50 protein-coding genes and 1 tRNA gene (1 of these 51 running past the window's edge) are annotated in these 56,222 nt (G+C 65.1%); 19 read left to right on the forward strand and 32 right to left on the reverse strand.

Features of this window, described 5'->3' with window-relative positions; all coding sequences use genetic code 11:
- Window positions 1-374 precede the first annotated feature (374 nt).
- Complete coding sequence (locus tag ACIQXM_RS16225) at window positions 375-1,019, forward strand: TMEM175 family protein (protein WP_400933322.1); 645 nt, start codon at window positions 375-377, stop codon at window positions 1,017-1,019.
- Between the two features lie 65 nt (window positions 1,020-1,084).
- Window positions 1,085-1,172: transfer RNA gene (locus ACIQXM_RS16230), tRNA-Ser, on the forward strand.
- Between the two features lie 162 nt (window positions 1,173-1,334).
- Here the strand turns inward: ACIQXM_RS16230 and ACIQXM_RS16235 are convergent.
- Window positions 1,335-2,027, reverse strand: a complete 693-nt coding sequence (locus tag ACIQXM_RS16235) for a DsbA family protein (protein WP_400933324.1) — start codon at window positions 2,025-2,027, stop codon at window positions 1,335-1,337.
- A 142-nt stretch (window positions 2,028-2,169) separates the two neighbouring features.
- The gene (locus ACIQXM_RS16240) at window positions 2,170-3,204 is read right to left on the reverse strand and encodes a YeiH family protein (RefSeq protein ID WP_400933326.1); all 1,035 of its coding nucleotides are present in this window, start codon (window positions 3,202-3,204) and stop codon (window positions 2,170-2,172) included.
- 70 nt (window positions 3,205-3,274) lie between these two features.
- Here ACIQXM_RS16240 and ACIQXM_RS16245 point away from each other — a divergent pair, with 70 nt between their 5' ends.
- Entirely contained in the window at window positions 3,275-4,168 is an 894-nt protein-coding gene (locus tag ACIQXM_RS16245) for a LysR family transcriptional regulator (protein ID WP_400933328.1), read from the forward strand.
- Here ACIQXM_RS16245 and ACIQXM_RS16250 read toward each other — a convergent pair.
- The 8 genes from ACIQXM_RS16250 to ACIQXM_RS16285 form a co-directional block, all read right to left on the reverse strand.
- Window positions 4,165-5,064: an oxygenase MpaB family protein gene (locus ACIQXM_RS16250; RefSeq protein WP_400933330.1), complete on the reverse strand. Its 900-nt coding sequence runs from the start codon at window positions 5,062-5,064 to the stop codon at window positions 4,165-4,167. The two genes, ACIQXM_RS16245 and ACIQXM_RS16250, sit on opposite strands and share 4 nt — an antisense overlap.
- Before the next feature lie 37 nt (window positions 5,065-5,101).
- Complete coding sequence (locus tag ACIQXM_RS16255) at window positions 5,102-8,413, reverse strand: ATP-binding protein (RefSeq protein ID WP_400933331.1); 3,312 nt, start codon at window positions 8,411-8,413, stop codon at window positions 5,102-5,104.
- Complete coding sequence (locus ACIQXM_RS16260) at window positions 8,410-9,216, reverse strand: DUF4194 domain-containing protein (protein ID WP_400933333.1); 807 nt, start codon at window positions 9,214-9,216, stop codon at window positions 8,410-8,412. The genes ACIQXM_RS16255 and ACIQXM_RS16260 overlap by 4 nt, the downstream gene beginning before the upstream one ends.
- Window positions 9,213-10,658: a DUF3375 domain-containing protein gene (locus tag ACIQXM_RS16265; RefSeq protein WP_400933335.1), complete on the reverse strand. Its 1,446-nt coding sequence runs from the start codon at window positions 10,656-10,658 to the stop codon at window positions 9,213-9,215. Before ACIQXM_RS16265 ends, ACIQXM_RS16260 begins: the two co-directional genes overlap by 4 nt.
- 515 nt (window positions 10,659-11,173) lie before the next feature.
- Window positions 11,174-12,970, reverse strand: a complete 1,797-nt coding sequence (locus ACIQXM_RS16270) for an SAVED domain-containing protein (RefSeq protein WP_400933337.1) — start codon at window positions 12,968-12,970, stop codon at window positions 11,174-11,176.
- Window positions 12,967-14,442 (reverse strand): ThiF family adenylyltransferase, encoded by a 1,476-nt coding sequence (locus ACIQXM_RS16275; RefSeq protein WP_400933339.1) that lies wholly within the window; start codon window positions 14,440-14,442, stop codon window positions 12,967-12,969. The genes ACIQXM_RS16270 and ACIQXM_RS16275 overlap by 4 nt, the downstream gene beginning before the upstream one ends.
- A complete protein-coding gene (locus ACIQXM_RS16280) occupies window positions 14,439-15,449 on the reverse strand; it encodes a nucleotidyltransferase (protein ID WP_400933341.1) in 1,011 nt (336 codons plus the stop codon). Before ACIQXM_RS16280 ends, ACIQXM_RS16275 begins: the two co-directional genes overlap by 4 nt.
- Window positions 15,450-15,656: 207 nt before the next feature.
- Complete coding sequence (locus ACIQXM_RS16285; protein WP_400933343.1) at window positions 15,657-16,715, reverse strand: KUP/HAK/KT family potassium transporter; 1,059 nt, start codon at window positions 16,713-16,715, stop codon at window positions 15,657-15,659.
- A gap of 842 nt (window positions 16,716-17,557) precedes the next feature.
- Here ACIQXM_RS16285 and poxB point away from each other — a divergent pair.
- Window positions 17,558-19,276, forward strand: a complete 1,719-nt coding sequence (gene poxB / locus ACIQXM_RS16290) for a ubiquinone-dependent pyruvate dehydrogenase (protein ID WP_400933345.1) — start codon at window positions 17,558-17,560, stop codon at window positions 19,274-19,276.
- A gap of 151 nt (window positions 19,277-19,427) precedes the next feature.
- Here poxB and ACIQXM_RS16295 read toward each other — a convergent pair whose 3' ends face one another.
- From ACIQXM_RS16295 to ACIQXM_RS16325, 7 genes are all read right to left on the reverse strand, one after another.
- Window positions 19,428-19,646, reverse strand: coding sequence for a hypothetical protein (locus ACIQXM_RS16295; RefSeq protein ID WP_400933347.1), 219 nt, complete (start codon window positions 19,644-19,646; stop codon window positions 19,428-19,430).
- A 55-nt stretch (window positions 19,647-19,701) separates the two neighbouring features.
- The gene (locus tag ACIQXM_RS16300; RefSeq protein WP_400933348.1) at window positions 19,702-20,472 is read right to left on the reverse strand and encodes a hypothetical protein; all 771 of its coding nucleotides are present in this window, start codon (window positions 20,470-20,472) and stop codon (window positions 19,702-19,704) included.
- Window positions 20,473-20,873: 401 nt separating this feature from the next.
- Window positions 20,874-21,803, reverse strand: a complete 930-nt coding sequence (locus ACIQXM_RS16305) for an acetamidase/formamidase family protein (protein ID WP_400933350.1) — start codon at window positions 21,801-21,803, stop codon at window positions 20,874-20,876.
- 187 nt (window positions 21,804-21,990) lie between these two features.
- Window positions 21,991-22,236, reverse strand: coding sequence for a hypothetical protein (locus ACIQXM_RS16310; RefSeq protein WP_400933352.1), 246 nt, complete (start codon window positions 22,234-22,236; stop codon window positions 21,991-21,993).
- Between the two features lie 231 nt (window positions 22,237-22,467).
- Window positions 22,468-23,139, reverse strand: a complete 672-nt coding sequence (locus tag ACIQXM_RS16315) for a GAP family protein (RefSeq protein WP_400933353.1) — start codon at window positions 23,137-23,139, stop codon at window positions 22,468-22,470.
- Between the two features lie 12 nt (window positions 23,140-23,151).
- Window positions 23,152-24,801, reverse strand: coding sequence for a SulP family inorganic anion transporter (locus ACIQXM_RS16320; RefSeq protein WP_400933355.1), 1,650 nt, complete (start codon window positions 24,799-24,801; stop codon window positions 23,152-23,154).
- Window positions 24,802-24,811: 10 nt separating this feature from the next.
- On the reverse strand, window positions 24,812-26,110 hold the full coding sequence (locus ACIQXM_RS16325; protein ID WP_400933357.1) for a DUF1254 domain-containing protein: 1,299 nt from the start codon (window positions 26,108-26,110) through the stop codon (window positions 24,812-24,814).
- Between the two features lie 162 nt (window positions 26,111-26,272).
- Here ACIQXM_RS16325 and ACIQXM_RS16330 point away from each other — a divergent pair, with 162 nt between their 5' ends.
- Window positions 26,273-26,797 carry a DinB family protein gene (locus tag ACIQXM_RS16330; protein WP_400933359.1) on the forward strand — a complete coding sequence of 175 codons (525 nt, stop codon included), beginning with the start codon at window positions 26,273-26,275 and terminating at the stop codon, window positions 26,795-26,797.
- A 149-nt stretch (window positions 26,798-26,946) separates the two neighbouring features.
- On the forward strand, window positions 26,947-28,377 hold the full coding sequence (locus ACIQXM_RS16335; RefSeq protein WP_400933597.1) for a DUF2252 domain-containing protein: 1,431 nt from the start codon (window positions 26,947-26,949) through the stop codon (window positions 28,375-28,377).
- A 42-nt stretch (window positions 28,378-28,419) separates the two neighbouring features.
- On the opposite strand, the gene ACIQXM_RS16340 is transcribed toward ACIQXM_RS16335, so the two are convergent.
- Window positions 28,420-29,532 carry a type I phosphomannose isomerase catalytic subunit gene (locus ACIQXM_RS16340; protein ID WP_400933361.1) on the reverse strand — a complete coding sequence of 371 codons (1,113 nt, stop codon included), beginning with the start codon at window positions 29,530-29,532 and terminating at the stop codon, window positions 28,420-28,422.
- 216 nt (window positions 29,533-29,748) lie between these two features.
- Window positions 29,749-30,243: a universal stress protein gene (locus tag ACIQXM_RS16345; protein ID WP_400933363.1), complete on the reverse strand. Its 495-nt coding sequence runs from the start codon at window positions 30,241-30,243 to the stop codon at window positions 29,749-29,751.
- Window positions 30,244-30,433: 190 nt separating this feature from the next.
- Here ACIQXM_RS16345 and ACIQXM_RS16350 point away from each other — a divergent pair, with 190 nt between their 5' ends.
- The 3 genes from ACIQXM_RS16350 to ACIQXM_RS16360 are packed head-to-tail and all read left to right on the forward strand — an operon-like array spanning window position 30,434 to window position 32,713.
- Complete coding sequence (locus tag ACIQXM_RS16350; RefSeq protein ID WP_400933365.1) at window positions 30,434-31,288, forward strand: alpha/beta fold hydrolase; 855 nt, start codon at window positions 30,434-30,436, stop codon at window positions 31,286-31,288.
- The gene (locus ACIQXM_RS16355) at window positions 31,281-31,850 is read left to right on the forward strand and encodes a TetR/AcrR family transcriptional regulator (protein ID WP_400933367.1); all 570 of its coding nucleotides are present in this window, start codon (window positions 31,281-31,283) and stop codon (window positions 31,848-31,850) included. Before ACIQXM_RS16350 ends, ACIQXM_RS16355 begins: the two co-directional genes overlap by 8 nt.
- 8 nt (window positions 31,851-31,858) lie before the next feature.
- Window positions 31,859-32,713, forward strand: coding sequence for a PhzF family phenazine biosynthesis protein (locus ACIQXM_RS16360; protein WP_400933599.1), 855 nt, complete (start codon window positions 31,859-31,861; stop codon window positions 32,711-32,713).
- Window positions 32,714-32,755: 42 nt separating this feature from the next.
- Here ACIQXM_RS16360 and ACIQXM_RS16365 read toward each other — a convergent pair whose 3' ends face one another.
- A complete protein-coding gene (locus tag ACIQXM_RS16365) occupies window positions 32,756-33,448 on the reverse strand; it encodes an SDR family NAD(P)-dependent oxidoreductase (RefSeq protein ID WP_400933369.1) in 693 nt (230 codons plus the stop codon).
- Between the two features lie 104 nt (window positions 33,449-33,552).
- Window positions 33,553-34,521: a helix-turn-helix transcriptional regulator gene (locus ACIQXM_RS16370; RefSeq protein ID WP_400933371.1), complete on the reverse strand. Its 969-nt coding sequence runs from the start codon at window positions 34,519-34,521 to the stop codon at window positions 33,553-33,555.
- A 103-nt stretch (window positions 34,522-34,624) separates the two neighbouring features.
- On the opposite strand from ACIQXM_RS16370, the gene ACIQXM_RS16375 reads away from it, so the two are divergent.
- A complete protein-coding gene (locus ACIQXM_RS16375) occupies window positions 34,625-35,083 on the forward strand; it encodes a VOC family protein (RefSeq protein ID WP_400933372.1) in 459 nt (152 codons plus the stop codon).
- Here ACIQXM_RS16375 and ACIQXM_RS16380 read toward each other — a convergent pair.
- The 4 genes from ACIQXM_RS16380 to ACIQXM_RS16395 all read right to left on the reverse strand — a co-directional run bounded on the left by ACIQXM_RS16380 (window position 35,080) and on the right by ACIQXM_RS16395 (window position 39,801).
- Window positions 35,080-36,558 carry an amino acid permease gene (locus ACIQXM_RS16380; RefSeq protein ID WP_400933374.1) on the reverse strand — a complete coding sequence of 493 codons (1,479 nt, stop codon included), beginning with the start codon at window positions 36,556-36,558 and terminating at the stop codon, window positions 35,080-35,082. The genes ACIQXM_RS16375 and ACIQXM_RS16380 overlap by 4 nt on opposite strands.
- A gap of 157 nt (window positions 36,559-36,715) precedes the next feature.
- Window positions 36,716-36,844 (reverse strand): hypothetical protein, encoded by a 129-nt coding sequence (locus tag ACIQXM_RS16385; protein ID WP_400933376.1) that lies wholly within the window; start codon window positions 36,842-36,844, stop codon window positions 36,716-36,718.
- 142 nt (window positions 36,845-36,986) lie between these two features.
- Entirely contained in the window at window positions 36,987-38,534 is a 1,548-nt protein-coding gene (locus ACIQXM_RS16390) for an LTA synthase family protein (protein ID WP_400933377.1), read from the reverse strand.
- A 175-nt stretch (window positions 38,535-38,709) separates the two neighbouring features.
- Complete coding sequence (locus ACIQXM_RS16395; protein WP_400933379.1) at window positions 38,710-39,801, reverse strand: DNA polymerase IV; 1,092 nt, start codon at window positions 39,799-39,801, stop codon at window positions 38,710-38,712.
- Window positions 39,802-40,071: 270 nt separating this feature from the next.
- Between ACIQXM_RS16395 and ACIQXM_RS16400 the strand changes: the two genes are divergently transcribed.
- Complete coding sequence (locus ACIQXM_RS16400) at window positions 40,072-40,827, forward strand: phosphotransferase (RefSeq protein ID WP_400933381.1); 756 nt, start codon at window positions 40,072-40,074, stop codon at window positions 40,825-40,827.
- Here the strand turns inward: ACIQXM_RS16400 and ACIQXM_RS16405 are convergent.
- Window positions 40,824-41,846, reverse strand: coding sequence for an NADPH:quinone reductase (locus tag ACIQXM_RS16405; RefSeq protein ID WP_400933383.1), 1,023 nt, complete (start codon window positions 41,844-41,846; stop codon window positions 40,824-40,826). The two genes, ACIQXM_RS16400 and ACIQXM_RS16405, sit on opposite strands and share 4 nt — an antisense overlap.
- A gap of 56 nt (window positions 41,847-41,902) precedes the next feature.
- A complete protein-coding gene (locus ACIQXM_RS16410; protein ID WP_400933385.1) occupies window positions 41,903-42,721 on the reverse strand; it encodes a histidine phosphatase family protein in 819 nt (272 codons plus the stop codon).
- Between the two features lie 68 nt (window positions 42,722-42,789).
- On the opposite strand from ACIQXM_RS16410, the gene ACIQXM_RS16415 reads away from it, so the two are divergent.
- Window positions 42,790-43,326 (forward strand): hypothetical protein, encoded by a 537-nt coding sequence (locus ACIQXM_RS16415; protein WP_400933387.1) that lies wholly within the window; start codon window positions 42,790-42,792, stop codon window positions 43,324-43,326.
- 7 nt (window positions 43,327-43,333) lie between these two features.
- Here the strand turns inward: ACIQXM_RS16415 and ACIQXM_RS16420 are convergent, their stop codons facing one another.
- Window positions 43,334-44,599, reverse strand: a complete 1,266-nt coding sequence (locus ACIQXM_RS16420; RefSeq protein ID WP_400933389.1) for a hypothetical protein — start codon at window positions 44,597-44,599, stop codon at window positions 43,334-43,336.
- Between the two features lie 93 nt (window positions 44,600-44,692).
- Here ACIQXM_RS16420 and ACIQXM_RS16425 point away from each other — a divergent pair, with 93 nt between their 5' ends.
- Both ACIQXM_RS16425 and ACIQXM_RS16430 read left to right on the forward strand, forming a co-directional pair.
- Complete coding sequence (locus tag ACIQXM_RS16425) at window positions 44,693-45,301, forward strand: class I SAM-dependent methyltransferase (protein WP_400933391.1); 609 nt, start codon at window positions 44,693-44,695, stop codon at window positions 45,299-45,301.
- Window positions 45,302-45,405: 104 nt separating this feature from the next.
- Entirely contained in the window at window positions 45,406-46,056 is a 651-nt protein-coding gene (locus tag ACIQXM_RS16430) for an MBL fold metallo-hydrolase (RefSeq protein ID WP_400933393.1), read from the forward strand.
- Between the two features lie 22 nt (window positions 46,057-46,078).
- Here ACIQXM_RS16430 and ACIQXM_RS16435 read toward each other — a convergent pair whose 3' ends face one another.
- On the reverse strand, window positions 46,079-47,713 hold the full coding sequence (locus tag ACIQXM_RS16435) for a glycoside hydrolase family 13 protein (protein ID WP_400933601.1): 1,635 nt from the start codon (window positions 47,711-47,713) through the stop codon (window positions 46,079-46,081).
- A 150-nt stretch (window positions 47,714-47,863) separates the two neighbouring features.
- Complete coding sequence (locus ACIQXM_RS16440) at window positions 47,864-48,895, reverse strand: isopenicillin N synthase family dioxygenase (RefSeq protein ID WP_400933395.1); 1,032 nt, start codon at window positions 48,893-48,895, stop codon at window positions 47,864-47,866.
- 380 nt (window positions 48,896-49,275) lie between these two features.
- On the opposite strand from ACIQXM_RS16440, the gene ACIQXM_RS16445 reads away from it, so the two are divergent.
- Genes ACIQXM_RS16445 through ACIQXM_RS16460 form a run of 4 tightly spaced genes read left to right on the forward strand, consistent with a single transcriptional unit; the run spans window position 49,276 to window position 53,822 of the window.
- A complete protein-coding gene (locus ACIQXM_RS16445) occupies window positions 49,276-50,409 on the forward strand; it encodes an ABC transporter substrate-binding protein (RefSeq protein ID WP_400933397.1) in 1,134 nt (377 codons plus the stop codon).
- A complete protein-coding gene (locus ACIQXM_RS16450) occupies window positions 50,390-51,541 on the forward strand; it encodes a FecCD family ABC transporter permease (protein ID WP_400933399.1) in 1,152 nt (383 codons plus the stop codon). The genes ACIQXM_RS16445 and ACIQXM_RS16450 overlap by 20 nt, the downstream gene beginning before the upstream one ends.
- On the forward strand, window positions 51,538-52,443 hold the full coding sequence (locus ACIQXM_RS16455; protein ID WP_400933400.1) for an ABC transporter ATP-binding protein: 906 nt from the start codon (window positions 51,538-51,540) through the stop codon (window positions 52,441-52,443). Before ACIQXM_RS16450 ends, ACIQXM_RS16455 begins: the two co-directional genes overlap by 4 nt.
- Window positions 52,440-53,822 carry a hypothetical protein gene (locus tag ACIQXM_RS16460; RefSeq protein ID WP_400933402.1) on the forward strand — a complete coding sequence of 461 codons (1,383 nt, stop codon included), beginning with the start codon at window positions 52,440-52,442 and terminating at the stop codon, window positions 53,820-53,822. The genes ACIQXM_RS16455 and ACIQXM_RS16460 overlap by 4 nt, the downstream gene beginning before the upstream one ends.
- A gap of 14 nt (window positions 53,823-53,836) precedes the next feature.
- Here ACIQXM_RS16460 and ACIQXM_RS16465 read toward each other — a convergent pair whose 3' ends face one another.
- Window positions 53,837-54,433, reverse strand: coding sequence for a LysE/ArgO family amino acid transporter (locus tag ACIQXM_RS16465; RefSeq protein WP_400933404.1), 597 nt, complete (start codon window positions 54,431-54,433; stop codon window positions 53,837-53,839).
- Between the two features lie 71 nt (window positions 54,434-54,504).
- Here ACIQXM_RS16465 and ACIQXM_RS16470 point away from each other — a divergent pair, with 71 nt between their 5' ends.
- On the forward strand, window positions 54,505-55,374 hold the full coding sequence (locus tag ACIQXM_RS16470; RefSeq protein ID WP_400933406.1) for a LysR family transcriptional regulator ArgP: 870 nt from the start codon (window positions 54,505-54,507) through the stop codon (window positions 55,372-55,374).
- Here the strand turns inward: ACIQXM_RS16470 and ACIQXM_RS16475 are convergent.
- Window positions 55,371-56,222, reverse strand: partial view of a hypothetical protein gene (locus ACIQXM_RS16475; protein ID WP_400933408.1) — the 3' portion only. The gene runs 42 nt beyond the window's last position; the window shows 852 of its 894 coding nt (coding positions 43-894); the start codon falls outside the window, past its right edge; the stop codon is at window positions 55,371-55,373. The genes ACIQXM_RS16470 and ACIQXM_RS16475 overlap by 4 nt on opposite strands.

Here is a 56,222-nt window from a genome sequence, read left to right on the forward strand (position 1 = left end):
CGGGAGGGTGTGGGAGAGTAGGTCACCGCCGGACATACTTTATGTTCAGAGGTTCAGGCCCGTACCAGTGATGGTACGGGCCTGAACTGTTTAACACGCCAATTCCAGACGTCAACGGGTCGCCGGCTGCCGGTGAGCCGCACTGAAATCAGCAGGTTCTGTGTCATTGAGCACTTCGTTGTACAGGTAAAGGGCTTCCGAAGCTGGAATGGCCCCCTGATCCGTACAACGGATGGGCGGCTGACCCGGGTCCCCGGAGGAGCGGCTCCTCCCGAGTCAGGCAGGAACCGTTTCTGCCGTCCGGCCGCAGTCAGGGCCCTCTTGGGGTGACGGCAGCCGGGGACGCCGCCCAAGATGGTCCTGTGCCCCGGAATATGAATCACGCCTATACCCGCCGGGTTTCTTCCGGCGAAGATGTTGAGCGCACCACGTTCTTCAGTGATGCCGTCTTCGCCATTGCCATGACCCTGGTGGCCGTAGACATCAAGATCCCCGAGGTTCCGGACGGAGATCTGGGCCGTGCCGTCGCCGAACAGTGGCCGGAGTTTGCTGCCTACCTGCTGTCCTTCACTGTCGCGGGGGCCTACTGGCTCAGTCATCACCGCCTCTTTCGGCTGCTCACGGGGTTCACCGCCGGCCTCCAGCGGATCAACCTGGTGCTGCTCTTCTTCATCGGGATGCTCAGCTATGCCACCGACATGCTGGCATTCCATAACGACGACGTCGTCGGCGTCGTTGTTTATGCCACTACCCTGGGGCTCATCGGTGCGGCCAACACGTGGCTTTGGCTTTATGCCGGACACCGGAACATGTTTAAGGAAGACGTTGATCCGCGCCTGGTGACCTTCGCCAGGGTTCGTGCTCCGTTGACGCCGGTGATCTTTTTCATTTCCATACCCATTGCCTTACTGAATCCGGTCGCAGGAATCCTCACCTGGCTGGCGATTCCGCTGGGAAATCTGGTACTTCGGCTATGGGGGCGAACACTGCCCGATCCGGCCGCGGAGACCCTGAAATGACTCGATTCGTTGGATTGGGCCTGCGTCGGGTAGTCTTATATCTGCTTCTTACGGAGCAAAAGCCTGGAGGATTCGCCTAGCGGCCTATGGCGCACGCCTGGAACGCGTGTTGGGTTAACGCCCTCGGGGGTTCAAATCCCCCATCCTCCGCCACTCAAGCTCCATCTGCCGGATTTATCCGGCAGATGGAGCTTGTTTCGTTTAACGGCATCGGATCGGTTCGGCGGGGAAGCCGGCGTCGCTGCTGTTTTCCTGCGCGATATGCGAGGGCATCATCCCGTCCAGGATCAACTGGTCCAGTCCGGGTCGGCCGGATCAGTTGTTCGCCAGAGCTTGGTCCAGAGGTTCCGAGATCTCGCTGTAGGCGCCCGTCTGAAGCTGGATCTCCCGGTCATTGAGGATCAGCGTAGGCGTGTGCCGGATCTGCAGCTCCTGTGCATCCTGCAGGTCCCGCGCCACGCGGTCCTTGACGGCCTCCGAATCATAGTCGGCCCGGAACCGGTCCATGTCCAGGTTCAGCTCCTCGGCGTAGGAGGCAAAGATGCCGTCCACCTCCGAAGCGCTCTTCCAGTCCTGCTGGTGTTCGAAGACCTTGGCCGCCATCTCTTCCAGGGCACCCTGTTCGGCCGCTGCTTCCACGGCGCGGGCCGCCGGCTCGGCGTTTCGATGGTTGGGCAGTGGATAGTTCCGCACCACAATGCGGACCGAGTCTCCGTAGTCCTCCTTGGCCTGCTGGATCAGCGTGTCCATCATGGCGCAGTAGGGGCACTGGTAGTCGGTGAAGAGGATCAGGGTGGCCTGCGGGTCTGCCGGGTTGCTGATGACCCGTGCTTCGGCGGGAGCCAGCTGGTTTAGCTGCTCGGCAGAGAAGGTCATTTGTGCCGGTGCGCTGGCCGGTGCTTCTGCCGGGGCGGTTGTCTCGGACCCCGGATCGGGTGCGCCGCAGGAGGCGACGCTGCCGAGGGCGAGTACTGAGGCGAGAATCAGGGAAGGGGCAGTCCTGCGCATAGTTCCTTTCCGTTGGGGGAACGGCTGTGCGGCATGCAGCCGGTTGCTGTCCTGAAGTTGCCTTATTTAATGATTCCAAAGGCGGCCGGAGGACCGGAAGATATATTTCCCAGCCAAGAGTGTGATTTCGATTTGCAGTCCATCAGGGCTGGACAAGCAGGATGCCTGCCAGCGCAATTCCAGCCACGAGGACGGTCGAAGCTGCGGCGAGGATGAACGGCCGGGCCCCGATCCGCATCAAGCTGCGGATTTTGACGCCGCAGCCCAGCCCAAACATTGCTGCGGACAGCAGCGCGGTTTGGACGAAGCTTCCCGCCTGGATCACGGCGCCGGGCAAATCGAGAACTGACCGGAGCACCACCATGGCCAGGAAACCAATAATGAACAGCGGAATGATGGGTGGCCGCTTCTGTCCCGCCTCAACCCGGCCGGACCGGCGCTGGCGGACGCTCAGGACGGCGGCAACGGGGGCGAGCATCAGGACGCGGGCCAGTTTGACGACCACGGCGGCAGTCAGCGCTCCGCCGCCGATGACTCCGCCGGCGGCAACCACCTGGGCAATTTCATGGATGGAGCCCCCGGCCCACATGCCGCTGATTTCAGGGCTCAGGCCCAGCATGCCGGCGACTAAGGGCAGGCCAAAAATCATGAGAGTACCGAAAATGACTACCAGTGCCACGGCGGTGACCACGTCCTCCTCCTCGGAGTCAGTGACCCCTTCGACGCCGGCTACCGCGGCGGCCCCGCAAATGGAAAAGCCGCACGCAATGAGCAGCACCTGGGCGGGGCTCATTTTCAGCAGGCGGCCCATCAGAAGAGTGCCGAAAATGCCGCCGACCACAATGCAGACAATGACAATCAGCATGGGCACACCCAATGCGGCAATATCAGAGAGCACCAGTTGCAGGCCCAGGAACACGATCCCCAGGCGCAGGAGCTTCTTAGCGGCGAGCGTGATTCCCGGCGCCGTGGACTGCGGCAGGCGCACCGTGTTGGTCAGTGCAATACCCAGGCCCATGGCGACGATTAACGGGCTCGCTGCGGGGAGTGCGGAGTTGACTGCCAGGGCAACGGCTACTGCCAGGGCGCAGAGCAGCAGGCCCGGGACGAAGCGGCCCACGGCAGAGGTACGGGTCGGCGGGGTGCTGGTGCGGCGGTGCTGGATCTCTGTGAACATATTTTGATCGTGTCACCGGCTCCAAAGCCCCGGTAGTCCGGGATTCGGCATGGGCCTATATGCTTCTGATATGGGTGAAAGGTGGCCGAACCTTCAGGTGCTGGAACTGTTCGTGGCTGTGGTGGACGAGGGCAGCGTCGGTGCAGGAGCCCGCAAAGTGGGCATGGCGCAGTCCAATGCCAGCCGGGCCATTGCCGAGTTGGAAGCGGGGCTGCACACCGCACTGCTCGAACGCAGTCCCCGCGGCTCAGCCCCGACGTCGCGCGGGCTCCTGCTGGCGGACCAGGCGCGGGAGCTGCTGGACACTGCCCGGCATTTCAACGAGCTGGTGCGCTCCGACCGGGGCGAACCCATGGAGCTGCGGGTCGGCGCCAGCAACACGATCGCGGACACGCTGCTGCCCGTGTGGCTGGCGGAACTGAACCGGCGGTTGCCGCAGGCGCGCGTGGAGGTGCAGGTGCAGAATTCGGCGCAGGTGATTGACGATGTGCTGAGCGGCGCCCTGCAGCTGGGGTTCGTGGAGACGCCCAACGTTCCGGTCCGGCTGAATGCCCTGGTGGTCCGGGAAGACGAACTGGTGGTGGTGGCCGCACCCACGCATGACTGGGCCGAGCGGACAGCACGGATCTCGCTGCAGGAGCTGGCCGCCACTGCGCTGGTGGTGCGGGAAACCGGATCGGGCACCCGGGAGGCGCTGCAGGAACTGCTGTCCGGGTACGACGTCGCGCCGCCGGCACAGGTACTGGGCAGCAACGCAGCGGTCCGCGTGGCCGTCATGGCCGGCGCCGGCCCGGCTGCGCTGAGCGAACTGGCTGTGCGGAACCAGCTGGCCGACGGGCAGCTGCTGCAGGTTCCGTTCGAAGGACAGGGGATCAGCCGTCCGCTGACCGCCGTTTGGGCCGGTCCCCGCCGGCTTACCGGGGTGGCCGCGGAACTGGTGGCTGTGGCAGCGGCCAAGCCCTAGCCGCCCAGCCGGGCAATGCGCTCGCGGGCGGACCGCTCGCTGGGCGCCATCGGCCCGAGCCCCAGCCGGATCACGCCGAGCACCGCCTTGACCGGCAGCCGCATCGGAATCCGGAACGGGCCCAGCCGGGGTTCCTTCACTCCCAGCATTTCCCGGTGCCGGGGCTCCAGGGACGCGACGGCGCCGGCGAACAGCACCCGGTAACCGATTAGCTGGGAGCGCGGCAGGGGCGGCCGGCGCAGGAACTTCATGGCCTCCCGGACGTAGGCACTGTTCCGCAGCTCGCCGTCGTACGCGGCCATTTGCGCCCGCAGCTCCGCCTCGGACCGCGGAGGGTTGTCGATGCGCATGAGCTCACCGGCCACTGCCCACTCGGACACGTAGGCGTCCGGACCGCCCGGAATCGGTGCGCCGTAGCGCTCGTGGGAGGACAGAAAGGCATCAGCGAAGGCCAGATGCACCCAGCGGGCAATCTCCGGATCATTCGCCGAATAAGGCCGCTCCACGCCGGCGGCGTCCTCATAAGTGCCGTGGACGCGTTCGTGCAGGCGCAGGACCCAGTCGGAACCGGACTTCGCAGCGTGCGTGTCCCCGTAGGTGACAGTGAAGATCCAGCGGATGGTCCCGGCCAGCCGGCCCAGCGGATCCTCCTTGTAATCGGAGAAGTCATGGACGCCGGCCATCGCCCCGGGATGCAGGGCCTGCAGCATCAGCGCCCGGATGCCGGCGATGATCGGCGTCATGGATCCGTGCACCGCCCAGACGGCGGAATCGGGACCAAAGTGCCCAACGTCGTCGCCCTTCGCCAGGTCCAGTTCCCACTGCGGAATCTCGGCGGCGTTGTTGCTGAAGGTGCCGATCAGCTGCCGGCGCCAGGTGGAGAGGAGATTGGCCATCGTCCCAGTATGGCCCCGGCAGCTGGGAGCCGCGGGCCTACCGCAGCAGGATGTCCACCGACCGGGAGTTGCCCAGCCCGCGCTCCAGCACGCCGGACCGGTTGGTGACATCGTCGCGCAGGATTTCGGTGACCGAGCCCAGGAACCGGGAAAGGTCCACCTTGTCCTCCGGAGCGGCGAGCAGCAGCTGGAAGCCGAACTCGTGCAGCGCATTTATGGACGCCTCGGCGAAGGACAGCGAGGACTTCACGAACGCCTCATCCATCATCACCGTGCCGTAGGTGCTGAAGCCCTGGGACACAATCCCCAACTGGTAGGCCAGCGCGGAGGCCATGATGAACGCGGTGAAGCGCTGGCCCTCACCGCCGGACATCAGCGACGCCTGCAGGTTGGTGTAGGTGTGCCCGTTGGCGAGGCGGTGGTTGCAGGTGATGGTCACGTGTGAGCGGACATCCAGCACCTCGGCCCGCCAGCGCTTCTCCTCCGGGTCCTTCAACCGGTCCACGAGCGTCTCCAGTGCGGCATACCGGGCGTCCATGTCCGCCTTGTCCTGCCGCCGTCCCATCATCGGCAGCGCGTTCTTCAGCTCGGTGCGGAACTTGTATGCGGCGTCGGGAATGGTGGTGGCCACCTCAATCTCCAGGTGGCTGCCAGCGTGGTACTCCACCCGGCGGAGCACCGAGTTCAGCGGCAGCAGGCGGGAGGAGATGCTGCGGCGTTCCTCGTCCAGCAGCTGCAGCAGGTCGCTGAAGCGTTCATAGGTGCGGTTGTTGAAGTACTCGCTGAACTCGGCCTCGCGCTGCGGCAGGCCCTCGGTGATGATTCCCTCAAACCGGTCCTCGTAGGCGCCGGCGGATTCCACGGAGGTGCCGAAGTCCGAGCCCCATTTGTCGGAGTACGTCTCGAAGGTCCGCTCCAGCTTGGCGCGGGTCTCCAGCAGGGTTTTCTCCAGCCGGGCCTGTTCGGTGATCAGCGACCGTTCCACCTCACCGGCAGCTTCCTTCAGCGCGGCGGCATCGGTGAGGTCCCCGAACGGGGCAAACAGATTCGCCAGCGCGGTGCGCAGCCCCTCGGAGAGGTTCTCCGGCGCCTTGGCGGAGAGCGCGGTGCGGCGCTCGACGGCGGCGGCCAGGTCCGCGTTCAGGCGGGCGGTGTTCTGCTTCAGGCCGCCCACCCGCTCGGTTGCGGCGGTCAGGTCAAGCTCGGCGGTGTCCAGCTCGAAGCGGATCTGCTCCAGGTCCGCGTTGGCGTCCCGGGCCGATTCCAGCCGGTTGGTGGCCTGCTCGACGGCGGTGCGGGCGGCTTCGGCGGACAGCTCCTCCCAGGTGCGCTCGTCGTCGAGCACGCGGCGGACCGCGGCCAGCCGGCGGACAATGTCGTCCTGTTCGGCAGCGTGCTGCCGGGACAGGTTGTCCGCTTGCTCAAAGACGGCGCGCAGGGCCAGCAACTCGTTGCCGAGGGCCGCGACGGTGTCCTTGTTGTCGAAGCCCAGCACGTTGTCCGAGGCCTTGGTGTGCCGGTCGTCCTTTTCGGTGGTGCTGCGGTTGCGCTTGACTGCCCCGCCGAGGCTGACGCCCTTGGCGACACCGGCCAGGCCCGCAGGGTCCTCAACGCAGACAAAGTCGTAGTGAGCGGTGATTTTCCGGCGCACCCAGTCACCCATGGCTGAATCATGGGTGACGAGCTTGGTGATCAGGTCATCCGGGCCGGGCTCGGCGGGCCCGTCCAGCGGCACGGAGACGTCGATGCAGCGCACGTAACCCTGCATGTCGTTTTCGCTCAGGAAGCGGGTGACCGCGGCCATGTGCTCGCCGGGGACCAGCAGGGCGGTGGCCAGGGAGCGCAGGGTGCGTTCGGCGGCCGGACGCCAGGAGGCGTGCTCTGCGGGCAGGTCAATCAGTTCCGCGGCGAAGGGCATGTCCGCTTCGTCAATGCCGGTGGCGGCGCAGATCCGGGTGCGCTGGTCCAGGGATTCCTGCCGGATGCTGGACTTGCGGCGGCGGAAGGAGCCGATCTCGTTTTCCAGCTTGGCGATCTGCCCCTTCAGGGACCACGCCTCACCGTGGGCGTTGCTGCTGCGTTCCTTGGCGGCGTCCAGCTCCGCACCGAGGGACTTTCTCAGGTCTGCGGCACGGCTGCGGGCGGTAACGAGCCCGGCGGGGGAGAAGTCGACGTCGATCCCGGCGGCGGCCAGTTCCTCACGGAACGCGTTTTCCACGGTTTCACGGGAGCGCAGCTGCGCGGCAGCCGCGGCGAGTTCGCGTTCCAGGGTGGCGATGGCTCCACCGCCCTCTTCGGCGTAGCGGGCACTGAGCGCATCGCGCTGGTCCTTGAGCGTGGCCCGGCGGGCTTCCGCAGCGGACAGTTCGGCGCGGGCCGCGGCGGCTTCCTGCTCCAGCTTCTCGGCGGTGCGCGAGGCGCCTTCCAGGGCCAGACGCTGCCGGTAGGCGGGCAGGCCCTCGGCGGTCAGCGCACGGTTGTGCGCCAGGGCGTCGGCAGCCTGCCGGTAACGGGTGTTCAGCTCCGGCACGGACTGAAGGTGGTCGCGCTGCTGGCGGGCGCGTTCAAGCTGGCGGCGGATGCTGCGCAGGTGGCTGAAGTCCTCCACCGCTTCTTCGGCGGCGGCCAGCGTGCGCGGGGTGTCCAGCACGTTGGTGCGGAAGAAGTCATTCACGGTCCCGCCCAGGCCCTTGCCGGTCTGCAGGATGCGCAGCAGGTTGAACGCCTTCTCATCCTCCACACCCAGGGCCTGCCGGTAGCGCTCGGCAAACGTCTTGTGCGAGTCGAACACGGCGGCGCCGGGCAGCAGGGCTTCCAGGCTGCCCTTGGTGAAGCGGCCGCGCATGCCGGTCTGCAGAGCGGTGAGGTCCAGCGGGCGGTTGTGCACCAGGTAGAAGCGCCCGAGGTTGTGTTCGGTGCCGGTGGCGGGCAGGTCCATGACCACGGAGAGGGACGTGATCTTTCCCAGCCCGTTGTCGAAGGTCAGGCAGACCGCGGACCAGGTGGCGCCGGGGCGCTGGTAGGCGGTGCCCGCGCCGTCGTCCGCTCCCTGCGTGCCAAGCCGGCCGCGCATGTAGGAGAAGGCGGTGCGCTTTTCCTCGGCGTTGGAACCGTTGTTGTTCTGCGCGGCCTCGTTCATCCGGGGCCGGGCGTCCATGACCAGCAGCATGGCGTCAAAGACGGTGGACTTGCCCACGCCGGAATCTCCGGTGAGCAGGGTGCCGGCGCGGTCCACATAAATGGTGTGCGCTCCGTCGAAGGTTCCCCAGTTCACGATCTGCACGGAGGAGAGCCGGTTCTGGCCGGGGTTGATCAGGTCTCCCATGGGGAGGGTGGTTTCGATGCTCATGCCGGCTCCTCGCCGTCGTTCGTGGCGGGTTCAGTGTCGGCGGGTTCAGTGTCGGTGCCGTCAAGATCCAGGGTGGCCCCGCCGTCGTCCGCTGCGTCATCCCCGGTGTCCCCCGAAAGGGTGTTCATAAAGGTGACGATGTCACCGATCTGGCTATACGGCAGGGCCAGCGGCAGGGCGGGGGAGATGACCCAGACGTTGTCCAGCTCGGTGGGGATCAGCAGGCGGCGGTCCTGGACGAGCTTGCGGATGGCGGCGTCAGCGGTGTCCTCCACGGACTTCGCGTCGCGCTGGCCCGGGTCCACGTAGGCCTCCAGCACCTCGAGGATGTCCTCCCGGGCGATGGTGGCCTCGTTCCCGGTGCCGGTGTGCCGGTCCAGGATCAGCCGCAGGCGCAGCAGCAGCAGGGTTTCCTCGCGGGTCATTTCGCGCTGGCGCTGCAGGGCGGAGGTGTGCGGCTCGGCCATTTCCACCGGGCGCAGCAGGGCCACCTTGCGGTCCTCGTCAATGACCAGGGACAGGAACAGCTCGCTCAGCCGCACGCGCAGCTGCTCCTGGTTGTCCACCACGGTCTCGTACACGTTGTCGCTCGACGTGGCATCCAGGTAGGGACCGCGCAGCAGCCGGATCAGGGCCTGGCGCAGCTTCAGCGGCAGGGTCCCGGTGTCGCCGGGGAACAGTTCCGGGCCGTCGACGAGGAGGTCGCGCGGGGCATCTGCGCCCTGTTCTTTTGCCTGCTCGTCTTTCAGCTCCGGGTTTTCCGGGGTGGTCTCGTCCGGGGCGGCGTGGATGGTCTCGCTCATTTTTCGGGGGCTTTCGCGACGGCGACGGCGGGCAGCAGCGCAGTGCGCTCGCTGCCGTCGATCTGGGTAAAGGTAACGGATTCAAGGGTTTCGCCGGCGGCGCCGCCGCCGGCGAGGAGGGCGCGGATGCTGTTCAAATGCCGGTGTTCGGGCGGCAGCAGCTTGAACACCTGGGCCACCGTGGCTCCGGGGCGTTTCGCTGTCGCCCGGGAGACGGCGTCGGCCAGTACCCGCCGGTCCGCGCGCGGGGTGCGGGCCGAGCGGTGGATGTCCGCCTCGGTGAACTGCGGCGGTTCGGGCAGGCTGCGCGGGGCGGCGTGGTCCTCCGGGTTGTAGACCCGGACCATGCTCAGCGATTCGAAGCCCGACCCGTACAGCTGCGGCGCCGGCACGACGGCGGCGCGGCGGCGTCCGCGCGGGGCCTTGTGGATGGCGGACTCGGCGGCGCGGATGAGCTGGCGCAGCTGGACCGATTCGCGGTACTCGTCGCTCTGCACATAGGTGTGCATGGATTCGGAGAGCCGGCCGTAGATGCGGTGGATTTCGGTGGCCTGGTCCCGCATGTCGGAAATCAGCCGGTACAGGCTCTGCCGGTCCTCGGGAGTGAGGTTGTCCGCAAAGTCCCGTTCCAGCACCTCCGCGATCGCGGCGCGGAAGCGGGCCTGCTGGTCGGCGTCGTTCAAGAATGCCGTGAAGCCCTCATAGGTGCGGCCTTCGGCGGTGCTGCGCAGCTTTTTGTCCGCTTCGAGGATTTCGCCCATGGTCAGGCCCTTGGCGGCGTTGGATTCCACCATTTCCTGGCGCAGGTTGTGCAGCATCTTTTCCAGGCCGTCGCGCATGCGTTTGAAGTCGGCCGGCAGGGCGGCGGCCAGGTCCAGGATGTCGCGGGCGGCTTCGACGGCGGTGTCCTCCGGCAGCGGCGGGGGAGCCTCTCCGGTTTCCAGGGCGTGGATCATTTCTTCGCGCCGGGCGACCTCTTCCTTAAGGACGGCGATACGGGCGGCCGGATCCGGGTTGGATTCCTGCGCGAGGTTCTCCACCCGGTCCAGCAGGGTGGCCAGGCGGGAGGAGTTCAGCGAGGTTTTGTCGCTGCTGAAGCCGTCCAGGTAGGAGAGGAAGCGGGCGGAGGATTCGGTGAGTTCGTAGACGAACTTCCCGTCCGCGCGGGGCCGGGCCAGGAACCGGCGGGCCACCCAGTCATCGGCGTAGTTGCGGCCTGTCCAGTCCTCACGCAGCTGCACGCCGTCCATGCGCAGACGGTTCAGGAAGGAGTCCGTCGTGGCGTGGAAGTCGTCGAGTGGAACCCGGGGCCGGGTGCGGGTGAAGGCCTCGCGGAAGAGCGCCGGGACCCAGGCGTTGGCGTTGGTCAGTTTCCAGCCGGGGGAGGCCTGGAGCCGCTGCAGTTCGGCCCAGCGGGCAACGGCGTTCTCGATGAAGGACATTCTGCGCTTTCCGCCCGTGCGGTGGGGGTAAAACGGGCCTCCTCGATTTTAGCCGGGTGGAGGAGTGGGGTGGGGCAGGGCGTGCGGGGCATGGGACGGGAGGGTAGGCGTCGGGAACGGGAGAAGCGGGTAAGTGTTGCAGAGGGGGCTATGAGAAGCCCCCTCTGCAAAGCTCCGTTCCAGCACCTCGCGATTGCACGTGGCAAGCTAGCCTGCTCACAGGATGGCAGCTCCGGTCCGGGCTCGAATCCCATCACGGTCCGCGATGACCTCAGGGCCTTCCCGAACCTGTCACGACCACGGCTCCACCCCGCTTGGTAGTCTCAGCTCTTTTTCACGTCCTCGAGGTACTCTCCATATGCATCCAAATCGAGTGCAGGTGCACTGCCAGCTGCGGACCCTGCCGGAGCCGGGGGAAGTAGTGATATGAAACTCCACAACCCTGGTTCACCGGCCATCAGACCGATGAAGATTGATTACACCTCACTTTCGTTCCTCCCCGGCCACACCGCGTTTTAGGTTATTGGCGCCTCATCGATTTCAAGCAGTATTTCGGCTATTGGACCGCCAGCGCTGCCCGTGTCAATGACAAGGGCTGGTGTGTATCGCGAGGCACCGCCCTCGTCTTCCCATTCGTAGGCTACGGTTCGGAGCGTGTTCAAATGGCGTCCTATCAACACGGCCATTGTGTACGGTCCGTGGAAAGCAAGATGGACCTCAGCGCGTCCATATTCGGCAGCGAGTCGTTTGATCTGCTGGGCGATTACTGAGCTGAGGCGGCCGGCCTCACGCGGATCAAGCTGGGCTGTGGACGTGGTAACCATTGCCGCTTTGACAAATTTGTGACGTGATGAGCTTATAAGTGTCTCGAAGGCCGTGCTATCTGCCGCCGGTGTGAGACCTACGAAGATCGCGATCTTACTCTGGGTACCGGTACCGGACACCTGTTGGGCTGGGAGGAGGAATTCATCCACACGGACGACGTTATCGAGCGGATCCTCTTCACACGCCGCCGACCCCCATGCTCCATTGCGCGTGTCTATAACTTCAACCAATCCGAATTTGGTCTCAGGGAGTGCTGATCCAAGTGCTAGTGCGATCGACAGGTGGGCTCCGCCAAGGATCTGTACACGCGGTGCCCGAGACGCGTAAATGGCGTCGCTGATGAGAGGGAGTGTTCGTTGAAGGAGATGGAGACCTTCGGCTGATGGGAGGCGTCCGTTTTCTGCGGCGTTGACCCTAATGTGTAGGTCCTCGTCGTCCGCGTCGATTGCGAATGCCGTCGGCCGGCTCTGCACGCGAAGAGTAAATGCTCGATTTGTTCTTCGGAGCGTGGGCTTGCGTTGTTCTATCCGGTGCATGAGCAGGTCGCGCGCAATCTCCAACTCGCCCATGGTATCGAGCATGTTGGTCTGTTTCTTATCTGCAAGCGTGCGCTTAGGCGAAAGGCGGAGGAGTCGATCGGGTGCATCATAGTCACATTTGGAGAAGCTACCGCGTCTAGGGATCGTATTCGCAATACTGAGGCTGAAGTCAGCGTTTTCGTCGAGTTGGAGCAGGCGGGGGAGTTCTCGCTCTCGGACGATTTCGCTGTAGACGATGTCGGGAGTAGCGACGAGCACCGCTGCCGAGAGGCCTTGGGTCAGGGCTTGCTCGAGTCGATCTGTCGTTGTACCAGCACGCAGATCGCGATAGTCACGCCAGACCACGAGGCCGGTGGCTCGCAGCAAGTGTTCTATCCGTGATGCCTGCTCGGTACCGTCTGTTTGACGGTACGAGACGAAAATGGGGCCGTCACCCCGTACAGCAGTTGACGGCAAGGGGCGAAGTGGCTGGAGCCTGGGAGCTGGGGATATGACTGGGACAGTTCTGCTGGTGGTGCGACCAAACCGTTGACGATGTGCGGTGACTCCATGAAACGGTGTTGTGAGCGACGCGGAGCAGACGACTAAGGCGATGGGGGCGTCGCTGGTCTTGGCAATTGTGCGAAGCACGTTGACATCTATTGGGCTTGGTCCTGCTGGGGCCGGGTGACTATGCCATTCGCCGACATATCCTGTGGGATCGTCGGTAGCTCGGTCCGCGAGGAAGTCCTCGAGTAGTTTGTTGGCTTTGGCGTCATTGCGGACGTACTGGGTTGTTGATTCGCGGTCGCTGTCGATGGTCAGTGCATTGGTCACAACGATGGCACTGGATTCGTGGTATCCGAGCAGGATGCCACCGGTTTCCCGCGGTAGGCTCTTCGCCGTTGCGGCAGCGATGACTTCATGTGCTTCATGCTGCAGCTCGATACGGACAGGTCGTCGGTTCATTGGTGATGCCTTTCAGGATCAGCAGTGAAGTCACGTGATTCTCCTACTGGATTGAGGATGCGCCCTGTGAGTAGCCCGATACCGTGCCGGACTGTGGCGGCTGCAGCTTCAATCACGGCGTGCGGCGGAGTGGGGGAGAGTGGGCTTCCACATCCAGCCTCGAACAACTCCGATACTTGAAGGCCCGGATTCAGGGCCTTCATCAAAGGCGGCGCAGGTGAGGAGTTACCGGCAGGGGGTAGGATGTCGACGCGATAGGCGGTTCCGTCATCATGTAGTGAAGCCGAGAGAATCCGCGTGCCTGAGGACTCCGCCACTACACGGAGAAGGGCCGTGGTAGAAAAGTCGGCGGTTGCGTTCACGACTAGGTCATGAGTACTGATGAGAAGGGCTGCCTCTGTGGCGGACCTGAGGGGTCTTGTTCTCACTTGGATGTTCTCATCCGTGAGTTCATTCCTGCTAACCAGGTGGCGTTTCACAGCTTCGCTCTTCGGTAATCCGATTGCGTCGCGTCCCACGAGATGCCGGACGATGTTCCCAGGCAGGATCACGTCTCCGTCGATCAATGTCATTCGGCCAATTCCAGCGCGCGTCAGCATATCTGCGATGAAGGAACCGAGTGCGCCCAGCCCGATGATAGCCACGCTCCTGTTCCTGATTTCTGCCTTCTGGGCACCGGCACGGGCCGTCCGGGCTGCCGTCGTATCAGCCGCCGAAGTCAGTGTCCTTACAGCAATTTCGCCGCGGACAGTTGGCCCAACATCCAAAGCGATGGCACCATCGTGATTCCCGCGACGATACCTAAGCAGCACAACAGAGACCTCGTGACGCCGGATTCTGGCATCGAGCTTGATATCGGGCCGAATCCTGGCGCTGATGTCCGCCCACGTCCGAGGTGGTACGTCGATGTCACCTGCGTCGACCACGTACGCTGGGCGGTCTCTCCCAGCTTTCACGAGTTTTCTGGGAATAACGCCCTTGCTTGCCCGCATGATGTTGTTCTTGCCTGGTCGGAACCGAATGAGGCCTTCACCCAACGTCCCAAGGTCGTCATAGAGGTAGATTCTGGTGTCCTCCGTTGACGGGCGAAAATACCGGTCTAGGTCAAGATCAGGGCGATCGTCTGGCCAGCCAGCTGCTGCTTGGGCCAACCATCCTGAGACGTGTTCAAGGAATGCCGGCGCTTCAACCCACCAGAGCCCCTCGTGGTCGTCCTCGGCAATCAGACAGAGGGTGCCGTCCAACTCGCGGTGCCAAGACCATGGCACAGCATCCTCCGCAACCGGGGCAACCTTCGGAGGCCTAAATGGAAAGCGTTCCGGCAGGGAAATCAAGACGGTGGTTGGGTTCCCAGGGGCCCCAGCCATACCTGTCCACCCCTCGTTCGTTTCAGTAAAGCCAGCTCGGATGAGGCCTTCCTCGAAGTGCTGGCGGGCATGGGCTATGGCGTCGGCATACGTCTCGAGGTTCACCCAAATGTCCTCGTTCCGGCGGGGACGAGTCGTGCCCCCGCCGAAATCGTGGTTGCCCGTTTGCTACCGTCTTCGTTGTATCCAGGGGGCATGTTGAACACGGTCTCATCGTCTCCGTTTTTGCCCAGCAGCTTTTGAAAAGCCAAAGCGGACTGACCCTCGTCCTCTTCCTCGAGAGCTGCTCGGGCTGAGACGGCAGCATCGGCAAACCGGAGCCTCGCGGTGTCGAGCTCGTCATCGGTTGCGCGAATACTGATGGTCTCTCCCCAGAGGGTTGGGTCGGTCACGCCGGTACCGTGAAGGACAAAGTCGTTGATAATTTTGGTGACCTCTTCAAGGGCCGACACGTAGTATTCCGCGTGGTCATTTCCTGAAACCAGGCCGGATTTGAAGGCCTGAAAGGCCGCCACCTCGACGAAAAAACCTCCGGGTTTCGCTCCACGGCGAAGCAGGGCACGGCGGGTTTGCCGCAGGAGTTTGACAGTGGGAACGTAGTGGCCGTCATGGGCAGCGTTCATCTCGCTGGAAAGGCTGGTCAAAGCTTCAGGGTTGGTTTGCACCCACTTGTCATCCTCCCCCTTTTGAGGGATTTCCCATGTTGCTCTGTCCCAGTGACGCCGCGCTGGCACAGCATCCACGTCAAGGTCATATTCCGGGAATGCGATTTTCAGGCTCCGGTCTTGCCGCACTACGCGACGGTGGCCACTGGAATCCGTACCGAATTCTGTGTGGAGGACTTTGAAGAACCGGTCGAGGATGTCCTTCGACGTCACGTCGTTCGGAAGGTCGGGCAGCCGGACGAACACATCGACGTCCTTGACACGTTTGATGGACACGCTGCGCTTGTATGAGCCAATGAGAACTGGGTCGACTCCATAATCGGCCAGTTTGGCATCCGCAGCCAAGGCCTCGCGCACGAGTAGGTGAGCCTCTGGAGCGTTTGCCTTATCTGCGCCGGGCTCAATGGAGCTCAGGGCATCTTTGAATTGCTGTTTGAGGTGAGCCACGAGGTGACCCTCCGATCTCGGTAGGAGCGATGGATGGTGCGGGCCTATCAGGTGGAAGAAGATTCAAGCTCGACACTACATGTAGTAGTCAACGTAGTCTACAACCACAACATGATGTATTGCAGGGGTGTAATTCATCCTTGATCAGTATTGCAAGTGTCGCTCAATAGCGACATTGATTTGCTTCAAGAATGGCGCAATGTTGGCTCAATGCCGGGGAGGGTGCAATGCCAGGGTCGTGACGGCGACTGCCAGGAGCAGGTTCACCCCGGGGAGGTAAATCTGGCCGCGCTCGGAAGCCGAGGTGTGGATGACCCTGAACCGCGGCAGCAGATCCAGCTGCGAAGCCTGCTGAACCATGCTGAAGGCTCCCGAGATCACGGCCTGGGGCGCGATGACCGTAGCCGCGGTGGCGAGGACCACCATGGGAATGGCAGCCCAGCCGGGGACGGTGGCGAAAAATGCGCCGCCTGCGTCGGCGGGATTCCGCAGAACCGATGCCGCCTGGCCGAGGTAGGTAATGATCAGGCTCGGGAATACGACGGCGAGCCAGGCCAGGGTAATGGGGCGGCGTCCGAAGTGGCCCATGTCCGCGAACAGTGCTTCGGCACCCGTGACTGCGAGCACCACCCCGCCGAGGGTGAGGAACGCGGCCTTCGGGTCGGCAATCACCAGCAGCACGATCCAGTGCGGTGACAGTGAGAGGATCACGCCGGGTGTCTGCGCGAGGGAGAGGAGCCCGAAGACGGCGGCAGCCACGAACCAGAGCAGCATCACCGGTCCAAAGATGCCGCCGATGCGGGCCGTGCCGAAGCGTTGCGCGAGGAAGAGGCTGAAAAGCACGGTGAGAGTTATCGGGACGACGAGCGCGGTGAGTCCCGGTGTCACCGTCTCGAGCCCCTCGACTGCCGACAAAACCGAGATGGCAGGCGTGATCAGGCTGTCACCGAGGAACATTGCCGCGCCGATGACCGCAAGGACCGTGGCGGCTGACCGCAGACGGATCGACGGCCGTGCCCGCCGCAGGAGCGCGAGCAACGCCAGCAATCCGCCTTCCCCCTCGTTATCGAAGCGCAGCAGGATGCCCACATAAAGCACGGTGACGACGAGCGTGATCGCCCAGATCACCATCGACGTCGTGCCGTAGACAACGACCTGGTCCACCTCATCGTGGGCGAGCCCAAATGACGTACTCAGCGCGTAGAGCGGGCTCGTGCCGATGTCGCCGAAAACGACGCCGAGCGCAGTGAACGCATGGGGTGCCAACGGCGGCCGGGAACGCGGAATGCGCGGCTACAGGCCGGCGGTGGATCTCGTCGATCACCGCTTTGGGGCTACGAATGGTCCACAGCTCACCGGCCACACAACACCCGCCGGCACCCAAGGGCAAGTGGCTTGAGATCCGGCGCCGGCAGGGTAGCTGAGAGCCAGAACAGTACTGCTCGGGGCTGATTGGAACGGCCGGTTTGCGCCGGATACGATGGATAAAGAGTTGGATCACGATGTCTCGAGGAACCATGAAGAGATGCCTTGTACCAATACTTCTCTCTATAAGGCGAAAGCACGCGCAAACAAGACTCGGTGGCGCGTGAACATTTAGCCCGTGCAGACTCCCGCCCGGTGCACTTGTTTCCTCCCTGCGGGCGGGCACCCCCAGCCGCGAGAGAAAAGGAGGCCCGCCCACGGCAGACACGCGAGACAGACTCACAAAGATTAGGAACCGCGCCGCGCTAGACCAGTACCGCGACAGCCCGCAGGCCGCCTCGGACATTGACTGGCTACTTGACCTGGTTCACATCCTTGAGCTTGAGGTTGAGGCCGTTGCCCTAGCCGCGCTTGACCCAGACAACTAAATCTCCCACCCCCGGACCCACCCAAGGCCCGGGGGTTATCTGCATGATCTGCGCGGGGCACAGCAGGGCAGCGCAGCCGCGTGCAGGCATCAGCCCGGATTCATTCGCGGATGAGGACGAAGCCTGATCCGGCGGGCCGGCAGGTTTCGCAGGCCCCTAAGCCGCGGCGTCGTGTGAAGCCTCACCTCTTTCACCGCCCGATCCCCGGTGCATAGACTGAAGGGGCCGTCTGAACGCACCAAACAGAGGATTAGCATGCCCACGATCGCCGAAACCGTCGTCCACAACCTCGCCGCCAACGGGATCCAGCGGATCTGGGGAGTTCCCGGCGACTCCCTGAACGCGGTGACCGAGGCCATCCGCCGGGAGAAGGGCATCGAGTGGATGCTGACCCGGCACGAGGAGGAGGCCGCGTTCGCGGCGGCCGGCGAGGCGGCGCTGACAGGCGACCTCGCCGTCTGCGCAGGCAGCTGCGGCCCCGGTAACATGCACCTCATCAACGGGCTCTACGACGCGCACCGCAGCCGGGTTCCCGTCCTCGCGATCGCCTCGCACATCCCGAGCGACGAAATCGGCAGCCAGTACTTCCAGGAAACCCGCCCCACTGAACTGTTCCGCGACTGCTCTGTCTTCTGCGAAATGGTCCTGAGCCCTGAGCAGATGCCGCGGCTGCTGGAGATCGCCATGCGCACGGCCATCGAGAAGCGCGGCGTCGCCGTGCTCGTGATGGCCGGCGACACCGCGCTGGAAGACGCCGTGGACGATCGTGTATTCACCGTTCGCCGCAGCGACCCGGTCACCGTGCCCTCCCCGGCGGAGCTGCAGGAAGCCGCCGCCACGCTGAACTCCTGCGAAAAGGTCACCATCCTCGCAGGCGCCGGCGTGGAGGGCGCACGCGACGAGGTCCTCGCCCTCGCCGACGCACTCGGCGCGCCGATTGTGCACGCCCTTCGCGGCAAGGAATTCATCGAACACGACAACCCGTTCGACGTCGGCATGACCGGGCTCCTGGGCTTCGCATCCGGATACCGGGCGATGGAGGACTGCGACACGCTGCTGATGCTCGGCACCGACTTCCCGTACCAGCAGTTCTTCCCGAAGAACGCGAAGATCCTGCAGATGGACATCCGCGGCGAGCAGCTCGGCCGCCGCACTCCGATCACGCAGGGCATGGTGGGCGGGGTGCGCGAGACGGCGGAGGCGCTGCTGCCTCTGCTGGACCGCAAGTCCAACCGCACCCACCTCGAGAAGTCGCTGGACCACTACCGCCGCACCCGGAAGCAGCTTGACGACCTGGAGAAGCAGGGCTCGGGCGCCATCCATCCGCAGCATTTGGCCCACCTGATCGACGAGCTCGCCGACGACGACGCCGTCTTCCTGCCCGACGTCGGCACCCCGGTCATCTGGGCGTCCCGGCACCTGCACATCGGTGCACGACGGCGGCTGATCGGCTCCTTCTGGCACGGCACCATGGCGGCGGCGACCCCGCTCGGCCTGGGTGCCCAGGCAGTGGACCGGAACCGGCAGGTGGTGATCCTGGCCGGCGACGGCGGCCTGGCCATGATGCTCGGCGAGCTGCTGACGGCTGTGCAGCACAATCTGCCGATCAAGATTGTGGTGTTCGACAACGCGGCGCTGAGCTTCGTGGAGGTGGAGATGAAGGCCGCGGGCATCGTCAACTTCGGCACCGGGCTGCAGAACCCTGACTTCGGCAAGGTCGCGCAGGCGGTGGGGATGCACGGCGAAAGCGTGACCCGCCCGGAGGACCTCGAGGGCGCCCTGCGCCGTGCGTTTGAATACGACGGCCCGGCACTGGTTTCCGTCGCGGTGGAACGGCAGGAGCTGTCCATTCCGCCGAAGATCGACGCGAAGCAGGCCAGCGGCTTTGCGGTCTACGCGCTGCGCACGGTGCTCGCCGGCAACGGCCGCGAACTCATCGACCTGGCAAAGGCCAACGCCCGCCAGCTGCTCTGAGGTTGTACCGAGCCAGGAGCAGGACAGCAGGCGCTCGGGCAGGGTGTGGGGCGTTGGACCTTGCGGCCCCCTTTCGATGAAGCTGTAACAACCAATGATGGCCTCCTACTCTAAGTAGGAGGCCATCATTCTTTTTGGTGTTTATTCGGTGCTAGTTATGCGGCGTTGATACTGAATTGTTCCTGCCGGGACGAAGGAGGATCAGGGCTATTCCCAGAACTGCGGTAATGCCTCCCAGCACCGCCGTCAGCCAGAACTGATGCGGCTCGTGCGGGCCAAAGAGCGCCGGGATGGTGAGGACTAGGGCCGATGCTGCCACTGCCATGGCAATTAACAAACCCATGAGGACTCGATTGGTTTTGTTGTTCATTACTGGTCCTTAGTGCTGGTTCTCAGAATACTTTTTCTGACGTTTTTGCCGGTTCTCAGAAACAGCTTGCTACAGCGGTAATGGAAGCGCCACCAACGGTGGCAAAACCGGCGATGCAGGCGACGCAAAACGGGACGCCGACTCCAATTGCCGCTGCAGCGCAAGCGCCGGCGCAGCTGTAAGCGATGATGCCTCCGACAACACCGCCAACGCCGAGGACGGTGGCAATGCAGGCACCGGTGTTCTTCTCGGCCAGCTGCATGCCTCCCTCGGCTCCCGAGGCCTCTGACTTTGAATTCGCCATGTCGGCTTTGAGTTCAGCATCGGACATAAAGGCCAAATCAGTGTCTTGGTTGTTCGTCAGCACACCGTCCACGTAAGACGTCACGTTGAAATTTCCGGACGCATTTTCGCTGACCAAGGTCTCTGTGTACTGGAGCCGTTCACCGGAGCTGTCCAGAATCATCGAGACATTGCTCGTGAGGCTGTACGGGCCACCCACCGGCAACGTCACGGTGGTAAAGACGCCGTCATCGGTGGAGACAGTGCTCACTTTGCTTTCAGACGTCTTCACCGCGCTCAGTGGGGCCTCGATGGTCACTTCACCGCTGGAGAGTGAGGAGACGACTTCGGAGGTTATCTCGGCCGCTTCCTCTGGGCCTACTGCCACCGTTGTCAGCGACGATTGTGCGCTGGCCTGGGCCATGCCTTGCTCAGGTGACTCCGCGGTGCCGGGTGCTGCCTGTGCAGCGCCCGCCGTCGATACTACTAGGGCTATTCCTGCCAATGAAGCAAATATTGATTGGATTCTTTTCGTCGGTCTCATGACGAAGGTATCCTTCCCAGTACTTTTCTTTTGAGTTATGTTCAAATTATGAAATTAGTTACGTATATTTCTGGTGATGAAATTCGACGGTAGTCACCTTCAAACTATCCGTCAACCCCCTTGGGCTCTTGGAAATGCCACTTAACTTAGAGCTTCAACCAATAGGGGATTCATGGGCAGCGGTGTCACCGTGGTCGACGGATGCAAATTGCATACAAATGCATAGTTTTTCTAAATCGGTTCTGCGCAAAAAATTCAGGCACTCTTCGAGGCCCTATTGGCCGCTTTGTCGGGTGTTTAATGAGCAGCGGCGGCAGCGGCGGCAGCGGCGGCCGAGGGTCAAAACTGCGGGTACAGCGGAAAGTTGTCCACCCGTGGAGCCGGCCTACCGGCGAACGGAATCACCGGTTCATCACGGAGAGCGGAAGGTAGGCGCTGACAATCCAGTTGGGTGCGTCAACAACCTCGCTGATCTTCAGGTCCACGATGACCGAGGACAGCAGATATGCCTCGTGGGGTTCAATTCCGTAGGTGAAGCACAGGTGGTCGATCATGTGCCGGAGCGCGTCCCGGGCCGCCTCCATGAGGTCCGGTCCCACCCCGGTGGTGGCGTAGTATCCCTGGTTCTCGATTCCGGGCCGGAGCGGTCCCGACGTCTGGAACTGCGGTGACGGGATGGATCGTCCCCGGTGCAGCGTCACCTTCAGCGTTCCATTAAGGGGTGCTTCGATGGCGGTGACGCACACTTCCCCGTCCCCCTGGGCTGCATGGGGATCACCGAACATCAGGCGGGCACCGGGAAGGCTGACCGGCAGGAAGATCTTGGTTCCCACCACCAAGTCACGGATGTCCATGTTTCCGCCAAAGTTTCCCGGAGGCATCACGGGCAGGGGATCCGCTGTTGCGGGTGTGCACGCCATGACACCCAGGAAGGGTCTCAGGGGCACAGTTGCCACGTCAAGGAACGCGGTGGTGAGACCGGTGGACAGATCCCATTTATAGATGAACGCCTCCGTGAAGTCATCCGGCAGGAGGCCTGCCCCGGGACGGCTGGCAGTGAACCCCCACCCCAGAGGGGTGAACTCCAGCGGCTCGATTTCCAGCACGTCACCGGGCTGAGCCCCGTTCACCATGATCGGCCCGCGCAGGGGATAGCTTCGGGCGGGGTCCCGGTCGGGGATGGGATCACCGTTGCGATAGGTATCCAGCTGCCCGTCGGCGGCGTCCCTGACATCGAAACTGATGGTGTCCCCGCTGTTGATCGTCAGGACCGGCTCATGCCGGGGAGTCCACAGGCGGTTGTAAATGTCCGGTACGTCGTGGTGCGTCATCCGTATCTCCTTTTGCGGCGGGGCTCACATGCCCGCAACAAGTAGATTAGCCACGCATTGGTTCAAGCCGCGTACTTGCAGGCGTTCTGCGGATGCAGTGAGAGTCCGTCACCACCGGGTAGTTCGGGGCAATGCTGCCCCCGGCACCAGGAAGACCGGCACTTCCGGCTGCGGCTGCGGTGCTCGCTCAGTCCGCAGGCTCCTCGTCCTCGTATCGGTACTCGTGGCGCAGGCTCTTCACCTGCTTTTCACCAAACCAGATGGAGAGCCCGGCCACGGCAATGCATCCAACGGCTCCCAGAACCGTCAGGGGAGACGGATCGCGCAGCAGCAGTGCGAGGGCTAAAGCCACCATGACCACTGCCAGCGAAATCGCCTGGTGCCGGAGCCAGCTGGTCCCGCGGCGGACAGTCGGGTGGTTCTTCGCATCCATCTGTAGGCCCCTTTCCACTCGTTCGCCCAGCGTAGGCCACGGGCCGGTCCCATGCCCTTTCGCGCAGCTGTTCCGACGCGGTCACCTTCGCCGGCGGTCACTGAGTATCGAGGAGGATTTCAGTAAACGCCGCCCCCAGCTCACACGCCCGTGGCAGGGCGGGAGCCAGCGGGCAGCCTCCTGTCACACCACGGGTATATGCCTTCGCGCAGCATCCGCTCGCCCGGCTGGTCAGAACGAACCAATGCCTTTGCCGATGAGGACCACGCCAATAACGAGGAGGAGAACGGCCATGACGGCGGCGTTGTGCTCTACGAGCCATTGGCGAAGGCTCTCCAGGGGCGCTGCCATCCTATCCGCGGCAATGAGGTAGGCGATCACGGGGACCCCCACCGTTGATGCGGCGATAATCGTGAAAATGGCGGTTACAAGGGCGGATTCCCCGAAGCTCAGCCCGCCAAAACCGATGGCCACGCCGGCCGCCACGCTCATCAGCAGGTTCTTGGGGTTAAGGGCGGAGAGCGCGAGTCCGAGCAGGAGGGCCCTGACGGCGGTCATCGAATCAATGGCGGCCATCCACTTGGGCAGCGGCGGGTCCGTGCCCCGGGCCGGCTGTGAGCGCCACTGCCTCACGGCCAGGAGCAGCAGCACCACGCCCAGCACAATCTTGACGGTTCCGGCGATGGGTTTGGAATCGTCTCCGTCGCTTGGCGTCAGCAGGGACGAGACGAAGGTAAAGACGACGACGGCGACCACCACGCCGAGCACCCAACCAAGAAGGAACCCGATGCTGGTGCCGCGTGCCTTGGGTGAGAGCAGCATGAGGATCGCCGCAATGATGGGAATCGGGCTGATGGCAATTCCGAGCGCGAGAGGAAGGATCTCCCCAATAACGGTACTCATGGCTTCTCCTGGTCAGGTCTCCGTGGACGGGGAGGACAGGGCGGCAAGCGCCTCCCGATTGGTGGGGTAGAAGGTTGCGCCGCGCGCCATTCCCAGCGAATCCATGCGGTCCCTGATTTGCCGGCGGGGGCGGCTGAAGGCCAGATTGACTTTGTGCCGGCGCAGCCAGTCGCTAAGGGCGGCGAAGGCCTCTGCGCCCGTGACGTCGATATCCGTCACGGCTTCCAGGTCGAGGACAACATGGTGCACGCCGGGAATCGTGGAAACGGCGCGTTTGACGGACTGGGAAAGTACGGAGCCGTTGGCGAAAAACAGCGGGGCGGCCATCCGGATGACCAGCACTCCCGGAGCCGTTGGCGTTCCGAGGGGCGCGGGATCTAGGAGGGAGGAGCCGGGTCTGTCATCGGCGGCGAGAACGTCGATTGCGGGTGTGGAGGCCCGCCGGGCGAGATTGATGAGGGCAAGCACAAAGGCGATGACAATGCCGGGGATGGCGCCGATGAGCAGCGTCACCAGGAAGCAGGCAGCGGCGATGAGAAATTCGAACCGGTCCTGCCGCCACAGACTCCTGAACTCGCGGATACCGAGCAGCGGCAGGATTGCGACGCCGACGATCGCTCCGATGGCAGGCGCCGGAATGTGTTCCAGGAGCGCGGTGCCGAACATGAGCAGGAGCAGGGTCCCGCCGGCGGCAACCAGGGTGGGAAGCTGGGTGCGGGAGCCCAGCTGATCCATGGCTGCAGTCCGGGACGTCGAGGAGCCAATGGCGAAGCCGCCGGTTGCTCCGGCGGCCGCGTTGGCCGCACCGAACGCCAGCAGGTCACGGTTGGGGCTGGTGCCGTAGCCGCGCTTCTCGCTGTAGCTGCGGGCCACGAGGAGCCCTTCGGCCATGGTGACCATGGTCAGGGCGATGGCCGAAGGAATAAGAGCGAGCCACAAATTCCAGTCAAGGCGAGGCCAGACAAGGGCGGGCGGCCCGGCGTCGACCGCGCCAAGTACGGAGACCCCCTTGGCTTCGAGCCCGGCGGCGACCACCGCCGTCGTCGCCGTAATCAGCACGACGAGCGCCCAGGGAACCGTGCGCGCCAGCCGCCGGCCCGCCACCAGCACCGCCACCGCGGGGACGGAGATCAGCACAGACCAGCCGTTGACGTTCGGCAGCCCCAGGACCAGGCCGCCCGCCCTTTCTTCAAACCCGCTCCCGGAGTCGATCTTTATCCCCAGCATTTTGGCAATTTGGCTGACCAGAATGTCCAGTGCCAGCCCGCCAACAAAGCCCACCAGGATGGGTTTGGACAGGAAATTGGCAAGGAAGCCGAGCCGAAAAACAGCAGCGAGGGCAAACAGTGCCCCGCAGAGGATCGCCTGGGCCAGGGCCATGGCGAGATAGTCCGCGCTGCCCGCAACCGCCAGTCCGCCTACGGAGGATCCGACGAGTGCCGCCGCCGCGGCGTCGGGGGAGGCCACCACCTGGCGGGACGAAACCAGCATGGCGTAGGCGATGCCCGGTACCACGAGGGCATAGAGGCCGGCAGTGGGCGGAAGACCCGCAATTTGGGCGTACCCGATGTTCAGCGGCACGGCGATGGCCAGCAGCGTGATGCCGGCAATGGCCTCGCGGGCGGCATTGCGCCGGGTAAGTCCCGCCAGCGGGCGCTGCATCGGATTCCTGTCAGGCCGGAACGATGGGCGGAAGCTGGTAGGTTCCGTCAACAATTGCGGAATCTCCGCCGTAGGCGCGGATAATGACGGTGAATGGGCCAACCGGTGACGGCAGCCAATTGGGCACGGCCGCCTCCTCCGGGCGCGTATGCCGCACCTCCAGGGTCAGGGACCCGTCGTCGTCGTACACCAGCCCGGGGCTGCGGTCACCGATCGAGTACCGGTCCAGTTCATTGGCGGAAAGCAGGCGCTCGGGCAGCGTATAGAGTGTCGCCGACCAGAAGAACCGTGCCTTGGGGAGCGTGTCCGGTGTGAAGGTGATCGTGTAGTCGGTGGCTCCGGTGATGCGGTTCCCGGCCGCGTCCACCAGCCATCCGCCGTACCAGGCGATGGCCGGCGGCAGGCCGTAGAGGCCTTTCTTGGCGCCCACATTGCGCCGGTCGTAGCCGCCCGCCATCTCCTCGCGGGTGCCGAACATGCCGGTGGAGGTGCTGGCCGCGGCTGCGGTTTGTTCCAGGCGGGCCTTTCCGTCAGCGAGTCCCTGGGCAAATTCCTCCCGGGCGGCGTCGTCGAGCTTGAGCGAGCTGAACTGCCCGCTTCCGTCCAGCCCGATCGAGGCCAGCCGTTCGCGTACCGCCCGGTCCTCCTCCAGCACCGGAGAGAGTCCAAGCAGCAGATCCAGGTAGTCGAAGAAACCCAGGCCTGAGGCGTTCTCTTCGTTCCACTGGGGCCAGTGGATCTCTTTCGCTTCCGGAGGTGCGGGGGTGCCGGCGTACTCGTGCCACGGCCGGACGTCGTAGGAGGCCTGGATCTTCCGCAGGCCCGGAAGATCCCCATCGGTGAACGCCGTGCGTCCGAGGCAGCCGACGACGTCGGTCGAAGCCTGGATCACCCCGTCAAAATCCTCGGGGGTGCCGCCGGACCAGGACGGCCCGGCCAGCAGATAGCGGCCGGGTCCGGTGCCGGTGGTGGCGGCGCTGACGTAGCCGGCATAAACGGTGTACAGGTCATGGAACGGCAGGATGTAGAAGCGCTCGATTGCCGGAACCGTGACCACCCAGGGTTCGGCCCGCAGATCAAACCAGCCCCAGGAATAGGGGGTGTCATTATTGGGCGTCACAATGTCCGTATTCGCAGGTGTGAACGGCTCCGAGTAATGGCGGAACATTCCAAAACCGCCCACCGATCGGGGATCCGCAAGGTCCACGGCCTGCTCATAGAGAGTGCGGTAGTTCTCCACCATCGCATACCCGAAGGTATAGGCATCGGCGGCGGCAGAACGCAGTGCAGCGGCATCGTTGTTGGGCATGTCTTCAGTATCTGCGGAGCAGCTGGAGCCGGATAGAAGTATTGGGTGAATTACCGGTGCAAACGCGGTGATTGTGCGGCAGTGCGCGTCCGGCCTGGTGCTCGCCGACCGCCCGCCGGAAATCTGCGCCCGGGCGTGCCCGCGTTGCCCTAGGATGTGGCCATGGCGATAACCCCCGACACCAAGAACTGGACCTGGGTCCTGGAACGGTCCTGTCCGGAGTGCGGCTTCGACGCCGAAACCACGGCCTTCAGCGATGTGCCGGACCTGCTCCGCGGCAGCGCTGAAGAATGGGGCAGCATCCTCGCCGGCCCCGCAGCTGCCCGGCGCCCGGACGACGGCACCTGGTCACCGCTGGAATACGCCGCCCACGTCCGGGACCTGTGCCGCGTCTACCGGACGCGGCTGACCCTGATGCTGGAGCACAACGGCGCCGAATTTGCGGACTGGGACCAGGACGCCACCGCAGTCGCCGAGCGTTATGCGGAGCAGGATCCGGCGGTGGTGGCGGAGGAGCTGGCTGCGGAAGCGGAGCGCACAGCGGCAGCCTTTGCCGCCGTCGAGCCTGCCCAGCTGGATCGGCGGGGGCTGCGCTCGGACGGCAGCGCGTTCACCGTGGACTCCCTGGGCCGTTACTTCCTTCATGACGCGCTGCACCACGTCTGGGACGTCCGCCCTAGGGAATAGCTGACTCCGCGCCCTGTCTAAACGGACTTCATCCTGCCACGCTGGATAGGCGGACACCGTCGGCCGGCATGGCAGAGGCCTGCGCCGTGTCTGCCGCCGGAACTGCCGCCGCTGTCCGGGATCCTGACAAGCTAGGGGGAAACCCGATCATGGCGGACATGACGAGCAGGCTCAACACCGTCAAGGAGCGGGCTGCGGCCGGCAAGGCCTGCCGGGAAGAGTCGCCCCGCACCAGCCACGAAGGATGGGCTCCTTCCCCCGGCAGGCCTGATCCGATCGCCCTCCTGGAAGCGCAGAACCTCACCCGGGAACAGGATCTGGTGCCGGTGAGGCACAGCCGCATGCTTGCCTCGCCCTTCGCTTTCTTCCGGGGAGCGGCCAAAATTATGGCCGCCGACCTGAAGGAGACTCCGCGCGCAGGCCTGCAGGTGCAGCTGTGCGGCGACGCCCATCTGTCCAACTTCGGGCTTTTCGCCTCTCCTGAGCGGAACCTGTTGTTCGGCCTGAATGACTTTGATGAAACCCTTCCGGGGCCCTTTGAATACGACGTCGAGCGCTTGGCGGCAAGCCTGGTCGTCGCGGCGCGGGCCAACGGATTTACGGACAAGGAGGCCCGCCAAACGACTCTCGCGGCGGTGCGCTCCTACCGGGAGGCCATGGGTCGGTTCGCGCAGATGCGAACCCTCGACATCAGGTATGCCAGCTTGTCCGACGACGTGCTGAAAAACATGGCGGCGATGTCTTCCCCGAAGAACAAGGGGTCGAAGGCGTCCCGCAGAATCGAAAAAGTCGCACGGCAGACTGTTGCGAAGGCCCGCACCCGGGACAGCCTCCAGGCGCTGTCCAAGCTCGGGGAGCATGTGGACGGGAAGTACCGGATTGTCAGCCAACCGCCTCTTGTGGTTCCTGTACGGGAGTTGGACGGCACGTACGGAATGTCCGGCGAGGAGGCGCAGCAAGCCATCCAGGACCAGCTCCGGGCCTACCGGGCCACCCTGCAGGCGGACCGGCGCCAGCTGCTGGAGCGCTTCGAAGTTGTTGACGCCGCGCGCAAAGTGGTGGGTGTGGGCAGCGTCGGCACCCGGGCGTTCATCGTACTGCTGCAGGGAAGGGACCAGCAGGACCCGCTGTTTCTGCAGGTCAAGGAGGCTACACGGTCCGTTTTGGAAGACCACCTGCCCAAGAGCAGGTTCAAGCAGCCCGGCGCACGGGTGGTGCAGGGCCAGCGTTTGATGCAGACCGCCAGCGATATCTTTCTGGGCTGGACGAAAGGGGTACAGGAGAACCGATACCTGTACTGGCGGCAGCTGCGGGACATGAAGGGGTCCGCCGTGGTCGAGACAATGCGGCCGCCCGGGATGGAGTTCTATGCCCGGGCATGCGGCTGGGCGCTGGCACTGTCCCATGCCCGGTCCGGAGACCCCGTTGCGATCGCTGGATACCTGGGCCGGAAAGATCGGTTCGATGTGGCGATGGCCGACTTTGCCCACCGCTACGCCGATCAGAATGACAAGGACTATCAGGCTTTCGCTGCCGCCGTTGACTCGGGCCGGCTGCAGGCCGCCGAAGAGGGCAGCTAGGGCCCACCCGCGCGCTGCGGACGGACCCCGTTGGGAGCGCAGCTAGTGCGTTGAGGCCACGAAAATCTGGGACGGACCCGTGAAGGTGGCCGTCACCGGCTCCCCGGCGTAAAGGATCTTCGCCCCGGGCTCCAGGGCCATTGTGATCTCATCCACGGTGATGCCCGCGGATCCCATCGCGGCCAGCACGACGCTGAAGGGCCCCACGCGCACCGGCTGTGGGTCATCGCCCACAACCACCCGCCGCAGGTCCAGGTCATCGCTCCAGAGCGGAATGCGCTGCTCACCGTCGCCGACGTCGAGCACCGGCAGGATGGAAGGCTGCGGCTGCCCGTTGCCCGTCAGGAGCTGGAGTTCGGCAAGGTCCACGTACCTGTCGGCGAATCCGGCCTGCAGCGCATTTTCGGACATGCCCATCACCAGCACTGCCTGGCCGGACAGATAGGTATGCAGGCAGCCCGGAGGTATGACGGCTGCCTGCCCGGGATCGAGCTGGATCAACTTCATGCAGACGGCCAGCAGGATGCCCCGGTCGCGGGGGAAACGCCGCTGCAGGCGGCGGACGACGGCGGCGGCCTCGGCGGCCGGACCGTCAACCTGCCCAACCCGGCCCACGGCGTCGGCTGTTTCCCGCAGCGCAGCCGCGGTTTCCCCAGCCGTCATGCGCAGGACGGAGTGGGTGGCGGTTTCATGGCGGAAGCGGAGGTAGGAACGCAGCCAGGGCAGATCCAGCCCGGAAGCGATGGCCTGAAGCTCTTCCACGGGCCGTTCCCCGGCAAGCACGCGCACCGGGGTGAGGGCGACGGCAACCTCGCACTTCGGGTTGCGGTCCTTGTAATTACGGTTTGCGGCGCCCATGGGAACGCCCCGGGCCTGCTCCCGCACGAAGCCCTCCAGTGCCTGCGCCCAGTGCGGATGCAGCATGATCGGCGGCGGCGCGTCGGCGTCCAGGACCCTGAGGAGGAACGGGAACGGAGATCCGGTTTCGGCTTCCGGTTGAGGGACGGGGGTCGCCCGGTATTCGCTAAACCGCTCCAGCGTTTGCCGGTACGTCGCGGGGTCCCAGTCAATGAGCAGTCCGCGGGACGGCAGCGGCGAAGGACGGCGGGTGGCTGCCGACCTTGAGGGGGCAGAATCAGTACGGACGAGAGTCACTTACCTCACCAGATAAGACAGACGAATCTGTTGGTACAAAGTGTTCGCCAAGCACACGAGCACTTCCTTTAAATTATAGGCAACTCGGCAGTCACTGCATCTTAGTGTGAGCATTGATGCACACCCCGCAAAGCGCCCGACGGCGGCTTCCGCAGCGATTGCCGAGGCCGCGGGAACGCCAACAAACAAGGCAGCGCACCGGGCTCAAATCCAACGTCAGCCGGCGGATTCAGCGTCCCCGCGCCCGCCCTTTGCCGGGCCCTTCGGCCGCACGATCAGCACCGGCCCCGGTGCATGGTTGACGATGTGCGTTGTTACCGAACCGACGCGGAGCCCGGAGAATCCGCCATGGCCCCGTGAACCGACAACCACAAGATCCGCGTCCTCGGCCGCCCCCAGAATCGACGACGCCGCTGAATGGCTGTGGACGAGCTGGCCGCTGACGGCCACACCCCTGGCTGTTGCCGATTCCAGTGCCCTGGCATGGATTGCCTTGGCGTCTTCCTCCGCCGAATCAACGACCCCAATTCCGCCCACCGCAGTTTCCAGCAGGGCCGGATACCAAGACATCGGCTGCTGGGTCCAGGCTGTGATTACGCGGAGCCGGCCGCTGCGCTGCAGGGCCTCGTCCACTGCCCAGTCCAGTGCTGCCTGCGCATCTTTGGAACCGTCAAAGCCGACCACAATCGTGAAGGCGCTGTTATTGGTCATCGTCGCTCCTTTATAGGGATCCGTGAGGATCGTATCCCCCCGACCCCCGGACCCATCAGGGGCAGCAGCGCCCTGGGCGGTGGAAGCGCTGAAGTTGCCGGGCGTCCGCCCCGTTCCACAAAGCTAACTCATTGACCCGTATGGCTAATGGTGTTAGCTTTGCATTATCGACGAGTGCCTGGAGGGCATCATGACTGAGTACCTGAGCATTGGAACCAACCGTCTCGCCTATGACCTTCACGGGGACGGGCCGCTGGTGGTCCTCGCGCACGGCATGGGCGACAGCCGCCGCTCGTATCGGTTCGTGGCGCCGGCACTGGCCGCAGCCGGCTACCGGGTCGCAAACCTGGACATCCGCGGCTGCGGAGGATCCAGCACCGGCTGGGAGGGCTACAGCCGCACCGACATAGCCGGCGACCTCGTCGCGCTGGTCCGGCACCTCGGCGGGCCGGCTGTCCTCATGGGACAGTCCATCAGCGGCGGCGCCGCCACTATCGCCGCCGCCGATGCCCCCGGCCTCATTGCCGGCGCTGTCGAGATTGCACCGTTCACCCGGAAGCAGTCCATGGACTTCGGCGGCCTGCTCCGCAACAAGCGCTACCGGGCCTCGTCCATCCAGCTGCTGCTGACCATGCTCCGCGGGAGTGTGCCGAACTGGCTGAACTACCTCGACATCGCGATCCCCGTGAAGCCCGCCGACTGGGCCGCGGAGCGCGCACACATCGCCGCCACGATGCGGGAACCGGAGCGTATGAAGGTGCTGCAGGCCATGATGAAGACCGCACCCGCCGACGCCGGGGCCCGCCTGGCTGATGTCCGCAGTCCCGTCCTTGTCATCCAGGGCAGCGCCGATCCGGACTGGGCCGACCCCCGAGCAGAGGGTGAGCGCATTGTTGCCGACCTCCCGTCGGGCCTGGGCACCCTCGCCGTCATCGACGGTGCCGGACACTACCCGCACGCCCAGACTCCCGGGGAGCTCCTCGCACTGACCCTGCCGTTCCTCTCCCGGGTCCTCGGCGCACCGGAGAAGTCCCACAATGCCTAGGGCTGGACTCACCACCGCCGCCGTCGTGGAACGGGCGGCACAAATGCTCGATGAACCCACCAGCGACGGCCTCAACCTTGCGGCGGTTGCCGAAAGCTTCGGCGTCCGGGTTCCGTCGCTCTACAAACATGTCGACGGCGTCGCCGGCCTCCGGAGGGGCATCATCCGCGAGGCAAAGCGCTCACTCACCCGGGTCATCGCGCAGGCCGCCGTCGGACGCTCCAGGGATGACGCGATCCGCCGCATCGCCGAGGCCTACCGCGGCTGGGCGCTGGAGCACCGCGGGCAGTATCCGCTGGCCATGCTGCCTGTGGAGAACTCGGACCCCGGCGAACTGGAGGTTGAGGCTGCGTTCCTGGACGTCATGACCGGTGTCCTGGCCGGCTATGAGCTGACGGACGATGATGCCATTGACGCGATCCGTTTCCTGCGGGCGGCATTGCACGGATTCGTTTCCCTGGAAACCGGCGGCGGCTACGGAATGCCCCGGGACATCGAACGCAGCTTCAACCGCCTGGTGGAGAGCATTACGACGGCGCTGGACGGCTGGGCACGCCCGTGAGCGCCCGCATGGAGGGCAGTACCGCCCCAAAAACCCGCCCCTACAGTGAAGTCGATGTCTTCTCCTCTGAGCCCTACCGGGGCAACGCGCTCGCGGTGGTGCATGCTGCCGACGGCCTGAGTACCGAGCAGATGCAGCGCTTCGCCGCCTGGACGAACCTCTCGGAGACAACATTCCTCCTGCCCCCGGGCAGTTCGGCGGCCGACTACCGGGTGAGGATCTTCACCGGCAAGGAAGAACTGCCGTTTGCCGGCCATCCGACGCTCGGCTCCGCCAAGGCCTGGCTGGATGCGGGCGGAGCACTGCGGCCCGGCGGAATGGTCATCCAGGAATGTGCGGCAGGACTGATCCCCATCCGTCTGGAGGGTGACCAGCTGGCCTTTGAAGCGCCGCCCCTGACCCGGTACGGCCCCGTGGAGGAAGAGCTCACCGGCCGGATCGCCGGAGTTCTGGGTATCCCGCGGGAACAGATCCTCGACGCCTCCTGGCTGGTCAACGGGCCGCAGTGGATTGGGGTCCGGCTTGCCTCGGCCAGCGACGTCCTGAACCTGCAGCCGGACCCGGGCAAGGCAGGGAACCTGGAAATAGGTGTGGTGGGCCCCTACGGGCCCGGTGCTGCAACCCGGTTCGAGGTGCGTGCCTTCGTGGGAGGCGACCCGGTCTGGGAAGACTCCGTGACAGGCAGCCTCAATGCGGGCCTGGCACGCTGGCTGACCGACACCGGTTTTGCTGCCCCGCCCTACACCGCGTCACAGGGAACAGTCCTGGGCCGCCGGGGACGGGTGCATATCAGTCTCCGGGACGGGAACATCTGGGTTGGCGGACACGTCACGAGCTGCATCGAGGGAACCGTCCGCCTGTAACTGCGAGCCGTTCGGTTCCCCGTGCAACCCGGGCCCGGCAGCCTAGAAGGCGGCGGGACCGGAGCGGTCGATGAAGGTGCCGGTGGGTCCGGTGCCGCCCCGGGTGGCCAGCTCAACAATGGCATCGGTCCCCTCCTGCACCGTCTGGGTTCCCTGCCGGCCGTTCAGGTCGGTGGCGGTGTAGCCGGGGTCGGCGGCGTTGATGCGGATCTCCGGAAATGCCCGCGCATACTGCACGGTGAGCATGGTCACCGCGGATTTGGATGAGGTGTAGAGCGGGGACACAACCTGGGACTCGACCCGGGCGGGATCGTGGACGGCCGCGAAGGATCCCAGACCGCTGGTGACGTTCACGACGGTTGCCGTTTCAGACTCGCGCAGGAGCGGCAGGAAGAACTGCATGGTCCGGACAATACTCACCACGTTGGTGCCGTACACCGCTTCCGCATCCGCCGCGGTTAGCTCCTCCGGCGGGACGTTGGGGCCGGTGATGCCGGCGTTGTTGATCAGCACGTCCAGGCCGCCCGCAGCCGCAACCGTTGCGGCGGCGGCCTCCACTGAGGAATCACTCGTTACATCGAGCTGTACAAAGTTGCCGCCCAGCGCTTCGGCAGCTTCCCGGCCGCGGACTTCATCGCGGGCACCCATCCACACGGTGTGGCCTGCCTCGATGAGGCGGCGTGCGGTTTCATAGCCCAGACCCTTGTTGGCTCCGGTAATCAGTGTTGTTGTCATGACGTCAGTGTGTCCGACGGCGGGCCGGCTGTCGCGGCCCGGACCAGCATATGGACTGCCAGGGTGCGCAGCAGCCTCAGGCCGTCAGCGGTCCGGCGGTCCCGTCAGGAGCTGTGGTGAGGGGACGGCCCGGCTGCAGCGGCGGTAACCCGGGCCGCGAAACCGGTGGCCGACTCCAGGAACGTGTCCGGGCCAAGGACCGTAAACGGAGCATCGAAACGCAGCGCCCAGGAGATCAGGCCCGCCCATGACCACGACCCGACGCGGACGCGGCAGGCGCCGTCGGACACCTGCCGGAGTTCCCCGTCGCCGAGCCAGGGCGCGAGCCGGGCGGCGGGAAGCTCGATAAGCAGCTCCCCATAGCAAGGCCACGCGTCCCCGCCCCCGGACCCCTTCAACCGCGCGGCGAGGAAGGTGCCTGCATCGCCGGCGGGAAGTGCCCGCGGCGCAAACACCGCACCGCCCGGAAATTTCGGCACCATCTTGTCCAGCCGGTAAATGCGCCAGTCGGCCTTCTCCAGATCCCAGCCGATCAGGTACCAGCGGCCCTGCCGGGCGACGACGGCGTGCGGTTCCACGCGCCGGGGCGGCCGGGACTCGTCCCCGCCGTAGTCAAACCGGAGAATCTTCCGGTCCCGGGCGGCGGCGCTGACGGCTTCCAGGACCTTGGGATCCACGCGCGCGGAGGCACCGGCGTCGGTAAACCGGATGCCCTCGATGCGGTGCCGCAGCCGGGAGGGCATCACCTGCTTCACCGTGGTCAGCGCCCGGGCGGCGGCCTCGTCCAGGTCCACTCCGCTTGAGGGTGCGCTCTGCAGCGCGACGGCGATGGCCACCGCCTGCTCGTCGTCAAAGAGCAGCGGCGGAAGTTCCGATCCCGCTGCCAGCCGGTACCCGCCGTCGGGCCCCTTGGCCGCGGTGATGGAGTAGCCGAGCCCGCGGAGCCGGTCGACGTCCCGGCGCACGGTCCGGGGAGTGACGGCCAGGCGTTCGGCCAGCACCTGGCCGGGCCAGTCCCGGCGGGACTGCAGCAGCGAGAGCAGGGCGAGCATTCGGGACGAAGTTCCGGGCATGGTTTCAGTATGTGGCCAGAAGAGGACATTACCTGTCCGCTACCGGGTTCAGTCTGTTCTTGGGCCGCAAAGCGCGGCCGAGACGAAACAAAGGACAGATCCCATGAGCATCGCCACCACCACCCACTTGAACTTCCGCGGCACCGCCTCCTCCGCCCTGGAGTTTTACCAGTCAGTCTTCGGCGGACGCCTGACCACAGCCAGCTACGGCGACTTCGGAATGCCCAAGGAGGTTCCGGGCGCGGACAAGCTCGTGTTCGGCCAGCTCGAGACAGATGACGGGTTTCGGCTGATGGCCTATGACATCCCCGGCCACAACAGTGCTGACTCCACCGAAACCGCCGGGACCACCCGCCGCGAGAACGGCACCACCGTCACCGACCGCACCTTCTTCCAGTCCCTGCGCGGGCAGGACCTGGAAGAAGTCGCCCGCCTGTGGGACGGACTGGCTGACGGGGCGCAGATCATCGAGCCGCTCGCCGCATCCGCGTGGAGCCCGGGTTTCGGCATGCTGACGGACCGCTTCGGCGTGACCTGGGTGATCGACGTCGAAGCCGCCTAACCCTGCAGGCCCTCGCCGTCGCGCGCCGCGGCAATCTCGAGGACCCGGTCGCGGCACATCCGCCAGCCGAACATCAGCGCCGGAATGATGATCACCAGGGAGCCGATGGTCCACGTGCCCACGGGGGAGTCGAAGGCCATGAGGATCAACACCGCGAGCAGGAACGCCAAGGTGATCCAGCCGGTGACGGGGGCACCGGGCATCCGGAACGCCGGGCGGTCCAGTTCCCCGCGCTTGGCCCGCTTGGTCAGTTCCATCTGGCACAGCACGATGATGGCCCAGGTGCTGATGATGCCCAGGGAAGCGATGTTCAGGACAATCTCGAAGGCTGCTGCGGGAACCACGGCGTTGAGGATAACGCCGAGCAGGGCCACCACCGCGGTCATGGCGATACCGCCGTAGGGAACGCCCGCCTTATTCATCCGGGCAGCGAACTTGGGGGCCGAACCGGCCACGGACATGGAGCGCATGATGCGGCCGGTGGAGTACAGGCCGGCGTTGAGCGAGGACAGGGCAGCGGTCAGGACCACGAGGTTCATTATCGCGTCCACGCCGCTCACGCCGATGGACCCGAAGAACGTGACAAACGGGCTTTCGCCGGCGTGGTAGGAGCTGTAGGGCAGCAGCAGCGAGAGCAGGATGAGCGTGCCGACGTAGAACACGGCAATGCGGATCACCACCGTGTTGATGGCCCGGGGCATGATCTTTTCGGGGTGTTCGGTCTCGCCCGCGGCGGTGCCGATGAGTTCGATCGAGGCGTAGGCGAACACCACGCCCTGCATGACGACGACGGCGGGCAGCAGGCCGTTGGGGAACAGGCCTCCGTTGCCGGAAATGAGGCTGAAGCCAACCTCCTGGCCTTCCACGGGAGTGCCGAAGATGACAAAGCAGATGCCCACCACCAGGAAGGTCACCAGGGCCACCACCTTGATCAGCGCGAACCAGAACTCCAGTTCCCCGAAGACCTTCACGCTGATGAGGTTCAGGCCCAGCACCAGGAGGAGGGCTGCCAGGGCCCAGCTCCACTGCGGCACCTCGGCGATCGGCGCCCAGTACTTCTTGAAGAAGTTCATATAAAGTGCCACGGCGGTGATGTCCACGATCGCGGTCATGGCCCAGTTCAGCCAGTACAGCCAGCCGGAAACAAAGGCAGCCTTCTCGCCGAAGAACTCGCGGGCATAGGAGACGAAGGATCCGGAAGTGGGGCGGTGCATGACCAGTTCGCCCAGGGCCCGGAGAATCATGAAGGCAAAAAAGCCGCAGACAGCGTAGCTGATGACCAGCGACGGACCTGCGGTGGCGAGGCGGCCGCCGGCGCCCATGAAGAGTCCGGTGCCGATCGCGCCGCCGATGGCGATCATCTGCACCTGGCGGGGCTTAAGGCCCTTGTGGTAGCCCTCATCTTCGTGTTCGACGCCGGTGTCGGAGGTGCGCTTCGGAACCTTGGATTCCGGAGTGGCGGCTTGCTGTGTCACGGGTTGCTGTCCTTTAGTAACTCAGCTTGGCAAATGCCGCGCGCTGAATGTTCACGCGTAGACGATGGCATAAGTCATGTTCCCCGTCAAAAACGACGCCGGGCCATTCCCGGTAAGGGATGGCCCGGCGTCGCGGCTGTCGATTCTGCGGACGCGTCTACTTCTGGTCGTCGTCCTTGTTGCCGTCGACGGCGTCCTTGACCTTGTCCTTGGCCTGGTCAACCTTTTCCGGGTTGTCCTTGGCCGCGTCCTTTGCCTTGTCTGCCATACCGCCCAGATCCGCCATTGGGTGTCCTTTCCGCTGAGGTCCGAGACGCATGGAAGCGGCCTCGTTCTGACTCAACCATCCTTCACCCGGCACGGTCCGGGTGCCACCCCCGGCGGAAAATCTTCGGCCGTCCCGGTTCGGGCCGTCGCGGTTTTGCGGGTTACTTGGACAGGTCCCGGGGACCCCACGCCTGGGCGTAGAACATCGAGGAACGTGAATTCAGCAGCTCGGCGTAGGCGTCAGGCTCCATGGACTGTGCTGAGCCGGCGGGAACTTCCGGTGCGAAGGCGGATACGCCCAGACCGGCGGCACCGTTCTCCAAGGTGAGGCCGGCGGCTTCCAGGATCGTGGGGTACATGTTCAACTGGTCCACTCCGGAGCGCAGCGTGCTGCCCGGGGTGCCGCCCGGAACCCAGATCCGGTTGAAGATGGTGCGGTTGGTGTGGTTGTCCAGCTGCTCATGGAAAGCGTCGCCGGCGCTCATGTGCTTGAGGTGGTCGCCCATGATCACCACAGCAGTGTCCTCGAGGTAGCCCATCTCCTCCATGTGGTTCACGAAGCCTGCCACCTGGGCCATGGAACAGGCGAACACGGAGGTGACGTTGCTTTCCGTATCCACGTCGCAGTAGTCATAGATATGCACCGGCTCGTGGGTGTCCAGCGTGAGCACCGACAGGTTGAACGGCTGGCCGGTCCGCTGCGCTTCGGCATGCAGCTCATCAACTTCTTCCGCGGCGTGGGCCATGAGCCGTTCGTCGCTCAAGCCCCAGTCCTTGCGGAAGTTCTCTTCCGGTTCACCCGCAGCCCGCCAGTCGGAGAGGTCCTTTTCCTTGGAATAGCCGTGGCTGTCCAGGAAGGTGCTCTTCGCCGCAAAGGAGCCGTTGGCTCCGCCCAGGAAAACGTTGGTGTAGCCGTGGTCCGAGAGGACATCGCCCAGGCAGGTGGTGCCGCCCAGATAAGTGTCGACGTCGTCGGCGGTGCCGGCGTCGCTGCTCGAGGAGCCGCCTGCACCCTTGAGCGGGATGCCGCACTGGGTCGACGTGAGGCCCGCCATGGTCCAGCCGCCGCCCCGGTACTGCTGCAGATCGCTCACGCTCTGCCAGCCGGCTGAAAGGTCGGTGGCCTCCTTGAGCGGAGCAAAACCGTCCTTTTCGAAGAGCTGGTCATCCTCCAGTGTGGCTTCACCGGATTCAAGGTAAATGAGCACCAGGTTGTTCTTGTTGTGATTCCCGGTGACAACGGGCTCCACGTGGTAGTCGGCGATGTCGTAGGGGGACTTCGCGGACTTGATGTAGTCCGCCACTCCCACCGTGGTGCTGAAGGCGGTGGTGCCGCCAACAACCACTGCGGATACCAAAACGGTGGAAACCGTCCGCCGAACCCACTGGGCTCGGCGGGAAGGTACGACGGCGGCGCGGTGGCGCTTGCGGCGCCGGAAGTGCCGCGCCAGGGCAATGGCAAGGGTGATCAGGGCAGGCGCCACGCCTATGCCCAGAATGCCGATCCAGACGAGCGCGCCGCCCCCGCCGTCAGTTTCGACGGAGACCAGGTTCAGGCGCATCTGGGCCAGGGAGATCTCGCCCCAGAAGTGGCGAATGCCGACGGCGGCGATGAGCATCGCGAGGCCGGCCCAGATCAGGACATAGACCACGATGTGTCCCACGACGGCCAGAGTCCGTCGGGAGACGTGGAGAATCCGGCCAGACATTCAAACCCCGCGTTCCTGATGCCCGCGTTTTTCGCTGCACACCCTTGACATCCGACCCGTTGTTGGGTCCTGAGAAGATTAGTACCGCTAGAATACCCTTTCCATCGTGGAACGGCTCCTGAAATGCGCACCGGCGGCAGGCTCTTCGCCGTCTGGGCGGGGACGGCGGCGGTGTTCACCAGCCGCCGCGAGTGGGGGTGTGTCCCTGGCGGGCATCCTCCGGCATCGGCATCTCCGCGCGGAGTCCCAGCAGCCGGACGGGCCGGCCGGCTTCGATCGCTTCCGTGAGATCCAGTGCCCGGGCGAGGACCTCCTGCGTGTCGAAGGTCTCCGGAATTTTCCGTGCGTGGGTCTTGGTGGTGAACGGTGCGTACCGGACTTTGAGGGTCAGCCCGATGACGGGCCGCCCTTCCGCCGCCACGTCCTTGAGGACACCTGCGGTGAGTTCCCGGACGGCGCCGCGCACCTGGTCGAGTTCGGTCAGGTCGCGTTGGAAGGTGGTTTCCCGGCTGTGTCCGCGGGCCACCCAGGGAGTGTCATCAACCTCGCTTGACCCGTCTCCGCGGCCGAGCTCCGCGTACCAGGGACCCATCTTGGGCCCGAACTCCGGCGCGAGGCTTTGGGGATCGGCGGCCGCGAGTTCCGAGACTGTGGTGATTCCGAGTTTGGCCAGCCGGCCGGAAATCTTGGGGCCAACACCCCACAGCTCCTTGGTGGGGCGTCCGCCCATGACCTCCAGCCAGTTCTCCGCAGTGAGCCGGAAGACTCCGGCCGGCTTGCCGAGATCGGTGGCGTTCCTGGCGCGGACCAGCGTGTCACCGATACCGACGCTGCAGTGCAGGCGTGTGGTTTCCAGTACAGCTGCCTGGAGTTCCCGGGCGTACGCCTCCGGATCTTCCGTCTGCGTGCCCACGAACGCTTCGTCCCAGCCCAGGACCTGCACGACGGCGCCGGGCCGGGCGCGCAGAGCGGCCATCACCTCCTCCGACGCCGCGAGGTAGGCCTCGCGGTCCACCGGCAGGATGACGGCGTCGGGCACTTTGCGGGCGGCCACCCGCAGGGGCATTCCGGAACTCACGCCGAACGCCCGGGCTTCGTAGGAGGCGGTGGACACCACGGCGCGTTCCGTCGGATCTCCCCGGCCGCCCACAATGACCGGCTTCCCGGCAAGCTCCGGACGCCGGAGCACTTCCACGGCCGCGATGAACTGGTCGAGGTCAACGTGCAGCACCCACTGGTTTCCGTTCACGCGACCAGTGTGCCCCATGTGTCCTGCGCTGGCACCAGCTTCGGGGCCAAGTTCGGGGTGCTGATTATTCTCGCTGGCTCCGAAGAGCACCAAAGGCGATTATTGCCGTGATGAGAAGGAAGCACCCTGGAATTGCCCACTGGGCCAGTCCCTGGCTGATCGCACCCTGGGACAACAGCCAAAAAAGGGCGATTCCGCAGATGCTGAGCAGGACAATGGCTATTCTCGACATCTCCAAAGGGTAGCCGACCACGTTTTTTGGGCAATTGCGAAGCTAGCATTTCCAGAATGGATGACGAGCAGGAACTGGCAGGCGGCAACGCCAGCGGCGGCGTAGTGCGGATCGGATCAACTGTCCGCAAGCCATGGACCGAATCCACTCCCAGCGTTCTGGCGTTCATGGCAGCAGTCAGGGTCAAAGACGGCGTGGACGTGCCCGCCGTCTTTGACCCTGACGATCAGGGCCGGCAGGTCCTCGAGTTCATCCCGGGGCAGCTCGCACTCGAAGCGGAGCCGCTCACCCGGGCTGAACTCCACCGGGTGGGAGGAATGGTTCGGGCGATCCACGATGCGTGCGAGTCCTATGTGCCCGCGCCGGACGCATCCTGGACCACGGCCATCCCGGCGCCGGGGGACGAGCTGATCTGCCACAACGACCTCGCCCCGTGGAATCTCATCCTCGGGGAACGCTGGGTCTTCATCGACTGGGATGCCGCCGCACCCAGTACACGGTTGTGGGACCTTGCCTACGCAGCCCAGTCCTTTACGCTCTCCAACACGCGGCAGGATCCCCGGGAAGCCGCCAAGAACCTCGCGGCTTTCGTGGACGGATACGGGGCTGACCGGGAGTTGCGCGAACACCTGCCCGAGGCGCTGCACCGCCGTGCGGCTGCCATGTACCGGCTGCTGAAAACATCGCACGACGCCGGCCGCGAACCATGGGGCTCGATGTACGGGCAGGGTCACGGAGACCACTGGCAGGGCGCAACCCGGTACGCCCTGCGTCATCGAGCCCTCTGGTCCGAGGTGCTTTTGCGGCCTTAGGCGGTTTCTTCGGCCACGCGGATGAGGATCTTGCCGGTGGTGCCGTTTTCCACGGCGTCGTGGGCTGCAGCCGTCTGCTCCAACGGGAACCAGGTCAGCGGCAGGCCGGCGGCCTCGCCTACCGGGAAGACGCCGTCTCGCAGTGCTGCGGTGATGTCCTCCGCCGCGGCGCGCTGGGCTGCTTCTCCGACCGTATAAATCAGCACGCCCTGCCAGCGAACGTTCTTGGCGAAGCTCGGGATGATGGGAGCGGTGAACTCGTCGCCGCCGTTGTTTGCGTAGTAGGCAATGCTGCCGTGGTTGGCGATGACACTCACATCCAGGGCTGCGTTCTGGGCGGGGGAGACCTCTACGATCTGGTCCACGCCGTCGGGCGCAATTTCGCGGATGCGGTCGGCCTGGGCATCGTCCGGGTAGCGGACAATGTGGTGCGCTCCGGCGGCACGGGCGAGCTCGGCCTTCGCATCGCTGCTGACGGTGGCAATCACCGTGGCGCCGGCCCAGGAGGCAAACTGGGTGGCGGCGTGTCCCACGGCTCCGGCGCCGCCCTGGACCAGGACCATGCGTCCGGCCAGTGCTCCCGGGGAGAGACGGGCCGGTCCGTTTTCGTGGATGGTCAGGGCGCGGTGTGCGGTCATTGCCGGGACGCCCAGGCTGGCGGCGACGTCGAATCCGATGCCCTCGGGAAGTTTCACTGCCCGGTCCGCGGGAAGGACGGTGAACTCCTGGGCGGTACCGGTGGGGCGTCCGTAGGCCGCCAGGTAGATCCACACCCGGTCACCGGGCTGCAGGTCCGTGACTCCGTCGCCGACGGCGTCGATGACACCGGCGCCGTCCTGGTTCGGAACCACCTCGGGGAAGGCAAGATCGCCGTCGGCGCGCGCCTTCCAGTCTGTGGGGTTCACGCCGGAAACGACGACGCGGACCCGCACTTCGCCGGGACCGGGCGCTGCGGCCTCGCGGTTCTCGAGGGAGAGGACTGATGAGGGACCGGTGGCTGAATACACGATTGCTTTCATGGGCGGTACAAGGAGCGGGGCCCGCGTTCTATTCCCGGGGCTGAACGGGAATTCCGTTAGTTGCCGAAGGCGTCCTGGAAGAAATGCCGGTTTGCTTCCACCTTTTCCAGGAGGTCTTCGCCGCTGAAATACTTGCGGTCAAACTCTTCCCACTTCCCCACAAACATGGTCCATTCACCGTCCACAAGGGCCGGCCAGCTGCGGCGGACCCAGCTGAGCTTGTCATGGACATTTTCCGGGTTGCGGGGGTCAACGGCGGTGTATTGAAGGACGGTGCAGTTGTGGATCACTTCAGCCCTGTCTGCATCCCGGTCCAGGAACTCTTCATCACTCCAGCGCTCCAGCACCAGGCGCGTGGCCCACATGAATTCGCCGTGGGTCACCATCAGCACATTCTCGCGGGGGTTCTCCCGGTGCAGGGTGCTGAGAATGTTCCGGACACGGTTCTCAGCGACATTGGCGATGGATTCCCCGGCCGGAGGAGCCCAGTACAGCGGATCACTGTCCCGGTACGACGCGTTCTGCGAGTACTTCCGGGCGAAGTCCTGTTTCGACATGGAACCGATCTCGCCCCAGGAACGCTCACGGATGACCCTGCTCTCCTCCCAGCGCACGTCCAGTCCGAGCATTGCGGCGGTCTCCCGGGCGCGGGTGAAGGTGGAGACGACGGCCCGGTCGAAGGTGATGTCCTGCTGCGCGATCCACGCCCCGGCAACTTTTGCCTGCTGCACTCCAAGTTCGGTGAGACGCCAGGAACGGTCCGGAACGGTCATGGTCTCTTCGGTGTACAGGCTCTGGTCGCCGGCTTTGGAAGCCTTTTGCATGACATTCGCTTCGCTCTGTCCATGGCGGACGAGAAACAGGTTCCGGGGCATGACCATTGATCCACAACTCCTTCGGCGCGTGCTGATCCAGCACTTACATCTTATGGAAGACTCCGGGGATGAATGATGACTGGTCACGACTCGAGCCCATCCTGAGATCCGGAGAAAAGCTGCGGTGGTCCGGACGCCCTGATCCCGCCGTCCGTTTTGCCCCGGCGGATATGTTCATGGTGCCGTTCAGCCTGATGTTCTGCGGCTTCGCGGTTGTGTGGGAATTTCTGGTCATCACCACTGACGCCCCGTGGTTTTTTGCCCTCTGGGGAATCCCGTTCATTGGAGTTGGCCTCTACTTCGTTTTTGGACGCTTCATCTACAAGAAGCGGCGCAAGCTGAAAACGGTTTATGCGCTCACTGACCAACGCGCCATCATCGTCACCGGTGAGCGGTCGGTTCAGGACATCGGCCTGCAGGGCGGCCCGATGAAAACCGTCCGTTCCCGGGACGGCCGGCATGCCTCGATCATCTTTGGAAGCGGCCGAAACGCTGCGTACCAGAACACAGGACTGGAATTCTTTAACCGGGGAGACCAGGGCTTCGCCTTCTTCGACGTCGCGGACGCCGACACCTTGTTCCGTGAATTGGATCGGGTGCGCTGAACGGGCTTTAAGCCGGCTGGACCACGGCCCGCTGCCGGGCGGGCGGACGGAAGCACCAGACAAGGAGCGCGGCCGATGCTGCAGGGGCAATGAACCCGGCCCCCGACACAACAATCACGCCGACGAAGGCCAGGGCAAGGCCGGCTCCGGCGGTCACGCTGAAGCGCAGCGGCGGGCTTCCCGGAACGAACCGGGCCAAGGGAACGGCGAAGCCGAAGCCCAGGAGAATGCCGCCGGTCAGGGTCAGCGGCCACTGCCAGGGGTGACCGACGCCGGCAAACTGGGCTGCTGCTTCTGCCAGGAGACCTCCGCACACCAGAAGCACCGTCCACCGGATCACTCCGCCAAGCCGCGGCTGCAGCACGATTCCGGCCGCCACGGTCAGCGGCACGGCATTGAGCGCTCCGGCAGCCAGGCCGAGGTTCATTGCGGCCGTGGAATCCTCCGCCAGATTCGACCAGTCGCTGCCGGCGAGCGCGAATCCCGCGCACATCAGACCGAGAACCAAGGTGCCTGCAGCGGTCACGGCGACGGCCGTGCGCGGGAGCGTGGGTGGGGCAGCGACGTGGACGAGCCGTTGCTGCCGTAATGCCGACGGTGCCCCGTCAGGGAATGACACCTCGGGCCTCCGGCGATCTGCTGCAGGCTGATTCTCCTTGGCGGCCCGCAGGGAGACAAACAGCAGTGCCGTCGCGGCAAGCGGAGCCAGCGGGAAGGCAACCAGAAAAACCAGGCCCAGCACAAACGCCGCCAGCGCTGCGAGCAACACCCTCAGCACACCACGGAGAAACGGGAAACCCTGCAGCTGCCGCAGATCGTCCACTGCAGGAACCAAGGCGGCGGTCCCGGCCGTCCAAGCCGCCGCGAAGAAGAACAGAGTCGAAGCTCCAAACCACCCGGGATCAGTGCCGGCGTCGGCGGCTTCGAAACCAGCGGACCAGCTGCCCGCCGTGAGGGCCGCCAACGCACATGCAGGGATTCCGGCGAGCGCGGTGAACGCGGCGGCCGGTGCAGACATCCGGCCTGACTGATGCCACAGGACAGCCACGGCCAGCAACAGACCGAGGGGCCCTATGAACATCGATGCCGCGACCCGGACACTTTCGGCTCCGGGCCAGTAGAGGGCATCGGTCATCAGAAGTGCGGAGGACAGGAGAAAAGCTGCCAACGCCGCTGCCGCACATGCCACCGCCCACTCGGGTGTCGCGTGTTCACCCAGTTTGTACGCACGCCGGGACCAAACGTGTGCAAGCGGCGGTTGGCGGAGGCTCATGGCGAACAACCTATCTGCCTGAAGCGGATCAGCCCAGGAAACAGGGATCCGGACCGAGGATCGGGGCAGGTGGCCGCCGCGTACTCTGGAAGGGTGCGAAAAGAAACCCTTTGGGAAGCCCAAAAACGTTCATCGCCGGGCCACTCCGCCTGGTACATCTCGCGGTTCGTCCAAATGCGCGAGCAGGGCATGGACCTGCACGGCGAAGCACGGCTGATCGACGCCATGGTGCCGCGCGGGGCGCGGATCCTGGACGCCGGCTGCGGCCCGGGCCGGGTGGGCGGCGAGCTGGCAGCCCGCGGCCACGACGTCGTCGGCGTGGACGTTGATCCCGAACTGATCGAAGCCGCCCGCACCGATTTCCCCGATGTTCCCTGGGTAGTGGGGGATCTGGCGGAACTGGACCTTCCGGCGGCCGGCATCGCCGAGCCGTTCGACGTGATCGTCTGCACGGGCAATGTACTCACCTTCGTTGCTCCCGGCACGCACCGGGACGTCCTGGCCCGCCTGCGGAACCTTCTGGCCGACGGCGGCCGCCTGGTCACCGGGTTCGGCGCCGGCCGCGGCTACGACTTTGGAACGTTCCTCGAGGATGCTGCCGCTGTGGGGCTGAAGTGCGAGCAGAAGTTCTCCACCTGGGACCTGCGCCCCTTCGCGCCGGATTCCGACTTCCTGGTTGCCGTCTTCAGCCGCGCCGAATAAGTTCCGCTTTTACCGTGGCGGCCGCCGGGTTCCGTCGCTAGCCTTCGAGGAGACCGTTTCCGTTCTCTCGCTCAAGGACAAACCATGGAACATGGCGGAACGCCGTGACCGCCGGCCTGGAACAGCCGATTGCCGGACTGTATGCCACTGCCACGGCGCCGCTGCCGTTCCTGGCCGGTGTGGTGGTGAGATCCTTTGTCCTGCGGCGAGGCTCGGAAACCACCATCATCTACAACTCACCCGGCATTGACGCGGCAGCGGAAGAGATCCGCTCGCTGGGCGAGCCCTCCCAGCTGCTGGTAAACCATTGGCACGAGGCCATGTACGGGCCGCCGCAGCTGCAGGTTCCCGTATGGGTGCACCAGGACGACCGTGCCCACACCGAACCGTCCCTTCCAGTGAACGGCACGTTTACCGGAAGGGGATGGGCCGGTGGGGATCTTGAGGTGATTCCCACTCCCGGACACACTGCCGGCGTCACCACGTTCCTGTGGGACAGCGGTGAGCACCGGTTCCTGTTCAGCGGAGATTCCATCTGGGTGCAGGGCGGGGAATGGAAAGCGGTGGTCCTGGGCGACAGCAACCGTACAGACTACCTCGCCAGTCTTCACCGCATACGTGAACTCGACTTCGACGTCCTGGTGCCTTGGGGCGCCGAAACCGGCGCCCCCTGCTTCGACGTCGTTACCCGGAGCCAGGCCAGGCAGCGGATCGGCGCGATCATTGCGCGCGTGGAGGCCGGGTCCAGCGAGTGAGGTGCTCCCGCAGCCGGCAGCCCTAGACGAGCCAGGCCGTTGTGTCGGCCGGCAGCATGCCGTCCTCCAAAGGTGAGCTGCTCAGCAGCACCTCGCCTGGGGGAAGGGCCACCGGGACCGATCCGAAGTTGGTGACGCAGTGCCACCCGTTGGGCCGGGTGAAGTGCAGGACCTCGGGGGAGGGTTCATCAATCCATTCGAAGTCCTCCTCGGTCTGCAGCCGGCGCCGAAGCGCGAGGGCACCGCGGTAGAAGCTGAGGTGGGAGGCAGGATCCGCTTCCTGGCTGTCGACGGCGTAGAAACCGAACCATTCAGGCTGGGGCAGATGGGCTCCGCCGGAGCCGAACCCGAAGGAGCTGCCGTCCGTGGTCCACGGCAGCGGCACGCGGCAGCCGTCGCGTCCAACGTCCACACCCTTGTTGCGGAAGAAGGTGGGGTCTTGGCGGTGCTCGTCGGCAATGTCGGCCACCTCGTGCAGGCCCAGTTCCTCGCCCTGGTAGAGGTAGGCGGAACCGGGCAGCGCCAGCATCAGCTGGGACACGGCACGGGCGCGGCGCTCGCCGAGGATGTGGTCCAGCGCCGGTTCCTTGCCGCCGCTCATCAGCCAGGCAGAGCCGTCCTGGCCTTCCGGGTCGGCCGGGCCGCTGACGGGCAGCCCGTAGCGGGTGGCGTGCCGGACGACGTCGTGGTTTGAAAAGACCCACGTCGACGAAGCACCGGAGGATTTCGCTTCGGCGAGGTTCTTGGTGATGATGTCGCGGAACTGGCCGTGGTTCCAGTCGGCCTTCAGCAGGTCGAAGTTGAAGGCCTGGCCCAGTCCGTCGGGGCTGGCGTAGCGTGCGCGGCGGTCGGCATGGACCCAGGCCTCGGCAACGGCGGTGCGCGGAGGAGTGTATTCGTTGAACACCTGCCGCCACTCGGCGAACACATCGTGGACTTCGTCGCGGTCCCAGAACGGGTGCATGCCGTTGTTGTTCTCGTTCTCGGCGCCGAGATCGGCCTTGGCTGCCAGCGGCTCGGTCATGTCCTTGGTGAGGGCATGCGCTACGTCCACCCGGAAGCCGTCCACTCCCCGGTCGGACCAGAACCGCAGCGTGGTGAGGAAATCGTCGCGGACTTCGCGGCTGTCCCAGTTCAGGTCCGGCTGCTCCTTCGCGAAGATGTGCATGTACCACTGGCCGTCCTCAACCTGTTCCCAGGCCGGGCCGCCAAAGACGGAGTCCCAGTCCGACGGAGGCTCCTCACCGCGGGGGCCCTTGCCGTCCCGGAAGATGTACCGGTTCCGGGCGGCGGATCCCCTGGGCGATGCCAGCGCTTCCTGGAACCAGGCATGGCGGTTGGACGTATGGTTCGGGACGATGTGCGCAACCAGCTTGATGCCTGCCTCATGGAGGGCAGCAATCATCTCGTCGAAGTCTTCGAGCGTGCCCAGCTTGGGATCCACATTGCGGTAGTCGTCAACGTCGTAGCCGCCGTCGGCGAGGGCGGAGGGATAGAACGGGCTGAGCCAGACGGCGTCCACCCCCAGGGACTTCAGGTACGGGATCCGGGACGTGATGCCCCGCAGGTCTCCGATCCCGTCCCCGTTCGAGTCCGCAAAGCTGCGCGGATAGATCTGATAGACGGCGGCCTGCCGCCACCAGTGCGGATCCTGCATGCGTGCGGCGAGCTCTTCGGGGGAAGGGTGCTCTGCGGGGCCGGCGGGCTGAAGGTGCGGACTGGCAGGAATCGTCACAGCGTAAGTCTCTCGGGTCGGGGACGGACTTTCGGCGAGTTTACGTGATGCGGCGCTCCCGGGCCGATCCTGTTACTTCGCCGAAACCAGCTCCGGATGATGCAGCTGAGCCACCTGCGGATGTGCACGGAGCCAGCCCTTGAGCACGTTGGAGCCGTAAGACGCCAGCATCGGATTCTCCGGATCGTCCGAGATGCCGCGGGACTGTGCGGCCAGTTCGGCGGGAAGTTCCACCGGATCGATGACGGAGTCCAGCCGCGGGGACCAGAAGAAGGGAATGGCGTAGCGGTCCACGCCGGGAGCCGGAGCCGTGACGCGGTGGATGGTGGCGGAGAGGTAGCCCTGGGTGGCCACTTCGAGCATTTCACCCAGATTGACGACGAGCGCCCCGGAGATCGGTTCCACGGGAATCCAGGTGTCTGACTCGTGTGGCCGGACCTCGAGCCCGCCTACTGAATCCTGCAGCAGCAGCGTCACAAAACCATAGTCTGCGTGCGAGCCCACGCCCTGGGTGCCGGCTTCCTGAACCTCGCCGCCAACGTAGTGGGCCAGTTTGGCCATCCAGGCCGGAGAACCTTCAAAGGGTTCGGCGAAATGGTCCTCGGGCAGCTCGAGGGATACCGCGATGGCGCTGAGCAGCTCCGCCCCCACCTCGGACATGAGTTCCGCCCACTCCATGGACTTCTCCCGCAACTCGGGAAGGACCTCGTCGGGAAAAAGATTCGGTCCCTGAACCAGCCAGAACGGCTGATCGGCTGGATAATCCGCAACAGGTTCGCGTTCCGGGCCGAAATCGATCTGCTCGCGTGAGTCCGGGCGGCCCTGGGTCAGCTCGGTGCCCAGCCGGGTGTAGCCGCGGAAGTGCGGAGACTTGCGGTTGTCCAACTCCAGCCGGTTCTCCAGCGGCAGGTCAAAAAAGCGCTTGGTGACATCGAACAGGTCATCCACCTTGGCTTCGCCCGCGCCGTAACCCACGAGCTGGAAGAAACCGATCCGGTGAGTTGCGTCACGCAGCTGCATGATGAACTCCGGGTTGAATGAACCGTCGGCATTGCGGGCCGTGCTCAGGTCCAGGACAGGGATGGAGCTGGGAAATTCAGGCATGCGACGAAGCTACCACCGGCCTCTGTCAAGTAAGTAGCAATTGTTACGCGCGGAAGGTCGAGGGCAGCTCTGACCTGCGGGTTTACTGACGATAAACCGCTCTTCGATGTAACACGGCGACTCATGAGGTCACTTTACGGGTCCTGCGCGTGACTCGTCGGTTCGAGTTGGCAGGAAGGTGGGCGGCGGCTCGAAGTGTCATCGAAAGGGGTGAAGCGTGTCCGTGTGCTGCCGGGCAGGCCGAGGTCCGGGTTGCCTCTTCGGCAGCCCGGATCACTAAATAATTACGCAACGTAAATGTGCGCTAATCGATTCCATATGATCTGATATCTACATCAGTTTTTAGGTAAGCCTTACCTACCGAAGCGATAGGAACCTCGTTGCCCGCCTCTCTTCCTCTCCATGGAACCTCCCGCCGCACGCTCCTCGGCGGTGCCGGTCTGGGCTTTATGGCCCTGGCCCTCAGTGCCTGCTCGTCTCGTGAAACAGTTGCAGCAGCCGGCAGTGCCGCCGTTGCCGGGGGCTTCACGGTGACAGACATGCGCGGCGTCGAGGTCTCTTTCGACGCTCCGGTGCAGCGGATCGCCACCACGGTGATCCCTTCGCCCTCCATGCTGGCCGCAGTGGACGGCGGCTACGGCCGCATTGTGGGCATTAACGAATCCACGCTCCAGGCCAACAACCAGGGCCTGTTCGGCGAGATGTATCCGGACTCGAAGTCCACGACCACCATCTCCCCGTCGAGCTTCACGCCCAACATTGAGACCATCACCAAGCTGCAGCCCGACGTCGTTTTCCAATGGGCAGACCAGGGCGACGGCCTTGTGGAACCGCTGGAAAACGCGGGCTTCAAGACTGTCTGCCTCCTCTACGGCACACAGGAGCACCTGGAGACCTGGGTTTCACTCTTCTCCACGATCCTGGGCAAGCCCGAGCGGGGCCGCGAGATTGTGGACTGGATGCACGCTGAGATTGCCCGCCTCAAGAAGGAACTCTCCGATGTGAAGGATCCGGTCCGCGTGGTCCATCTGGGCCAGTCCGGCGACGGATACTCAGCCTCCAACAAGTCTTCCTACATGCACTATTGGATGGAACTGGCCGGCGGGCGGAACGTGGCCGCGGACAATATTTCCGCGGATAACGTGGTCAACGCCGAGCAGCTCATTGCCTGGGATCCGGAGGTCATCACGCTGGGTGGTTTTGATGCCCGCACACCAGCGGAGGTTTACGCCGACAAATCACTGGCTTCCGTTTCTGCCGTGCGCAACCGCCGCGTCTACAAGGCGCCGCTGGGCGGGTACCGCTGGGAGGTCCCCTGTGCCGAGTCCCCGCTGATGTGGCAGTGGGCGGCTGAGCTGTACCACCCGCAGCTCACCGGCCACACGCTTCGCACCGCCATGGCCGAGAAGATTGCCTACCTGTACAACTATGGGATTTCCGAGGCCCAGATCGACGCCGCCCTGCGGCTGGAGCTCAACAGCGGGAGCGCCGGCTATGACGTCTTCCGCGGTTAGGCCCGGCACAACGACGACGACGGCCGCCGTCCCGTCGTCGGCTTCCGGTCCCCAAGGCTCACCCAAACCGCTGTCACCAGCACCTTCCCGCAACCGTCGCATCCCGCTGCTGCTGTGCGTCCTGATCCTGTGTGCGGTGGCCCTGATCTCCATGGCCGCCGGCAGGTACTGGGTGCCGCCGAATGAAATCCTGCGCATCCTGGCCAACGAGGCAACCGCGCTCTTCGGCGCAGGCGGCGGAGAAGGCGCCCTGCGGCGCACCTGGACCGAGCAGGAAGCAACAGTGATCCTGGATGTGCGCCTGCCGCGGGTGCTCCTGGCGTTCCTGGTGGGCGGCGCCCTGTCCCTGGGCGGCGCCTGCCTGCAGGCACTTTTCCGCAATCCGCTGGTCAGCCCGGACATCATTGGCGTGACCGCGGGGGCATCCTTCGGTGGAGTGCTGGTGTTGACGCTGGGCCTGTCCGGCGGCGCGATGGTGGGCGGAGCGTTCGGCTTCGGCCTGGCCGCGCTCGCCGTCGTCCTCCTGCTCGGCCGGCTGGGCGGCAGGGGAGGGCCGATGCTGATGATCGTGCTCGGCGGAATTGTGGTGGCCGCGTTCTTCAACGCCCTGGTCTCCTTCATCACCTACACCGCCGACCCTTACTCCGAGCTGCCGTCGATTGTGCACTGGCTCCTGGGCTCCATTGCCGCCGCCGGCTATGACAAGGTGCTCACCGCCCTGATTCCGGTTGCCGTCGGCGCGGCCGTGGTCCTGGCTCTGCGGTGGCGCCTGAACGTGCTTTCGCTGGGCGACGACGACGCCGCCGCCCTGGGCGTGAACCCGCACCGCTCGCGGGTGGTGCTGCTGTGTGCCGTGGCCCTGATGACCGCGGGAACCGTGGCGGTGGCCGGTGCCGTCGGCTGGGTCGGCCTGGTGGTTCCGCACCTCGCCCGGCTTTGGGTCGGCGCGGACCACAGGGTTCTCCTGCCCGCTTCGCTGCTCCTGGGCGGCACATACCTGATGCTGATCGATACCCTCAGCCGCTCTCTCACCAGCAGTGAACTGCCGCTGGGCATTTTGACCGCCGTCATCGGTGCGCCCGTATTTGTGGTGCTGCTGGCCCGTTCCCAGAAAAAAGGCGAGATCTCATGACCACTGTCCCCGTCCCGAACGCCGGTCTCCTCCAGTTCGCGGAACCTGCTGCCCTTGCAGGCACTGCGGTCCCCGCCACCGAAACCCAGGCACTGATGCAGGTTTCCGGATTGGGTTTCCGCTACTCCCGCGTCCGGCCGTGGCTCTTCCGGAACCTGGCCTTCACGCTGGAACGCGGGGAAATCCTCTCCATCCTCGGCCCCAATGCACGCGGCAAAACCACGCTGCTCAAATGCCTTTCCGGGCTGCTGACTCCGCGTGAGGGGCAGATCCACTCAGCCGCCGCCGTCGGCTACGTGCCGCAGGACCACGGCGCCGGCGGCACCTCCTTCACCGTCGCCGAAATGGTGCTGATGGGACGCAGCCGGCACCTGCGCGCCTACCAGACCCCTCGCCGCGAGGACCACGAAGCCGCCGACGCCGCCATGGAGCGGGTGGGTGTGGGCGACTGGGCTCACCGCACCTACTCTGAACTTTCCGGCGGACAGCGCCAGCTGGTCCTGATCGCCCGGGCCGTGGCCTCCGGATCCGAACTGCTGGTCCTGGACGAGCCTGCCTCGGCGCTGGATCTGCACAACCAGTCCCGTGTGCTCGGGGTCTTGGCGGGCCTGGCCACCGACGGCATGTCGGTCATCATGACCACCCACCACCCCGACCACGCGCTGCATGTCTCCCGTAACGCACTGCTTTTTGTAGGCAGCGACGACACCCGCTGGGGACCCACTGACGAACTTCTGACCGGTTCCGCACTGTCCGCGGTCTACGGACTGCCCATCTGCACCCCCACGGTCGGCACCGGCTCGGGCAACCGTGTGATCGCGGTGCCGGACTTCGGCCCGTCCTGCCGCCAGGACTGCGCCGGACCGATAACTGCTGCACCCTCCCGAAAGGACATCCTGTGATTTATCGACTGATCGGCGGCACTCCGATGCGCGGCGAGCACGACCCCTCCTGGCGCGGCGCGCTGGAGGATGTTGACGCCTACGGCCTCGACGACGACGCCGTCCGCACCCGGATCCTCGCCGCGGACGGCCTCATCATCAGCGGCAGCGCCGACCACCTGCTGCTGCGCCGCTACCGCGAAGCACTCACCGGATTTGTCCGGTCCGGCGGCCGCGTTCTGGTCAACGCCCAGGTGGTAACGCCGTTCATCGAGGGGCTGGCCGTTTGGCGGAAACTGGAGTTCCATGGGGCGCGGGACGTGCGCCCGCACCAGGTTACGGCCCATACGGTGTGGGAGGGCGTGGATTACAAGGACCTGCATTACCGCACCGGCGTCCCGGGAACGCACAGCTACGAGCGGCTGGAAGAGATCGGCGTTGCCGGCTTCTACGGCCGCGGTTACCACCTGGACCTGCCTGAGGACGCAACCGTCGTCACCGGCATAGGACAGTATTCCCTGCCGCTGGATTACAGCTACCGGCTGGGCGGCGGCGAAGTGCTGGTCCACGGCGGCAATGATTTGGAGAGCTTCAGCGACGACCGGTATTCCATCGGCCGAATTGGCCCCAACCTGGTGGCTTGGCTCGAGGGCGGAAGCCGAATGGCGGAAACAGGCTCCCCGGCGCCCTCGTCCTCAGTGGAGGCAAACCGCGGTGCCCGTCCTCCCGCCGTCGACCCCCGTAACCCTGGCGGCACTGCACCCCGTATAGGCCTGCTGCACTGCGGCACCTTCCCTCCGCTGCGCACCCTGGCCGATCCCGCCCTGCAGCCGTACCGGCTCGAGTCCGTCCACCTGCCGGACGCTGATCCTTCGATCCTCGCCGGCCTTGACGTGATGATTGTGGGGGATCGGCTGCACGAAGGGCAGCTGGCCCGGTTTGCCCCCGCCATCCGTGCTGCACTTCAGGATCCGAGGAAAACCGTCATCGTGCTCGGCGAAAACAAGGTGGAGCAGTGGCTGCCCGGCGTCGGATATACCTTCCGGCCCACAGTGTTCTGGACCTGGCGCACGGGCGGGGACAACGGCACCCGGCTGCGCCTGCCGGCGGACCCGATGTGGGAATACTTCACGCCCCGAGCGGTGTCCTGGCACCATCACGGCCTGCTGCATCCGCCCGCCGGCGCGCGGTCACCGGTGGTCATGGAGGAAAACGGCGTGGAAATAGGCGCCCTGCTCTACGTGGATGAGGTGAACCAGCCCGCCCGGCTGCTGGTGACAACCATGGATCCGGTTTATCACCACGGTTCAGGGTTCATGCCCGGAGCTTCCCAGCTGCTCTACTCACTGCTCCGCTGGGTCACGGCGACCCACGTTCCGGTATCCGGCCGGACAGAGTAAGGGGCGCTTCGGCCTCAGCCCAGCACCAGCTTCAGCGCCAGGACGAGCATCACGACGCCGATCAGCAGGTCCAGCACCTGCCAGGTGCGCGGCCTGCTCAGAGGTCCGGACAATGCGCGGGCGCCGTAACCGAGGCCGGTGAACCAGAGGATGCTGCCCATGACGGCGCCGGCAGCGAAAATCCACCGTGCCGCCTCGCCATACTGGTTGGCCAGGCTGCCGAGCAAAACCACGGTGTCCAAATATACGTGCGGGTTCAGGAACGTCAGCGCCAGCGTGGTGCTGATGACGGAGCCGCGGGAGCGTGGCGCCTGCCCGGTCAGCGCGGAGGGTTTTGCGGCGGAGATGAATGACCGAACCGCAAACCAGGTGAGGTAGGCCGCCCCGCCCCAGCGCAGGAGGTCCAGGATCCGGGGGAAGTTTTCCACCAGGGCACCGATGCCCGCCGTACCCGCCAGGATCAGGACTGCGTCACTCACTGCGCAGAGCACCACCACCGCGGCGATGTGCTCGCGGCGGATTCCCTGCCGCAGGACAAAGGCGTTCTGCGCACCGATGGCCACGATCAGTCCCAGCCCGGTCAATAACCCGGTGCTCCAAATGCTCCACATGGAATCGACGGTAGTTCCGTGAATGCGGCACAGGCAAACGAAAGATTCTGCACATGCATTAGATTCTCTTCATGAACTTTGAACACCTGCGGGCACTGGCTGCTGTTATTGATGAGGGCACCTTCGAGGCTGCGGCGGACCGTCTGCACATCAGCCCCTCCGCGGTAAGCCAGCGGATTAAGGCACTGGAGAAGTCGGCCGGACAGGTTGTGGTGCGGCGCGCCGTGCCCTGCACCCCGACGGACGCCGGGTCTTACCTGCTGCGCCTGGCCCGGCAGGTGCAGCTGCTGGAAGCGGAGGCGCGGGAAGCCCTGGGATCGAAAACGGCGGCCGTGACTGCCACACCCGTGGCAGTGAACGCTGATTCCCTGGCCACCTGGTTCCTGCCGCTGCTCGAGGAAGCCGCCGGATGGACCGACACCACGCTGGACCTGCACGTGGAGGACCAGGACCACAGCAGCAAGCTGCTGCGGCAGGGCGACGTGCTGGGCGCGGTGACTTCGGATCCGTCACCGGTGAACGGCTGCCGGGCCGTGCGGCTGGGTGCCATGCGCTACGTTCCAGCGGCCGCCCCGGCACTTCGGGAACGGTTCACCCGGGCGGACGGGGTGGACTGGGAAGCGATGCCGGTGCTGCAGTTCAACTCAAAGGACAACCTGCAGCGCAGCTTCCTCGCATCCCATGGCGTCACCGGACTACCGCCGACCCACATCGTTCCGTCCTCCGAGGCCTTCGTGGCCGCCGTACGGGCCGGGATGGGCTGGGGCATGGTGCCGGAACTCCAGGTCGGCTCGGACTTCGACGACGGCAGGCTGGTGCTGCTCGACGCGCGGGCACACCACGACGTCGTCCTGTACTGGCAAGCCTGGACGCTCCAGTCCGAGCGGCTGAACCGGCTGACTGCGGCGGTCCGCCGGGCCAGCCGCCGGCTGAGAAGCTAGCTGACGCCGTCGTCGTCGGCCGCCGTGCCAACCGCCATCGCGGCCCAGCGGGCAAAGTAGGCGCCGCCGGCGTCGTCGTGGATGCGGTCGCCCGCGGTCAGGACCGGGTATGGCTTGGCGGGAACGCCGTCGGCCGGGCGTACGTCCACATGCGCGACGTCGTAACCCAGGGCATGCAGCTCATCGGCCATGGCGTAGTCGGTGCGTGAATCCCCAACGGTGCGCCAGGTGCGGGGAACCTCGGTGCCGGCGGCCTCCAGGAGCGCCAGGGCGCGACGGGCACCAAGGTCCTTGCCGACACCGAGCGCCTCGATGTCGGTGGAGATGATGGTGGGATCGATGCGGTAGTCGATCGAGTCGTCACTGTCCGGAACATGGTGGTCCAGCCGGCAAACGCCGAGGTCCAGCTCGCCCATCAGGGCCAGGGCGTCGGCATCGAACTGCTGCTGCTCGGCCAGGTATTCTGCGTTGTCCACGTCCACGTGCTGCTCCACGGAGACCATGGCGCGCTTGGTTTCGTCATAGAACATATGGGTGCTGTACTTCTCCGCCACCAGCTTCCGGACGGCGTCGGCGTAGTTGCCCGGAAGCGCCAGGGCGGAATCCACCTGCGGCTCGCCGGGGCCGGATCCGGTAAAGGAGAACCATACGGCGCCCTTTTCACAGATGGCATGAACCGTGGTGTCCGTCGGCAGCCCGGCCGCGATCATCGGGGCCATGACCTGCCCGCGGATGAATTCATCGGACCGGCCGGTGTTGAAGATAACGGGCCAGCCGGCAACTGCCAGCTGTACGAGGTCGGTGATGATGTGGGCCGGTACGGAGCGGGTAACCGGGCTGGCTACCGG

The sequence above is a fragment of the Arthrobacter sp. NPDC097144 genome, from assembly GCF_044762205.1.
In the GTDB taxonomy this organism is placed as follows: Bacteria; Actinomycetota; Actinomycetes; order Actinomycetales; family Micrococcaceae; genus Arthrobacter_B.

Bases quoted from the DNA above. Each gene is read 5' to 3' on its own strand.
- ACIQXM_RS16225 (WP_400933322.1), top strand. From the start codon at position 375: ATGAATCACGCCTATACCCGCCGGGTTTCTTCCGGCGAAGATGTTGAG.
- ACIQXM_RS16235 (WP_400933324.1), bottom strand. From the start codon at position 2,027: ATGCGCAGGACTGCCCCTTCCCTGATTCTCGCCTCAGTACTCGCCCTC.
- ACIQXM_RS16240 (WP_400933326.1), bottom strand. From the start codon at position 3,204: ATGTTCACAGAGATCCAGCACCGCCGCACCAGCACCCCGCCGACCCGT.
- ACIQXM_RS16245 (WP_400933328.1), top strand. From the start codon at position 3,275: ATGGGTGAAAGGTGGCCGAACCTTCAGGTGCTGGAACTGTTCGTGGCT.
- ACIQXM_RS16250 (WP_400933330.1), bottom strand. From the start codon at position 5,064: ATGGCCAATCTCCTCTCCACCTGGCGCCGGCAGCTGATCGGCACCTTC.
- ACIQXM_RS16255 (WP_400933331.1), bottom strand. From the start codon at position 8,413: ATGAGCATCGAAACCACCCTCCCCATGGGAGACCTGATCAACCCCGGC.
- ACIQXM_RS16260 (WP_400933333.1), bottom strand. From the start codon at position 9,216: ATGAGCGAGACCATCCACGCCGCCCCGGACGAGACCACCCCGGAAAAC.
- ACIQXM_RS16265 (WP_400933335.1), bottom strand. From the start codon at position 10,658: ATGTCCTTCATCGAGAACGCCGTTGCCCGCTGGGCCGAACTGCAGCGG.
- ACIQXM_RS16270 (WP_400933337.1), bottom strand. From the start codon at position 12,970: ATGAACCGACGACCTGTCCGTATCGAGCTGCAGCATGAAGCACATGAA.
- poxB (WP_400933345.1), top strand. From the start codon at position 17,558: ATGCCCACGATCGCCGAAACCGTCGTCCACAACCTCGCCGCCAACGGG.
- ACIQXM_RS16295 (WP_400933347.1), bottom strand. From the start codon at position 19,646: ATGAACAACAAAACCAATCGAGTCCTCATGGGTTTGTTAATTGCCATG.
- ACIQXM_RS16300 (WP_400933348.1), bottom strand. From the start codon at position 20,472: ATGAGACCGACGAAAAGAATCCAATCAATATTTGCTTCATTGGCAGGA.
- ACIQXM_RS16305 (WP_400933350.1), bottom strand. From the start codon at position 21,803: ATGACGCACCACGACGTACCGGACATTTACAACCGCCTGTGGACTCCC.
- ACIQXM_RS16310 (WP_400933352.1), bottom strand. From the start codon at position 22,236: ATGGATGCGAAGAACCACCCGACTGTCCGCCGCGGGACCAGCTGGCTC.
- ACIQXM_RS16315 (WP_400933353.1), bottom strand. From the start codon at position 23,139: ATGAGTACCGTTATTGGGGAGATCCTTCCTCTCGCGCTCGGAATTGCC.
- ACIQXM_RS16320 (WP_400933355.1), bottom strand. From the start codon at position 24,801: ATGCAGCGCCCGCTGGCGGGACTTACCCGGCGCAATGCCGCCCGCGAG.
- ACIQXM_RS16325 (WP_400933357.1), bottom strand. From the start codon at position 26,110: ATGCCCAACAACGATGCCGCTGCACTGCGTTCTGCCGCCGCCGATGCC.
- ACIQXM_RS16330 (WP_400933359.1), top strand. From the start codon at position 26,273: ATGGCGATAACCCCCGACACCAAGAACTGGACCTGGGTCCTGGAACGG.
- ACIQXM_RS16335 (WP_400933597.1), top strand. From the start codon at position 26,947: ATGGCGGACATGACGAGCAGGCTCAACACCGTCAAGGAGCGGGCTGCG.
- ACIQXM_RS16345 (WP_400933363.1), bottom strand. From the start codon at position 30,243: ATGACCAATAACAGCGCCTTCACGATTGTGGTCGGCTTTGACGGTTCC.
- ACIQXM_RS16350 (WP_400933365.1), top strand. From the start codon at position 30,434: ATGACTGAGTACCTGAGCATTGGAACCAACCGTCTCGCCTATGACCTT.
- ACIQXM_RS16355 (WP_400933367.1), top strand. From the start codon at position 31,281: ATGCCTAGGGCTGGACTCACCACCGCCGCCGTCGTGGAACGGGCGGCA.
- ACIQXM_RS16360 (WP_400933599.1), top strand. From the start codon at position 31,859: ATGGAGGGCAGTACCGCCCCAAAAACCCGCCCCTACAGTGAAGTCGAT.
- ACIQXM_RS16365 (WP_400933369.1), bottom strand. From the start codon at position 33,448: ATGACAACAACACTGATTACCGGAGCCAACAAGGGTCTGGGCTATGAA.
- ACIQXM_RS16370 (WP_400933371.1), bottom strand. From the start codon at position 34,521: ATGCCCGGAACTTCGTCCCGAATGCTCGCCCTGCTCTCGCTGCTGCAG.
- ACIQXM_RS16375 (WP_400933372.1), top strand. From the start codon at position 34,625: ATGAGCATCGCCACCACCACCCACTTGAACTTCCGCGGCACCGCCTCC.
- ACIQXM_RS16385 (WP_400933376.1), bottom strand. From the start codon at position 36,844: ATGGCGGATCTGGGCGGTATGGCAGACAAGGCAAAGGACGCGGCCAAG.
- ACIQXM_RS16390 (WP_400933377.1), bottom strand. From the start codon at position 38,534: ATGTCTGGCCGGATTCTCCACGTCTCCCGACGGACTCTGGCCGTCGTG.
- ACIQXM_RS16395 (WP_400933379.1), bottom strand. From the start codon at position 39,801: ATGGGGCACACTGGTCGCGTGAACGGAAACCAGTGGGTGCTGCACGTT.
- ACIQXM_RS16400 (WP_400933381.1), top strand. From the start codon at position 40,072: ATGGATGACGAGCAGGAACTGGCAGGCGGCAACGCCAGCGGCGGCGTA.
- ACIQXM_RS16405 (WP_400933383.1), bottom strand. From the start codon at position 41,846: ATGAAAGCAATCGTGTATTCAGCCACCGGTCCCTCATCAGTCCTCTCC.
- ACIQXM_RS16410 (WP_400933385.1), bottom strand. From the start codon at position 42,721: ATGCCCCGGAACCTGTTTCTCGTCCGCCATGGACAGAGCGAAGCGAAT.
- ACIQXM_RS16415 (WP_400933387.1), top strand. From the start codon at position 42,790: ATGAATGATGACTGGTCACGACTCGAGCCCATCCTGAGATCCGGAGAA.
- ACIQXM_RS16420 (WP_400933389.1), bottom strand. From the start codon at position 44,599: ATGAGCCTCCGCCAACCGCCGCTTGCACACGTTTGGTCCCGGCGTGCG.
- ACIQXM_RS16435 (WP_400933601.1), bottom strand. From the start codon at position 47,713: ATGCAGGATCCGCACTGGTGGCGGCAGGCCGCCGTCTATCAGATCTAT.
- ACIQXM_RS16440 (WP_400933395.1), bottom strand. From the start codon at position 48,895: ATGCCTGAATTTCCCAGCTCCATCCCTGTCCTGGACCTGAGCACGGCC.
- ACIQXM_RS16450 (WP_400933399.1), top strand. From the start codon at position 50,390: ATGACGTCTTCCGCGGTTAGGCCCGGCACAACGACGACGACGGCCGCC.
- ACIQXM_RS16455 (WP_400933400.1), top strand. From the start codon at position 51,538: ATGACCACTGTCCCCGTCCCGAACGCCGGTCTCCTCCAGTTCGCGGAA.
- ACIQXM_RS16465 (WP_400933404.1), bottom strand. From the start codon at position 54,433: ATGTGGAGCATTTGGAGCACCGGGTTATTGACCGGGCTGGGACTGATC.
- ACIQXM_RS16470 (WP_400933406.1), top strand. From the start codon at position 54,505: ATGAACTTTGAACACCTGCGGGCACTGGCTGCTGTTATTGATGAGGGC.